General features: G+C 66.7%; 52 protein-coding genes and 1 pseudogene (1 of these 53 running past the window's edge). 35 read left to right on the top strand and 18 right to left on the bottom strand.

Annotated elements, in window-relative coordinates; all coding sequences use genetic code 11:
• The 5 genes and pseudogenes from EV662_RS18110 to EV662_RS18090 all read left to right on the top strand — a co-directional run.
• Positions 1–69, top strand: the 3' portion of a protein-coding gene (locus EV662_RS18110) for a CheB methylesterase domain-containing protein (RefSeq protein WP_132465879.1). It extends 924 nt beyond the left edge of the window; only the last 69 of its 993 coding nucleotides appear in the window; the start codon falls outside the window, past its left edge; the stop codon is at positions 67–69.
• Positions 66–632 carry a chemotaxis protein CheD gene (locus EV662_RS18105; protein WP_132465876.1) on the top strand — a complete coding sequence of 189 codons (567 nt, stop codon included), beginning with the start codon at positions 66–68 and terminating at the stop codon, positions 630–632. Before EV662_RS18110 ends, EV662_RS18105 begins: the two co-directional genes overlap by 4 nt.
• A 239-nt stretch (positions 633–871) precedes the next feature.
• Positions 872–1633: an HpcH/HpaI aldolase family protein gene (locus EV662_RS18100; RefSeq protein WP_132465873.1), complete on the top strand. Its 762-nt coding sequence runs from the start codon at positions 872–874 to the stop codon at positions 1631–1633.
• 381 nt (positions 1634–2014) lie between these two features.
• A pseudogene (locus EV662_RS18095) lies at positions 2015–2154 on the top strand (ATP-binding protein); the annotation flags it as partial.
• A gap of 147 nt (positions 2155–2301) precedes the next feature.
• Entirely contained in the window at positions 2302–3888 is a 1587-nt protein-coding gene (locus EV662_RS18090) for a hypothetical protein (protein WP_132465870.1), read from the top strand.
• 22 nt (positions 3889–3910) lie between these two features.
• Here the strand turns inward: EV662_RS18090 and EV662_RS18085 are convergent, their stop codons facing one another.
• The 6 genes from EV662_RS18085 to EV662_RS18060 all read right to left on the bottom strand — a co-directional run bounded on the left by EV662_RS18085 (position 3911) and on the right by EV662_RS18060 (position 11118).
• Complete coding sequence (locus EV662_RS18085; RefSeq protein ID WP_243695899.1) at positions 3911–4918, bottom strand: SUMF1/EgtB/PvdO family nonheme iron enzyme; 1008 nt, start codon at positions 4916–4918, stop codon at positions 3911–3913.
• Positions 4919–4923: 5 nt separating this feature from the next.
• A complete protein-coding gene (locus EV662_RS18080; protein WP_132465867.1) occupies positions 4924–6690 on the bottom strand; it encodes a hypothetical protein in 1767 nt (588 codons plus the stop codon).
• Positions 6691–6814: 124 nt separating this feature from the next.
• Entirely contained in the window at positions 6815–7822 is a 1008-nt protein-coding gene (locus EV662_RS18075; protein ID WP_132465864.1) for an NAD-dependent epimerase/dehydratase family protein, read from the bottom strand.
• Between the two features lie 180 nt (positions 7823–8002).
• Entirely contained in the window at positions 8003–8314 is a 312-nt protein-coding gene (locus EV662_RS18070) for an H-NS histone family protein (RefSeq protein WP_132465861.1), read from the bottom strand.
• Positions 8315–8563: 249 nt separating this feature from the next.
• Positions 8564–10060: a phosphomannomutase/phosphoglucomutase gene (locus EV662_RS18065; RefSeq protein WP_132465858.1), complete on the bottom strand. Its 1497-nt coding sequence runs from the start codon at positions 10058–10060 to the stop codon at positions 8564–8566.
• Positions 10061–10506: 446 nt separating this feature from the next.
• Positions 10507–11118 carry an autoinducer binding domain-containing protein gene (locus EV662_RS18060; RefSeq protein WP_132465855.1) on the bottom strand — a complete coding sequence of 204 codons (612 nt, stop codon included), beginning with the start codon at positions 11116–11118 and terminating at the stop codon, positions 10507–10509.
• Positions 11119–11231: 113 nt separating this feature from the next.
• Here EV662_RS18060 and EV662_RS18055 point away from each other — a divergent pair, with 113 nt between their 5' ends.
• The 4 genes from EV662_RS18055 to EV662_RS18040 all read left to right on the top strand — a co-directional run bounded on the left by EV662_RS18055 (position 11232) and on the right by EV662_RS18040 (position 16409).
• Complete coding sequence (locus EV662_RS18055) at positions 11232–11711, top strand: autoinducer binding domain-containing protein (protein WP_132465852.1); 480 nt, start codon at positions 11232–11234, stop codon at positions 11709–11711.
• Positions 11712–11883: 172 nt separating this feature from the next.
• A complete protein-coding gene (locus EV662_RS18050) occupies positions 11884–13791 on the top strand; it encodes a DUF3141 domain-containing protein (protein WP_165915650.1) in 1908 nt (635 codons plus the stop codon).
• A 7-nt stretch (positions 13792–13798) separates the two neighbouring features.
• Positions 13799–15214, top strand: a complete 1416-nt coding sequence (locus tag EV662_RS18045) for a bifunctional enoyl-CoA hydratase/phosphate acetyltransferase (RefSeq protein WP_132465847.1) — start codon at positions 13799–13801, stop codon at positions 15212–15214.
• Positions 15215–15218: 4 nt separating this feature from the next.
• Entirely contained in the window at positions 15219–16409 is a 1191-nt protein-coding gene (locus EV662_RS18040) for an acetate/propionate family kinase (protein ID WP_132465844.1), read from the top strand.
• On the opposite strand, the gene EV662_RS18035 is transcribed toward EV662_RS18040, so the two are convergent.
• Entirely contained in the window at positions 16406–18994 is a 2589-nt protein-coding gene (locus EV662_RS18035; protein WP_132465841.1) for a cation-translocating P-type ATPase, read from the bottom strand. The genes EV662_RS18040 and EV662_RS18035 overlap by 4 nt on opposite strands.
• Positions 18995–19112: 118 nt before the next feature.
• Here EV662_RS18035 and ppsA point away from each other — a divergent pair, with 118 nt between their 5' ends.
• The 9 genes from ppsA (at position 19113) to EV662_RS17990 (ending at position 30936) form a co-directional block, all read left to right on the top strand.
• Positions 19113–21479: a phosphoenolpyruvate synthase gene (ppsA, locus tag EV662_RS18030; protein WP_132465838.1), complete on the top strand. Its 2367-nt coding sequence runs from the start codon at positions 19113–19115 to the stop codon at positions 21477–21479.
• A 33-nt stretch (positions 21480–21512) separates the two neighbouring features.
• Positions 21513–23252, top strand: coding sequence for an acetate--CoA ligase (gene acsA, locus EV662_RS18025; RefSeq protein ID WP_132465835.1), 1740 nt, complete (start codon positions 21513–21515; stop codon positions 23250–23252).
• Positions 23249–25243: a pyruvate dehydrogenase (acetyl-transferring) E1 component subunit alpha gene (gene pdhA, locus EV662_RS18020; protein ID WP_132465832.1), complete on the top strand. Its 1995-nt coding sequence runs from the start codon at positions 23249–23251 to the stop codon at positions 25241–25243. The genes acsA and pdhA overlap by 4 nt, the downstream gene beginning before the upstream one ends.
• A gap of 19 nt (positions 25244–25262) precedes the next feature.
• Entirely contained in the window at positions 25263–26429 is a 1167-nt protein-coding gene (locus EV662_RS18015) for a dihydrolipoamide acetyltransferase family protein (RefSeq protein WP_243695898.1), read from the top strand.
• On the top strand, positions 26426–26674 hold the full coding sequence (locus tag EV662_RS18010) for an acyl carrier protein (protein WP_132465826.1): 249 nt from the start codon (positions 26426–26428) through the stop codon (positions 26672–26674). The genes EV662_RS18015 and EV662_RS18010 overlap by 4 nt, the downstream gene beginning before the upstream one ends.
• Before the next feature lie 96 nt (positions 26675–26770).
• The gene (locus tag EV662_RS18005; protein WP_132465823.1) at positions 26771–27214 is read left to right on the top strand and encodes an ion channel; all 444 of its coding nucleotides are present in this window, start codon (positions 26771–26773) and stop codon (positions 27212–27214) included.
• A 190-nt stretch (positions 27215–27404) separates the two neighbouring features.
• On the top strand, positions 27405–28613 hold the full coding sequence (locus EV662_RS18000; protein ID WP_132465820.1) for an ABC transporter substrate-binding protein: 1209 nt from the start codon (positions 27405–27407) through the stop codon (positions 28611–28613).
• A 4-nt stretch (positions 28614–28617) separates the two neighbouring features.
• Positions 28618–30303 (top strand): ABC transporter permease, encoded by a 1686-nt coding sequence (locus tag EV662_RS17995; RefSeq protein ID WP_132465817.1) that lies wholly within the window; start codon positions 28618–28620, stop codon positions 30301–30303.
• The gene (locus EV662_RS17990) at positions 30304–30936 is read left to right on the top strand and encodes an ATP-binding cassette domain-containing protein (RefSeq protein WP_132465814.1); all 633 of its coding nucleotides are present in this window, start codon (positions 30304–30306) and stop codon (positions 30934–30936) included. It begins immediately after the preceding gene.
• Positions 30937–31234: 298 nt separating this feature from the next.
• Here EV662_RS17990 and EV662_RS17985 read toward each other — a convergent pair whose 3' ends face one another.
• From EV662_RS17985 to ectA, 4 genes are read right to left on the bottom strand one after another with little or no spacing between them, the layout of a single operon-like run.
• A complete protein-coding gene (locus EV662_RS17985; protein ID WP_132465811.1) occupies positions 31235–32668 on the bottom strand; it encodes an aspartate kinase in 1434 nt (477 codons plus the stop codon).
• Positions 32669–32720: 52 nt separating this feature from the next.
• Positions 32721–33116 (bottom strand): ectoine synthase, encoded by a 396-nt coding sequence (locus tag EV662_RS17980; protein WP_132465808.1) that lies wholly within the window; start codon positions 33114–33116, stop codon positions 32721–32723.
• A 4-nt stretch (positions 33117–33120) separates the two neighbouring features.
• Entirely contained in the window at positions 33121–34407 is a 1287-nt protein-coding gene (gene ectB / locus EV662_RS17975; RefSeq protein WP_132465805.1) for a diaminobutyrate--2-oxoglutarate transaminase, read from the bottom strand.
• Positions 34408–34454: 47 nt separating this feature from the next.
• Positions 34455–34994, bottom strand: coding sequence for a diaminobutyrate acetyltransferase (gene ectA / locus EV662_RS17970; RefSeq protein ID WP_425057047.1), 540 nt, complete (start codon positions 34992–34994; stop codon positions 34455–34457).
• 250 nt (positions 34995–35244) lie between these two features.
• On the opposite strand from ectA, the gene EV662_RS17965 reads away from it, so the two are divergent.
• The 6 genes from EV662_RS17965 (at position 35245) to EV662_RS19965 (ending at position 39641) form a co-directional block, all read left to right on the top strand.
• Positions 35245–35730 carry a MarR family winged helix-turn-helix transcriptional regulator gene (locus tag EV662_RS17965; RefSeq protein WP_132465802.1) on the top strand — a complete coding sequence of 162 codons (486 nt, stop codon included), beginning with the start codon at positions 35245–35247 and terminating at the stop codon, positions 35728–35730.
• A 152-nt stretch (positions 35731–35882) separates the two neighbouring features.
• Complete coding sequence (locus tag EV662_RS17960) at positions 35883–36515, top strand: ATP-dependent Clp protease proteolytic subunit (RefSeq protein ID WP_132465799.1); 633 nt, start codon at positions 35883–35885, stop codon at positions 36513–36515.
• A gap of 147 nt (positions 36516–36662) precedes the next feature.
• Positions 36663–37928 carry an ATP-dependent Clp protease ATP-binding subunit ClpX gene (clpX, locus tag EV662_RS17955; protein ID WP_132465796.1) on the top strand — a complete coding sequence of 422 codons (1266 nt, stop codon included), beginning with the start codon at positions 36663–36665 and terminating at the stop codon, positions 37926–37928.
• 315 nt (positions 37929–38243) lie between these two features.
• Positions 38244–38627, top strand: coding sequence for an NADH:ubiquinone oxidoreductase subunit NDUFA12 (locus tag EV662_RS17950; RefSeq protein ID WP_132465793.1), 384 nt, complete (start codon positions 38244–38246; stop codon positions 38625–38627).
• A gap of 4 nt (positions 38628–38631) precedes the next feature.
• Positions 38632–39093 (top strand): outer membrane lipid asymmetry maintenance protein MlaD, encoded by a 462-nt coding sequence (gene mlaD, locus EV662_RS17945; protein ID WP_132465790.1) that lies wholly within the window; start codon positions 38632–38634, stop codon positions 39091–39093.
• Positions 39090–39641, top strand: coding sequence for a DUF2155 domain-containing protein (locus EV662_RS19965; protein ID WP_243695896.1), 552 nt, complete (start codon positions 39090–39092; stop codon positions 39639–39641). The genes mlaD and EV662_RS19965 overlap by 4 nt, the downstream gene beginning before the upstream one ends.
• Here EV662_RS19965 and aat read toward each other — a convergent pair.
• From aat to accB, 3 genes are read right to left on the bottom strand one after another with little or no spacing between them, the layout of a single operon-like run.
• Positions 39605–40249: a leucyl/phenylalanyl-tRNA--protein transferase gene (gene aat, locus EV662_RS17935; RefSeq protein WP_132465787.1), complete on the bottom strand. Its 645-nt coding sequence runs from the start codon at positions 40247–40249 to the stop codon at positions 39605–39607. The genes EV662_RS19965 and aat overlap by 37 nt on opposite strands.
• Before the next feature lie 37 nt (positions 40250–40286).
• On the bottom strand, positions 40287–41636 hold the full coding sequence (gene accC / locus EV662_RS17930) for an acetyl-CoA carboxylase biotin carboxylase subunit (RefSeq protein WP_132465784.1): 1350 nt from the start codon (positions 41634–41636) through the stop codon (positions 40287–40289).
• Positions 41637–41646: 10 nt separating this feature from the next.
• Entirely contained in the window at positions 41647–42132 is a 486-nt protein-coding gene (gene accB, locus EV662_RS17925; protein WP_132465781.1) for an acetyl-CoA carboxylase biotin carboxyl carrier protein, read from the bottom strand.
• A 270-nt stretch (positions 42133–42402) separates the two neighbouring features.
• Here accB and EV662_RS17920 point away from each other — a divergent pair, with 270 nt between their 5' ends.
• Both EV662_RS17920 and preA read left to right on the top strand, forming a co-directional pair.
• Positions 42403–43743, top strand: coding sequence for an NAD(P)-dependent oxidoreductase (locus tag EV662_RS17920; protein WP_132465778.1), 1341 nt, complete (start codon positions 42403–42405; stop codon positions 43741–43743).
• Between the two features lie 3 nt (positions 43744–43746).
• Positions 43747–45051 carry an NAD-dependent dihydropyrimidine dehydrogenase subunit PreA gene (preA, locus tag EV662_RS17915; protein ID WP_132465775.1) on the top strand — a complete coding sequence of 435 codons (1305 nt, stop codon included), beginning with the start codon at positions 43747–43749 and terminating at the stop codon, positions 45049–45051.
• A 10-nt stretch (positions 45052–45061) separates the two neighbouring features.
• On the opposite strand, the gene EV662_RS17910 is transcribed toward preA, so the two are convergent.
• Both EV662_RS17910 and EV662_RS17905 read right to left on the bottom strand, forming a co-directional pair.
• On the bottom strand, positions 45062–45397 hold the full coding sequence (locus EV662_RS17910) for a hypothetical protein (protein ID WP_132465772.1): 336 nt from the start codon (positions 45395–45397) through the stop codon (positions 45062–45064).
• A 118-nt stretch (positions 45398–45515) separates the two neighbouring features.
• Positions 45516–46130 (bottom strand): TetR family transcriptional regulator C-terminal domain-containing protein, encoded by a 615-nt coding sequence (locus tag EV662_RS17905; protein ID WP_132465769.1) that lies wholly within the window; start codon positions 46128–46130, stop codon positions 45516–45518.
• Positions 46131–46325: 195 nt separating this feature from the next.
• Here EV662_RS17905 and aptA point away from each other — a divergent pair, with 195 nt between their 5' ends.
• Positions 46326–47654 carry an omega-aminotransferase AptA gene (gene aptA / locus EV662_RS17900; protein WP_132465766.1) on the top strand — a complete coding sequence of 443 codons (1329 nt, stop codon included), beginning with the start codon at positions 46326–46328 and terminating at the stop codon, positions 47652–47654.
• 39 nt (positions 47655–47693) lie between these two features.
• Here aptA and EV662_RS17895 read toward each other — a convergent pair whose 3' ends face one another.
• Entirely contained in the window at positions 47694–48584 is an 891-nt protein-coding gene (locus EV662_RS17895; protein ID WP_132465763.1) for a hypothetical protein, read from the bottom strand.
• A 238-nt stretch (positions 48585–48822) separates the two neighbouring features.
• Between EV662_RS17895 and EV662_RS17890 the strand changes: the two genes are divergently transcribed.
• The 8 genes from EV662_RS17890 to EV662_RS19650 all read left to right on the top strand — a co-directional run bounded on the left by EV662_RS17890 (position 48823) and on the right by EV662_RS19650 (position 56219).
• Positions 48823–50073 (top strand): Zn-dependent hydrolase, encoded by a 1251-nt coding sequence (locus tag EV662_RS17890; protein ID WP_132465760.1) that lies wholly within the window; start codon positions 48823–48825, stop codon positions 50071–50073.
• A 99-nt stretch (positions 50074–50172) separates the two neighbouring features.
• Positions 50173–51627 (top strand): dihydropyrimidinase, encoded by a 1455-nt coding sequence (gene hydA, locus EV662_RS17885; protein WP_132465757.1) that lies wholly within the window; start codon positions 50173–50175, stop codon positions 51625–51627.
• 54 nt (positions 51628–51681) lie between these two features.
• Positions 51682–52464, top strand: a complete 783-nt coding sequence (locus EV662_RS17880) for an ABC transporter ATP-binding protein (RefSeq protein ID WP_243695895.1) — start codon at positions 51682–51684, stop codon at positions 52462–52464.
• A 129-nt stretch (positions 52465–52593) separates the two neighbouring features.
• Positions 52594–52809, top strand: coding sequence for a hypothetical protein (locus EV662_RS17875; RefSeq protein ID WP_165915649.1), 216 nt, complete (start codon positions 52594–52596; stop codon positions 52807–52809).
• Complete coding sequence (locus EV662_RS17870) at positions 52802–53677, top strand: ABC transporter permease (RefSeq protein WP_132465751.1); 876 nt, start codon at positions 52802–52804, stop codon at positions 53675–53677. The genes EV662_RS17875 and EV662_RS17870 overlap by 8 nt, the downstream gene beginning before the upstream one ends.
• On the top strand, positions 53674–54519 hold the full coding sequence (locus EV662_RS17865) for an ABC transporter permease (RefSeq protein ID WP_132465748.1): 846 nt from the start codon (positions 53674–53676) through the stop codon (positions 54517–54519). The genes EV662_RS17870 and EV662_RS17865 overlap by 4 nt, the downstream gene beginning before the upstream one ends.
• A 20-nt stretch (positions 54520–54539) precedes the next feature.
• Positions 54540–55526, top strand: a complete 987-nt coding sequence (locus tag EV662_RS17860; protein WP_132465745.1) for an ABC transporter substrate-binding protein — start codon at positions 54540–54542, stop codon at positions 55524–55526.
• Positions 55527–56066: 540 nt separating this feature from the next.
• A complete protein-coding gene (locus tag EV662_RS19650) occupies positions 56067–56219 on the top strand; it encodes a hypothetical protein (RefSeq protein WP_165915648.1) in 153 nt (50 codons plus the stop codon).
• A gap of 324 nt (positions 56220–56543) precedes the next feature.
• On the opposite strand, the gene EV662_RS17855 is transcribed toward EV662_RS19650, so the two are convergent.
• A partial coding sequence (locus EV662_RS17855) for an AMP-binding enzyme (protein WP_425057046.1) occupies positions 56544–56951 on the bottom strand: 408 nt, incomplete at its 5' end.

Genomic DNA, 56951 nt, shown 5'->3' with positions numbered 1-56951 from the left:
GAACAGTTGCCGATCGACAGGATCGGCCCGGCCCTGCTTCAGAGCTGTGTCCGGAGGAGTGCCGCATGACCGCCTTTTCGACGTCCCCGCCTTCGGTCCAGTCGGACTGGCCCAGCAACCGCATTGAACCGGTGATCCAGGGTGAGTATCGCGTCTCGCGTGACCCGGAAATCGTGCTTTCGACGGTTCTGGGGTCCTGCGTGTCTGCCTGTATTTTCGACCCGGTTGCACGGGTCGGCGGCATGAATCATTTCCTGTTGCCCGGTCAGGAGGGGTCCAACAAGACCGAGCTGAAATACGGCGCCATGGCGATGGAACTTTTGATCAACGACCTGCTGAAGCATGGCGCGATGCGTAGCCAGTTGCGTGCCAAGCTGTTCGGCGGCGCCCGCGTCAGTGCCGCTTTCAGCGATATCGGTGAAAAGAACGTCGTTTTTGCAAGGAGTTACCTGCAGCGGGAAGGATTTCAGGTTGTGGCCGAGAGCCTAGGTGGGCAACAGGCGCGGCGGCTGCATTTTCGACCCTCTACAGGGGCGGCGCGTCTGGTGATGTTGCCTCCGACCGAGGCCCCGCTCGAACGCCGCCCCTCCCGCCCGGCGGCCAAGAAAGACCTTGGTATCACTCTTTTCTAGATTTCTTGCCGTGCGTAACGTTGTGAAAAGCCACACCCCGAGGCAGCCGGTCGTGCGCCTTGCGGGCTGGACGCGGCGGGACAAAGAGAGCGACCCTGACACGGCGCGCCCATGCCGATCCGGACGGTTGTTCGGGCCGCCGGTGGCGCGCCGGCCTTTCGGCCGTCCTGCTGGCTCTTGACGCGGATCAGCCCTGCGGTCTCTGATCGCCGAACATAGAGCGAAGTAGCGGAGCGGGCATGGAAAACCTTAAATATCAGTTCAAGGCCCGCCTTCGAGCAGGACGCCAGCAAATCGGTATCTGGAACGCGATCCCGTCGCCGATCATTGCCGAAACCCTCGCCGCCAGTGGCTATGACTGGATATTGATTGATACCGAGCATGGGCCGATGGAGGTCACCGACGCGCTGTCGTCGCTTCAGGCCACTGCCGGGTATCCCGATTGTGCGCCGGTCGTCCGGGTGGCGATCAATGACTGGGTGTTGATCAAGCGTCATCTCGATCAAGGCGCGCAGACGCTGATGATTCCCTATGTGCAGTCGCGTGCCGATGCCGAGGCCGCGGTGCGTGCGATGCGCTATCCGCCTCGTGGTGTGCGGGGCGTCGCGGGCGTGACCCGGGCAAGCCGGTTTGGTCTGATCGCCGATTATATCGCCCGCGCAGAGGAGGAATTGTGCCTGATCGTCCAGGTCGAAACCCGGGACGCGCTTGAACGGCTGGAAGAGATCGCCACCGCCGACGGGGTCGACGCCGTGTTTATCGGGCCGGCTGATCTGGCCGCAAGCATGGGGTATCCGGGCAATGCGGACCACCCCAAGGTCGTGGCGGCCATAGAAGGTGCGATCGAGCGGTTGAAAACAGTGGGCTTGCCGTCTGGTATCCTGACGCTGGACCCTGACTTTGCCCAGCACAGCATGAAGTTGGGCACTCGGTTCACTGCTCTGACGATCGATGTCGCACTTCTGGCCCGGGGGGCCGCAGCGCTGCGGGCCCGGTTCTAGGCGGGGTATGGCCGCGTCCGGCGTCGGGATTCAGGCCGGTTGTGGCATCGCGAGACCGTGAGCTAACCCCCGGAAATTCGGACACTTACATAGGCTACGATTTGCAGTCTGCTGATCTTCGACGAGAAGGAGATCAGAGATTTCGAAACAGAAGCAGTCCGCGCCGGACTCAAGGCGAAGGTCGCGCTGGAAGCCCAGAAAGGTGAGGAGGCGGCAGCTGAGTTGGCAAGCCGGGTCTACACCACCAGCACCCTCATTCCGCCCTGGGTGGCAAGCCACCGACGCTGGCCTGTTGGCAGAGAAATGATATCAACCAACCCGGTCAGCACGTGCAACGAGCAGCTTAAATCACGCTTGGTCCTGTCCAACGATCGGGGAGTAGCTCAGGTCTTCGGCGATGCAAGGATGACCAAGCGCTCCTCGACCGCCTCACCCACCGCTGCCACATCCTCGAAACCGGCAATGACAGCTATCGCTTCAAGGCCAGCACCGAGGCCGCCGGAAAAAAGAAGGAGGAATGACCGGCATTGACCCACACATGACACAAAGACCATATCCTTCAGGCGGATCACTTCTCGATGCCCCCCCCGGGTCAGTTCTTAGCGAAAATCAACAGCGCAGCGGATTGTCGGTAACCGGCCCAGGGGCTGGGCGGCCCGGCCGGGTAATTGGCGGATTCCCGCCGCAGATGGCGTTTACCCTCTGACAGGGCGCATGGGTTATCTTGCTTGGGGATAACCTTGCCGATATGGGAATGGGCCATGACGCAAGAGCGCCAGAAGGCTGCGGTAACCGATGACCGGGATCGACAGGCCGACGAGATCGCCCAGTCGTTCGCCCGTTTTTCCCCTCAGGAAGACCGGAGGTCCTGGCTGGGCGCTGCCGCGCTGACAGCGGTCATTGGTGTTTCGGTAGCCGGGGCGGCCTTCGTGCTGACCGGGGAAACGCCGTTTTCCCGTCCCGGCGAACCCGAGATGCGTGTCGTTGCCGTTCCCCACCGCGACGGACCACCGTCCGACCTTGTGATCTGGGGCATGCCGGAGGCCGCGCTCGCCTCGCGTCCTCCGACGCGCAGCGCGCCGCCCGCCCCCAATCTGGCCTCGGTCGCGCCGGCCGCACCCGCGTCGCCGCCCGTGCGGCCGACATCTGATGCCGAACCGGTCGCCGAGACGCCGCCGGTGATCGTGCCGGTCGTGATCGGCGCGCCGGCCCTTGTTCCACCGCCGCGCCCCGAATTGCGCAAGATGGCCATTGCCGAACCCGCGCCGCGCCGGCCCCGACCGCGCCCGACGGATGCAGCGGCACTCGTGGCGGTCGCGGAACCCTCGACGCCGCCCCAGAACATTGTTTTCACCTCGCTGCGTCCGCGTCTGCGCCCCGCGGACATGGTCGCCCGGGCGACGTCGGCGATGGGTTCGCTTGTGCCGGCGCGGCTGGCCACGCCGCGGACTTCCTTTGATACCGGCCCCGTCTGCAGCGCCCGTCTTGCCGCCGGCATCCCGAACCGTCCGCGCGGCGCGGCACCGGGGGGCGCACTTGCGCGCAAGATGGACGGTTTGCAGGGGGCCGAGCGTGACCGTCTGATCGAACGGGAACTTCTGGCTGGCAACCTTCCCGGCTTCTTGCGCATGTTGACCCCGGTCACCATCAGGGGGCGACTGCCCAGTGGTCGCGTCGGAGAAGTGACGATCTGCGTGACGCCCGATTACCTGGCGCTTGGCAGCGACAGCGACTATCTGCGCGTGCCCATGGGCCTGCCCGCGGCGGCGCGGGTCGCGGACCGCTTCGGCTTTCTGCTACCGACGACGCGCATGGTCGACGCGATCTTCGCCCAGGCGCGGCTGCGCCTTGCACCGCAACCGATGACGCCCGGGGCAGCGATGACTTCGACGCGCTATTTCTGGCAGCACAACCGCACCGTCGACGGCCAGACACGCGGCCGCGCCGGTCAGTTGACGGCAGGGCAGAAAAAGGACCTCGTGCTGACCAATCGGCTGAGGCGGAACCCCGGCCGTGTAGCGATCTATGGCTGGCACAAGCCGGATGGCCAACCGATTCAGCCGCTTTCGACGGTCCACGGTGCGCGCTATGCCGATTACAGCCATGGCGTGCGTCTGGTCAGCCAGACAGCTTATGTCGGGGGACGTGCGGTGGCGCTGGCCGATCTGCTGGCCGATCCGACCTATGCCGGGATCCTCAGCGGCGAAGGGCCGATCGAGGCGCCGGCGCGGTTGATGGCTTCGCTTTATCGCTGAAGGGTTTTGGGCTCACCCATAGCTAGCGCAGCGTCTTGCAGCAGCGGAAGCCGAGGTGATAATTTTCGTGGCTGCGCGGGCTCATCACCCGGTCGCCATGCCAGTAGGGCGCGCGCCAGCGGCACCAATCCGGGTGCGCGCGGTAGCTGTCCCAGATGAACCAGGATCCCTTCATCTCGGTCACGCCCAGCGTCGTGCTGCCGCGGCTGGCCATCTGGTCCGGGGCCAGCGGCAGGTTCATGTGTTCGGCCGCATTTCCGTTCAGGTCATAGACGCCCAGCGGGCTTGTGCAGCCGGGAAAACTGCCGACCGGATAGGTGTTCGAACCGCAATTGCGCCAGCCGCCGCCCGGGCAGGTCGGGCTTTTCGCGCTGTTCTGGGCGCATACACCCGCGCGGAAGGCAGGCCCGTAACTCCAGCGGGCTGAGCCCTGGTATTTCGCGTTGTGGGCGGCGCGCATGCGGTTCACCGCGGCCGAGGCCGACAGCCCCTTTGCGAGGTCGAAGCGATAGTCGGGCGGGGTCAGCGCCCCGGCGCAGGCGCCCTCCCATTCATGGGCATCGCACAGCCGCTTGCCCTCGGCGGCGCAGATCTCGGCGGCCTCCCGTGCCTTGACCCAGACCACGGGGTAGGCGCAGGGAATATTGGGGTACTCGAACTGGTCGATGCAGGCCGTGGCGTCCTCAGGGCGCTGGGTGGCGGGGTCGTAGAGCGGTGCCATGAACTTGGCGCCGCAGATCCTTTCGAACCGGGAATTCGCATAGCGCGCCACTGCATTTCCACCCGCCCGCGCATTGCATTCGGCCCGGCTCATGGCGTGGCGCGTGATCGCGGGATTCCCCTGCCCAAGCACCCCCGAGCCGGCGAAGATCGTCTTGATCCGGTCCAGTGCGGGACCGCGCACGCCGCGCACCCGTTCGATTTCGTCGAACAGCGCGGCGTTGCGTTCGGTCAGGCTTTGGGCGTCAGCCGGCGCGCCAGTCAAGGCAAGCATCGCGGCAAGGGCCAGAGCCAGAGCCAGAGGTCGCATCCCGTTCACTCCTTGCGCAAGAGATAGAAGAAATCGCGATTGTCGGCCGAACCGAGAAAGCGCGGAACCCGCGTGCCGTCCCGGCGGCGCGCGTCGATCTGGGCCATGCCGGCGACCAGGTGGCGGGTGTCGATCCCGCCCTGGGCGCCGTTGGTGTAAAGCGCCATGTAGGTGTGTTCCAAGGCGTTCATGTCCAGAAGCATGGCGTAATCGCAGCCATAGGCCTGGAACACGCGCGCCATCGCCGAAGGGGTCGCGGTCGAGAACCAGGCATAGGCAAGGAAAGGCTTGCCCCCGACCTGTCTCATGCAGGCGCCGGCGCGCAGCGTTCGCAATTCGGCCTTGTCCGACCCCGACCAGTTCCCCGGTAGCCAGTGCCGTACCAGGGCGCCCGGAACCGGGCGCCCGCTATCGGGGTCGCGTTCCACAAGGGCCACACCGTTCTGCCGAGCAAACCGGATCCGGCGGATCAGCGCATCATCTGCCTCGGTCCAGGTCTTCATCCCGATGGTGCCATCATCCAGCACGTAAAGCGTGGCAAGCCCGGGCTGCAGCCGACTGAGCACCGTACCATGCACGACGAAACCGTAATGATGACCATGGTTCGTAGTCGCCATCTCGCCGAAACGGAACGCGCCGTGACTGCGTTTGAAGCCGCCGGTAAAGGTCGCGGCGACGCGCCCCGCCGCGTCGGGGCTGACCATGCCTGTGGGGACCAGCGGGTCGGGTCTGGCCACACCATCCGGCCCCGGGATCGACCAGTTGCGCCCGGCGCCCGAGGGCCGCGGCGACCAGTCCAGTCGGGGATGTTCGGTCCCGGTTTCATAGCCCAGTTCGAACCGCGACAGGTCGAACCCCACCAGGTAGACATCGGCGCGCCCCTCAACCGCGTCCAGCCGGTTCGCCCCGTCCTGCGCCGCAAGGATCGCGGGGTCGATCATCCGCGGCTGCAACGCCGAGGCGAAGATGCCCGGCGCCCCATTGACCGCATACCAGGCGCCCATTTCCATCCGCTCGGGGCTGGCGCCGACCAGGTCGAAGGTCATCGTGGTGTACATCACCGGGTGTTGTGCCAGCCGCGCCCGGCCCAGCGCCACGGCCGAACGCCCCGGGTCCGCGTCGGCAAGCACGGCCCCGCTTTCAAGATAGCGGTCCTTGTAGAGCGTACTCTTGACGAACCCCACGAGGCTTTCGCCGAAGGCGACCCTGTCGCGCAGGAATTCGGCGGTGCGTTCCAGCGTGGTGCGCGTTCCGGCGACCGGGTTCCTCAGATACAATTGGCCGGCGCATAGTACGGCAAAGGGCAGGCCGGTCGACCGCGCCCGGTCGAACTCGGGTGTTTCCGCGGCCCATGGGCGGCACAACTGCGTCACGTTTTCCTCGGTCAGCGCAAGCGCGGGATCTGGGCCCTCTGTCAGTGCAAGGGTGCGGCTGCCTGGTGCGGGGTTCTCCAGGTGATAGCTTTGCCGCGGCCGCCCAGGTGGGTCGATTTCCAGCAGGAACCAACCGTTCGCCCCGGGGTTCATCGCGGTCAGTACCAGACGCGTGCCGTCAGGTGCGCGGGCCTCTTGCCGGGTGCGGAACACCTGTAATTCGACAATGGATTTCGTGCGCGCGGCCTGCGCCGTGGCATTGCGCAGCGCCAGTTCCACAGCACCCGGATGCGGCGCGGACTGCGCCATACCCAACGATGGCAGAACTGCCAAAAGGCCCGCATACGCGAACCGGCCGGGCCGCAGGCGCGGCAAGAGATTGGACAAGACGGCGATCATATCGGACCGATCTTGCAGAACAGATGTTTACATGGCGTAACACCCGCCCCTTCCCTAGGCGGGGCCATCACCCCCGGTAAACCCTAGCCAAGCCCGACGCATCGGGGCAAGCCCGTTCCTGCGGCTAGATGGCGTAATAGTCGCGAAACCACGCGACGAAACGGGACACGCCCTCGCGGAAATCCGTTTCGGGCCGATAGCCTGTCAGACGCATCAGCAACGAGGCATCGGCCCAGGTCGCGGGCACGTCGCCGGGCTGCATCTCCATCAGGTTGCGGATCGCGGGCCGGCCCAGTTCCGACTCGAGCGCGTCGATGAAATCGGTCAGCTTCACGCTGTCGGAATTGCCGATATTGACGATGCGGAAAGGTGCGACCGGGCTGAGACTGTCGCCCTCGGGCACCATGCCATCGGCGGGGCGTTCGGGCACGGCGTCGATCAACAGCCGGATTCCACGCACCAGATCTGTCACATAGGTGAAATCGCGCCACATCTCGCCGTGGTTGTAGACGTCGATCGGTTCGCCCCTCGCGATTTTCAACGCGAACTTGATCGGCGCCATGTCGGGGCGCCCCCAGGGGCCGTAAACGGTGAAGAACCGGAACATCGTCGTGGGAAGATCGTGAAGGTGCGCATAGGCATGGCCCATCGCCTCGGTCGCCTTCTTGGTGGCGGCATAGATCGTCAGTGGCGTATCGGCCTTTTGCGTTTCGGCGAACGGCATGTCCGTGTTGGCACCGTAAACCGAAGAGGTCGAGGCCATCAGAAGATGCGCGACGCGGTGCCGGCGCGCGGCCTCCATAACGTTGAAGGTGCCCACCAGATTGGCGTCGATATAGGCGCGCGGGTTTTCCAGGCTGTAACGCACGCCTGCCTGGGCTGCGAGATGAACGATCACCTCGGGGGCGAAGCCGTCGACCGCGGCGGATAGTGCCGCGTCGTCCTCCAGCATCGCCTCGGTCGCGGCATAGTTCGGGCTTTGCAGCAAGCGCTGGTGGCGCCGGCGCTTGAGGTCAAGGTCGTAGTAATCGGTGAAGCCGTCGAAACCGTGGACATCGTGCCCCTCGGCCAGAAGCAGTTCGGCGAGGTGATAGCCTATGAACCCGGCGGTGCCGGTGATGAAGATGCGCATGGAACGCCTTTCGCGGGATCACTCGATGCCCCGCTGTTACACGTTCTGCGCCGCTCTTGGCCATAGCGCGCGTGCGTGTATCACGCCCCAACCGCGCAGATCAGAACCCTTGCCCAAAGGCCTGGGGCAAGGGTTTGGCTTTGCGCACGGTCGGCATCTGGGGCCGGGCCGTCGAAACGATCAGCCGATCAGGAAATCCTCGAGTTGGCTGCCCTTGTTCAAAGAATCCTCCAGCCATTTCGGCCGTCGCCCGCGTCCGCTCCAGGTTTCGGCGGGGTTTTCGGGGTTGCGGAATTTCGCCGGCGCCTTGCTGCGGCGGGATTTTTTTCCGACTATTTCATCCAGTGAAAAACCGAATTCCTTTGCCTTTTCCTCGAGTGCTGCCCGGGCTTTCGCTTTTTCGCGATCCTTAAACGAGGCGATCGCGTTGTCCACGTCCTTGCGAAGCTGCTTGAGCTCGGCGAGTGAGAGCTTGTCGATGTCTTTTGCCATTTGTATTCCTGCCGCTCTGATTTCCAGCGCATGCTTTGCGCCACGGTCTATGGTTGGCCGTAGATCACAAAGACTTACCACATGTCATTTTAGACAGGTTTTTCTACCGGCGCGAGGGGGAACACCGTTTAAATACCCACCTGCGGATGTCAAATTACAGGGAATCAGCGAGAGATTGCCGAGAAATTCGTTAACGCCGAACCGCAGGTGCGCCGGATTGGCGGCAGGAAATGGCGTTGCAACTCCCGCTCAAAGGCTTTGGTCATAGGCCCCGACGGCCGGTTCGGTACGGATCACCGCGTCGATATCGGCAAAGATGGCACGCAGTTCGGCCGCGCTTTCGGGGCTTTCGCAGACCACCACCAGGTTCGGCGTGTTCGAAGACGCCCGCACTAGGCCCCACGCACCGTTTTCAAGCATCACGCGTGCACCGTTTACCGTGACGATATCGGAAATCGCCCGCCCCCCCAATGTGCCGCCCGACGTTTTCAAAGCCTGCAGCTTCGAAACGAGCCGGTCGAGCACGGCGTACTTCTCGGTGTCAGCGCAATAGGGCGACATCGTGGGCGAGGACCAGGTCCGCGGAAGCGCCCTGCGCAGGTCTGACAGCGACTTCCCGGGATTGCGGTCCATCAGCTTGCAGATCTCGACCGCGACCCGCATCCCGCAATCGTAGCCGCGCCCCACCGGTCCGGCGAGGAAATAGTGGCCCGACTTCTCGAACCCGGCCAGCGCCCCGGTGGCATGCACCCGCCGTTTCATGTGGCTATGCCCGGTTTTCCAGTATTCCGTCGTCGCGCCGAGGCCCTGCAATTCCGGGTCGCTGTGGTAGAGGCCGGTCGATTTGACGTCGACCACGAACTTCGCCCCCGGATAAAGGCGGGCGTAATCGCGCGCCAGGATCACCCCCATCTTGTCGGCGAAGATTTCTTCGCCCTCGTTGTCCACCACCCCGCAGCGGTCGCCGTCGCCGTCGAATCCCAGCGCCAGATCGGCGCCGCTTTCCCGAACTGCGAGGGCCATGTCATGCAGCATTTCCATCGCTTCGGGGTTCGGGTTGTAATTCGGGAAAGTGTAATCCAGGTCGCAATGCAGTGGCACGACCTCGACGCCGATCCGCTCCAGGATTTCAGGGGCGAAATCCGACGCCGTTCCATTTCCCGTGGCGCAGACGACCTTGAGCGGGCGGCTCATGCGGAATTCGGCCACCAAGTCGTGGATATAGGCCGCACGCACGCCGTCTGCGCGCGCCCAACCGCCGCCCGGTCGCGGTTCGCCCTCGCCATTCAGCACGATATCGCGCAGCTCGGCCATTTCGTCGGGGCCATGGGTCAGCGGGCGCTCGAAGCCCATCTTGACCCCGGTCCAGCCGTTCGGATTATGGCTGGCCGTGACCATGGCGACGGCGGGCGCATCCAGGTGGAACTGGCTGAAATAGGCCATGGGCGACAGCGCCGGGCCGATGTCGCGCACCGTGATCCCGGCCTGGACGAGGCCCAGCATCAGCGCCTGCTTGATCGCCAGCGAATAGTCGCGGTAGTCGTTTCCGACCGCGATCTCGGGACGAATGCCACGGCGCTGCATCTGCGTACCCAGCCCCAGCCCAAGGGCCGTCATGCCGGGCAGGTTGATTTCTTCGGGAAAGCGCCACCGCGCGTCATATTCCCGAAAGCCCGTGGGTGCGATCATCGGTTCGCGCAGGAAATCCCAGGTGTTCGGGGTGACATCGGCAATCGGTTTGGTCATGGGCGCAGGTCCTCGGGGCGCAATCTGAAGCTGGGCCAGTCTTAGCGGATGCGGTTGCAGGTGCCCAGCGAAAGGCGTGTTCGAACCCGGACGCCGGAACCCGCGATGGCGTCAGCTACGCGGCTTGGCGTGATATGCATCCGTTTGCGTTGGCAGGCGTTGGGCATTCTTCGAAGTTCGGCCTCCTTGTCGAGGTGGTCGGTATCAATCGCACGCCGCCCATGAAACGGCCGGCACGCAACGTCACCGCGGGGTCTTCACGCGCCATGTCACGCCGGTCCGTTTCGACGCGCCCGTCATGAGGCATGTCCCAGCCAAGCTGGTCGACGAAGACACGGGGCCGGTGGGCGAGGAAAACCTGGAACGCGCTGCAGAGCGGATTCTGAAAGCTAACAAATGCGTTTCGGCCGCAGACGGGACGCGTTACGGGCGTGGAACGTTCGGCCCTAAATGACGCCGTGGCAGCGCGCGATCGAGGCTGCCTGCGACGGGGTTTGCGCGCCGAGTTTTCGCTTTGCATTGGCAAGTCGCGCCTTCACCGCGCTCATCGAGATATCCAGTTCGGCAGAGATTTCCTTGAGCCTGAGACCGTCCGCCTGCAGCTTAAGAGCCTCGGTCTCGGCGCGTGTCAATCGTCGCGGCGGGGAACCGGCCCTGTGCAAATGGGTCACGATTGCCAGCAGTTCACGCATCTCCAACGCCGTGAATGGCCGGTCGTCGCGCGCGAAATTTCCATAGCTGCGCCGGCCCTGTTCGTTCGGGCAAATCACGCTGGCCGCGGCACCATACCGAAGCCCGAAGCGTTGCGCATCGCGCAGCACCCCGCGCGGGTCCTCGATTTCCATCCGGTCCCATGCGGTGATCCCGGTATTGCCGTAAACCCATTTCATCACCGGGTCGTGCACCACCAGCCCGTTCGCCGTGTAGTGCTCGACCCAGCATTCGGGCAGGCGGTTCAATTCTTCGGCCGGATAAGAGAAGCCGACCCGCAGCGCCACATAGCAGCCGCCCGAGGCAAGCTGGGTGAGACGGTCGGCATATTTCTTGATCAGGCTCATAAGGCTGACTGCGGCTCACATGGTTCAAGTCTTCGACAAAACGATATAGCTGATGGTCCTAGCGGGTGGCGTCGGGGAATGCCACTCAACTTTTGCACGAGAAGACTGGGGCCATGAACAGGGTAAGGAAAGTTTCGGAACTTCTCTCCGCCCTAGGAGAACTATGCGACACGGGTTTTGCACTCGCGATCCACATTCGATACACGCGCCCTCTGCTGCTGTATCAAAACTATTCCCGGGAGTGGAGTGATTTCTATTCTGAAAACGGTTTGATGCTGGCCGACCCGGTGGTGCGCTGGGGGCTAGAGAATACCGGCGTGCTGCTCTGGGATGATCCCGACCTCGACGATCCGGCAGGTGTGGTGGAACTTGCACGCAATCATGGGTTGAGAAACGGCGTGACCATCGCCACCGGCCCGCGCACGTCACGGACGATCACGGGCCATACCAGGTCCGCCGGGGCGTTTGCCGCGGACGAGATCGAGAGGCTGCGATGCCTGGTCGAGACCGTGCATGCGGTGACCGGGGGTCTGGAGAATCCCGACTCTCCCGATTTGGCGGCCTTGCGGACACTGGATTTCTCGCGCCGGTAGCTACGCGGCACGGGCCTGTCACCGTGGTGTCATCGTGGGGCCTCACCGTCGATCCGACGCGGGTGCGACGCTGCGCGTGCAAAGCTGTTTCCCAGCGGATATGCTGCGAGGGCGAACCGAACAGAAGGGACGGCAAGATGGGCCAGCGGCGCGCAGACCGGAGAGCGGGACAATGACCGGCGCACAGGGTCGCAACAGTGCCTTTGACCCGTTCGGAGCGATTCACGCCGCCTGGCGGTTGAACGAGATCGCGCTGACCCATGCCGGCGCGCTGGCCCGGGACCACGGCAATCGCTGGCACGACCGGTTCAGCCAGGTTGCACGGGTGATGCAGGTTGCACGGCTGAGCGGGCGGCATGCCACGCCGGGCGACTGGGCCGGGCATTGGCAAGACTACCTCAGGGATTCGGCCGAACGGGCGGTTCTGGCCGCCGATATTCTGCGCCAGCAGGCGGATGCGACGCTCGCCGCCGAGGCGGCGGACGACGCCCCGGCGCCCGCGCAGGCCTGTGAACCGGTGATGGATGGCGACACGCTGTCGCCGCCCTGTAATGCCCGACTGCTGCGACTGGTGCCTGCCTCGCCCGCGACTGAAATCGCCCGACCGGTTCTGCTGCTGGCGGCCCGAACCGGGCAGGATACGGGGCTGGACCGGGCAGCGGCGGCGGCGCTGCGGGCGGGGCACCCGGTCTATGCCGTCGCCTTCGCCCGAATGCCTGTGCCGGGCCAGACCGTGGCCGACGTGCTCGATGCTTGTGCGGCTTTCGTCGACGCGGTCGCGCGACGGCATCCGGCGGCCCCGCCGCCGCTGGTTCTGGGGCAGGGGCCAGGTGGCTGGCTGCCGCTGGGGCTGGCCGCCACGCATGGCAGCTTTTCGGGGCCGCTGGTGTTGGACGGTGTGCCGATCGCGCCTGCGCCGGGTGTGCCGGGCCGGGCGCCACGCCTTGCGGGCGGGGCGGTGACGGCGCTTCTGGGTGATCTGGGGGGCGGGGTGTTCGATACGGCGACGGGCACGCTTCAGGTCGCGTTGGCCGACCCGAATGCCGGCTGGCTGCAACCGATGGCACGCCTTTATGCCGAGGCGGATCGTGCGGCACCGCAGGTCGTCGAGGCCGCGCACCGGGGCGGGGGCGTTGGACTGACGACCGCGACCGAAGCGCGCTGGGCCGATGCTGCGCTGCCGCCGGGCGACCGGCTGGCGTGCAACGCGGCCAGCCTGGGACATGGCCGCGCGCTGGACCTGCGCGCGATCCGCGGGCCGGTCGTTCTGTGCGCCCGTCCCGGCGATCTCGCTGCCACGCCGCAGCAGGCGCTGGGCTGGCTTGCCGCCACCTATGCCGATGCCGAGGATATCCGGGCTGCGGGTCAGTGCATCGTGGTGATGGTGGATCCGGAGGCGACCCCGGGTTTGCTGCTGGGCGCGGCGATCGGTGGACAGCCCGCGTTCGACGCGATTGCAGGGCTCGATGCGGGGCTTCACCTGCTGGCCGTCGAATCGATCGAGGGGCAGGGCCGCGCGCGCAAGGTCACCCTTTCGGTTACGCCTTGCGGTTTCGGCGACCTTCAGACGATCTGGACCGAGCCGGATCAAGCGTTGGCCTTCGCCGCCGCGGCGCGCGCGGCGCGGCTGCAGGCTGGGGCCTATGACGCGATCGCGGGGCCGGTGCTGCGTGCCACCGTCGCGCCGCCCCTGGCCGAGGCATGGCGCGCCGTCCATCCCTTGCGCCTGGGCCATGCCGCCTTGTCATCGCGCAATCCCTGGATGGCCGGGATCGCCCCGGCGGCGCAGCGGGTGCGCGAGGACCGCAAGGCGGCCGCACCCGACAACCCGTTTCTCTGGATGGAACGGATGACGGCGGATCTGGCCGGACAATGGATCGACCTGGCCTGCGGGATGCGCGATGCCGCCGCCGAGATCGGGTTTCACGCCATCTGGTCCGCGCCCTGGGCGCGTGCCTTCGCCACCCCGCCGAACGCCTCGCATGCCGCGGCCCGGGACGGCGCCGGCGCCGCCGCGCCACGGGCCCGCATCCCGGGCATGCGCAACCCCGCCCGCACGCGGGCCGAAACCGCCGAATGAGGGCCGCATGAAGATCGAGGAGAACCGAACCTTCGACGAGATCGCCCCGGGCGACAGCGCCGAAATCGTTCGCATCTGCACCGAGGATGATTTCTACGTCTTCGCCACCTCCTCGGGGAACCACAACCCCCTTCACCTGGCGCGCTATGACGGCGACGGGGATGGCGCACCAGAGACGGTCGCGCCCGCGATGTGGGTAGGCTCGCTCGTCTCGGCCGTGATCGGCAACGTCCTTCCCGGCGCCGGATCGCTTTATCGTGCCCAAAGCCTGTTGTTTCACGCCCGCGCCCATGCCGGGGACGAACTGGTCGCCCGCGTCACCGTCACCGACAAGCATCCGCCCGACGGGATCGTCATGCGCACCGAGGTGACGCGCAAGGCCGACGGCGCGGTGATCCTGACCGGCGAGGCCGAGGTGCAGGCCCCCGCCCGCAAGATGGTCTTCGAAGACCTTGAAATCCCCGGCCTGCTGGTCGAGCGTCACCGCCATTTCGACGCACTGATCGCGCGGGCGGAACCACTGCCGCCGCTGCCCACCGCGGTGATCGCGCCCGAAGAGCCCAAGTCGCTGGGGGGGGCGCTTCTGGGCGGGCGGCACACGATCATCGCACCGATCTTGATCGGCGACCGCGCAAGGATTTCAGCAGCCGCGACAGAATTGGGGGCCTCGCTCGACGGTATCGAAATCGTCGATGCGACCGACCATGTCCATGCCGCGAACATCGCCGTCGACCTGGTCGTGCAGGGCCGGGCCGCCGCGCTGATGAAGGGGCATCTGCATACGGATGTGATGCTCAAGGCCGCGCTCAGGAAAGAGAACGGCTTGCGCGCCGGTCGCCGGTTTACCCATGTCTTCGTGATGGACGTGCCCGGCGTGCCGCATCCGCTGCTGGTCACGGATGCCGCGATCAACATCGCCCCCGATCTGCGCTGCAAGATGGATATCGTGCAGAACGCCATCGACCTTGCCCGCTCGATCGGCATCGCCGAACCCAAGGTTGGCGTGCTTTCGGCGGTCGAGACCGTGAACCCCGACATTCCCTCCTCGCTGGACGCCGCCCTGTTGTCCAAGATGGCCGAGCGCGGACAGATCACCGGGGGTATCGTCGACGGTCCGCTGGCGATGGACAATGCCGTCGACATTTCCGCGGCGCGCACCAAGGGGTTGAAATCCCAGGTCGCGGGCCGGGCCGAGGTGCTGGTGGTCCCCAATATCGACGCGGGCAACATGCTGGCCAAGCAACTGGCCTATATCAGCCATGCCGAAGGGGCGGGCGTCGTGATGGGCGCGCGGGTGCCGATCATCCTGAATTCGCGGTCCGACGACGACAAGGCGCGGCTGGCTTCCTGCGCGGTGGCGGCGCTGCACAATGCGCGGGTGACCGGGCTGCTGCCGGTACCGGCCGACCGGGCGGCGGAGTAGGCCGATGGTGCACGCGCTGACGCTGAACGCGGGGTCGTCCTCGCTGAAATTCGGACTGTTCGAATTGGGCGACGGGCGCGGCGACCCCACCCCTCGCATCCTGGGCGAAATCGACCGGATCGGCAGTCAGCCCCACATGCGCGCAACCCGCGAGGATGGCTCGGTCCTGTCCGACGCACCGCTGCCCGCCGAGGATGCGGCCGATCATGCCGGGGCGCTGGCCCGCGCGTTGGACCTGATCGCCCGTGAACGGCCGCACGCGCAGCTTCGCGCGGTGGGCCACCGGGTGGTGCATGGCGGCCCCGAGCACGCCGCGCCGGCACGTCTGACCCCCGAGGTGCTGGCCGATCTCGCCACGCTGGAACCGCTTGCGCCGTTGCACCAGCCGCACAACCTTGCCGGCGTGCGCGCCGCGCTCGCCGCCTTTCCCGACGCGGTACAGGTCGCGTGTTTCGACACCGCCTTTCACCGCCACCACCCCTGGGTCAACGATACCTTCGCCTTGCCGCGCGCCTATTACGACAAGGGCGTTCGGCGCTATGGGTTCCACGGGCTGAGCTATGATTATATCTCCGGCCGGCTGGCCGAGATCGCACCGCACCTGCATTCCGGGCGGGTGATCGTCGCGCATCTGGGAAACGGGGCGTCGATGTGCGGCATGATCGGCGGGCGATCCATCGCGTCCACCATGGGGTTCTCGGCGCTCGACGGGCTGCCGATGGGCACGCGTTCGGGGCAATTGGACCCGGGCGTGGTGCTCTACCTGATGGAGCAGGAAGGCATGAGTGTCGCCGAGATTTCGGATTTGCTCTATCGCAAGTCCGGGCTCTTGGGGCTTTCGGGTCTGTCGAACGACATGCGCCGGCTCGAAGAGGCCGACACCGACGCCGCGCGCGAGGCCATCGCCTATTTCGTGTTCCGCATCCGGCGCGAACTGGGCGCCCTGGCCGCCGCGCTGGGGGGGCTGGACGCGCTGGTTTTCTGTGGTGGCATCGGAGAGAATTCCGTCCTGATCCGGCACAAGGTCTGCGAGGGCATGGGCTGGATCGGCCTGGAACTGGACGACGCGCGCAACGCGCGGGGCGAAACGCTGGTGAGCACCGATCTCAGCCGGGTGCGCGTGCTGGTGATCCCCACCGACGAGGAAATCGTGATCGCGCGCGCAGCCCGCGACATGCTGGGGCGGGTAGGCTAGCTCCGGGCGCTGCGCCACGAGATCAGCGCCTTGACCACCTCGGGCACCAGCACCAGCGGCAGCGCCAGCATCAGGATCATCCACCATTCGGTCCAGCCCAGCGCCTGGGTCTGCAACAGGGTCTGCAACGGCGGCCAGTAGATCGCGGCCACCTGCGCCCCCAAGGTGATCGCCAACGCACCCAGCAGCAGCGGGTTCGAGACCCAGCCGATCCGCGAACACGGCAGGTGCAACGACCGGAAGGCGAAGACCGAAACCTTTTCGAAGATCATCATCGCCGTGAAGGCCGCGCTGCGCGCCAGCCCTTCGCCCATCGGCAAGAGCGTGTAGAACACCCACAGGCTTGCCGCACCGGTATAGCTGCCGAAGACCAGGATCGTCAGCAAGCCGCCGCGGCCCAGGATCGGTTGCGACCTGGGCCGCGGCGGGCGCTCCATTTGGCCCGGCGTCGACTTCTCCAGTCCCAGGGCCACCGCCGTCAGCCCGTCGGTGACCAGGTTCATCCAAAGGATCTGCGTGGCCAGAAAGATCAGCGGCCCGCCGAGGATCAGGTTCACGACCAGCGCCACCACCTCGCCCGCGTTGGACGACAGCAGGTAGCGGACGAACTTGCGCACGTTTTCGTATTGCCGCCGGCCTTCGCGGATCGCCCGGACAATGGTCGCGAAATTGTCGTCGAGCAGCACAAGGTCGGCCGCGTCGCGCGCGACATCGGTGCCCCGTTCGCCCATCGCCACGCCGATATCGGCCTTCTTGAGCGCGGGCGCATCGTTGACCCCGTCGCCGGTCATCGCCACGATCTGGCTCTGGTCCTGCAATGCCGTGACGATGCGCAGCTTTTGCGCAGGCGCCGTGCGCGCGAAAAGCACGTCGCCGGTCAGCGCCACGCGCAGCCCATCGTCGTCCATCGCGTCCAGTGCTTCGCCCCGGATCACCTGTGCCACGTTCAACCCGACCTGCCGGGCGATGGCCTGCGCCGTCAGCGCCGCGTCGCCGGTGATCACGATCACCCTTATGCCTGCCGCCCGCGCCGCGCGGATCGCGGGCGCGACCTCGGGCCGGGGCGGGTCGATCAAACCGACGAAGCCGAGGAAACACAGACCCGCCTCGTCATGGGGCAGGGTGTCATTGGACTGGACCCGCCGGGCCAGGGCGATCACCCGAAGCCCGTCGGCGGCCATCTCTTCGTACTCGCGGTCCAGCTGTCTGCGCATGGCCGCGCCCAGCGGCACGGGTGCGCCCTCGATCCAAACATGGCTGCAACGGTCGAGCACAGGCTCGGGGGCGCCCTTGGTGTGAAGGATATGGCCATCCGGGCCGCGGGCCAGCACGCTCATCCGCTTGCGGTCCGACGAGAACGGCAATTCCGCCTCGGCCACGTCACGGTCGGGCAGCGGCGCCCATCCCTTGTAGGCCAGTGTTACCAGCGCGCCTTCGGTGGGTTCGCCCACCATCTGCCACTGTCCGCCGCGCCGCACCAGCCGCGCATGGTTGCAGATCAGCGCGGTTTCCAGCAGGGCGGCCAGCCCGGCATCGTCCGCAGCGCGCACCCGTCCGGCGTGGCCCGCGATATGCCCGGCCGGGTCATAGCCCGTACCGCTGACCTCGTAGGCGCGGTCGGCCATCACGATGCGGGTGGCGGTCATCCGGTCCTCGGTCAGCGTGCCGGTCTTGTCGGTGCAGATGACCGAGGCCGCGCCCAGCGTTTCCACCGCCTGCAGACGCCGCGCAAGCGCCCTCTGACGCACCATCGCATGCGCCCCCAGTGCCAGCGTGATCGTGACGACCGCGGGCAACCCCTCGGGAACAAGCGCCACGGCCAGCGACAGCGCGGTCATGAACATTTCGACCGGTGGTCGCCCGGTCGCGACCCCCAGCCCCCCGATCAGCGCGGCGACCGCCAAGGCCGCCAGGCCCATCTGCCGGGCGAGCCGGCCGAGCTGGCGTTGCAGATGTGTTGTCTTGGTTCCGACAGCCCCGGTCAGCGTGGCGATCTGGCCGAACTCGGTAGCCGCGCCGGTGGCCGCCACCACGCCCTCGGCGCGGCCGGCCACCACGGTCGTGCCCATGAACAACCGCTCGCCCGCGGCCTTGGCGACCGGCACGGATTCGCCCGTCAGCGCGCTTTCGTCGACCTTCAAATGCGCCGCCGCGTCCAGGTTCAGGTCGGCTGGCACACGGTCCCCGGGCTCGATGATCACAACGTCGCCGGGCACAAGGTCCTCGGTGTCGATCAGCCGTTCCTCCCCGTCGCGCAGCACGCGCGCGGCACTGGCCATCATTCGCCCCAGCGCGTCCAGCGCGGTCTCGGCGCGCCATTCCTGGACAAAGCCCAGGATCCCGTTCAGCACGACAACCAGCCCGATCGCCAAGGCGTCGATCCGCTCGCCCAGCGCCAGCGCGATGCCGGCCGCAACGATCAGGATCAGCACGAGGAACCCGGTGAACTGGCGCAGCAGGATGCGCAACGGCGAGATCTTCCGCCCCCGTTCCAGCCGGTTCGGCCCGTGGCGGGCCAGCCGCGCGCGGGCCTCGGCATCGGTCAGCCCGCTCGCGCGGTCGGGGGGCGGGGCGTCTGTCTGCATGGCGCGCGCACAATATGGGCCCGCGCCTCGGTTTCGCCTTGATGCCGATCAACGCGGATCAAAGGACCCACCCCGTAGGCTTGGTGCACCGGGACCCCAAGCGAACGGAGGAGGGCGCATGGCCGACCAGGTGAAATGGTTCGAGGATTTGCGCCGCGGCGATGTCGCCACCGTGGGCGGCAAGAACGCCTCGCTGGGCGAGATGGTCGCGACGCTTGGCGGGCAGGGGATCAAGGTGCCCGGCGGGTTTGCCACCACGGCCGACGCCTACCGCGCCTATATCACCCATAACGAACTGGATGCGCGCATCGCCGAGACGCTGGCGGCCCTGGATGCCCACCGCATCGAGCTGCACGAGGCCGGCGCCACGATCCGCAGGATGATCCGCGAAGGCCACTGGCCCGACGACATCCTGACCGAGATCACCGCCGCCTATGCCGAGCTTTCCCGCCGCGCCGGGGTCGAGAACGTGTCGGTCGCCGTGCGAAGTTCCGCCACCGCCGAGGACCTGCCCGATGCCAGTTTCGCCGGGCAGCAGGAAACCTTTCTGAACGTGCAGGGCACCGAGGCGCTGTTGGGGGCGTGCCGGCGCTGCTTTGCCTCGCTCTTCACCGACCGGGCGATCACCTATCGCCGGCTCAAGGGGTTCGATCACGCGCAGGTGGCGCTGTCGATCGGGGTGCAGCGGATGGTGCGGTCCGACACAGGCGGGTCGGGGGTGATGTTCTCGCTGGACACGGAAACCGGCTATCCCGACATGGTGCTGATCAATGCCGCCTGGGGGCTGGGCGAGAACGTGGTGCAGGGCGCGGTTACGCCTGACGAATACCAGGTTTACAAGCCCTTCCTCGACCGTCCCGGCCTGACCCCGATCCTGGAAAAGGCGCTGGGAGCCAAGGAAAAGAAGATGGTCTACGGCCGCGACGGGCAATCCACCCGCAACGTGCCGACATCCAAGGCCGAGCGCGGGCGGTTCGTGCTGTCCGATCCGGAAATCCTCGACCTCGCCCGCATGGCCGCCACGATCGAACGCCATTATGGCTGCCCGATGGACATGGAATGGGCGCGCGATGGCGACACGGGCGAACTGTTCATCGTGCAGGCCCGCCCCGAAACCGTGCAGTCGCGCGCCGATGCGGCGGGCTTCCGCAGCTACACGGTCCACGACAAGGGCAAGACCCTGCTGACGGGCCTGTCCGTCGGCGCGGCGGTCGCCACCGGCCCCGTCTGCGTGATCGAAAGCGCCAAGGATATCGACCGTTTCGTCGACGGGGCGATCCTGGTCACCTCGATCACCGACCCGGACTGGGTTCCCATCATGAAGCGTGCCGCCGCCATCGTCACCGACCATGGCGGTCGCACCAGCCATGCCGCCATCGTCAGCCGCGAACTGGGCCTGCCCGCCATCGTCGGCACCGGCGACGCCACCCACATCCTGCATGACGAGCAGGAGGTGACGGTATCCTGCGCCGAGGGCGAGACCGGCTATGTATACGAGGGGATGGCGGAATATTCGGTCGAGGACATCGCCCTGTCAGACGTGCCCGATACCAGGACCCGGGTCATGCTGAACATGGCGAACCCGTCGGCCGCGATCCGCTGGTGGCGGCTGCCCTCTGCGGGTGTGGGCCTGGCCCGGATGGAATTCGTCATCAACAATGCGATCAAGGCGCACCCGATGGCGCTGATCCACCCTGAGCGGCTGGATGCGCCGACGCGTGAGGAAATCGAACGTCTCACATCAGGTTTCGAAGATAAAATACAGTTTTTCATAGAGAAACTTTCGATGGGGTTGTCGCGGATCGCCGCGCCCGTCTACCCGGAACCCGTCATCGTGCGGATGAGCGATTTCAAGACCAACGAATACGCCGACCTTTTGGGCGGGCGAGGGTTCGAGCCCCACGAAGAAAACCCGATGATCGGCTTTCGTGGCGCGTCGCGCTATTACTCGGACGCCTACGCCCCGGGTTTCGCGCTTGAGTGCCAGGCGATCAGGCGGCTGCGCGAGGAAATGGGATTCGACAACGTGATCGTCATGATCCCGTTCTGCCGTACCCCCGAAGAGGCCGACCGCGTGCTTGAAGTCATGGACGCAATCGGTTTGAAACGCGGGGAAAACGGCCTTCAGGTCTATGTCATGTGCGAGGTGCCCTCGAACGTGATCCTGGCCGAGGAATTCGCCAAGCGCTTCGACGGGTTTTCCATCGGGTCGAACGACCTGACGCAGCTGACGCTTGGGGTGGACCGGGACTCGGGCGAACTGGCCGCGCTTTTCGACGAACGCAATGCCGCCGTGCAATGGATGATCCGATCCGTGATCGAGCGGGCGCATGCGGTGGGTTGCAAGGTCGGTTTTTGCGGGCAGGCGCCCTCGAACGATCCCGATTTCGCCCGGCTTCTGGTGGGCTATGGCATCGACACGATCTCGGTGACGCCCGACAGTTTTCTGGCCGTCAAGCGCAACGTGGCGGAGGCCGAGAAATGACCTGACGACCCCGAAGCCATGGGAGGAGGAGACATGGCGTTCGAGACGATTCCGAAACCTGAAGATGTCCGCGCAAGTGCTGCGCTGACCGACGAAATCCGCGCGCACTTTACCTGGGAGAATGCCCGCGCGATGCTGGCGGGCCTGCCCGGCGGCAAGCTCAACATCGCGCACGAAGCGCTGGACGCCCAGGTCGCGGCGGGCCATGGGGGCGCCCCCGCGATGACATGGCTCGGCAAGGACGGCACGCGGCGAGAGTTCACCTACGAAGACCTGCGCGCGCAGACCGCAAGATTTGCCAATGTGCTGTACGCCCACGGCCTGGGCGTAGGCGACCGGCTTTACGGGCTGATGGGTCGCGAGGCCGAACTTTACATCGCCGCGTTGGGGACGCTGAAGGCGGGGTTGGTCTTCTCGCCGCTGTTCTCGGCCTTCGGGCCGGAACCGATCCGCACCCGAATGGAGATCGGCGAGGCCAAAGCGCTTGTCACAACCGCGTCGATCTACAAGCGCAAGGTCGCGCCGTGGTGGCGGGATTTGCCCTCGCTCAAGGCGATTTTCATCGTCGGCGACGAGGCGCCCGAAGGTTGCGTCGCGCTTGGCCCGGCGATGGCTGCGGCATCCCCCGATTTCGCCCCCGTGCCGATGGACCCCGAGGATACCGCGCTGATCCATTTCACATCCGGTACCACCGGCAAGCCCAAGGGCGCGGTGCATGTCCACGGCGCGGTGGCCTATCACGCGATGACCGGGCGCTTTGCGCTCGAGATGGCGCCGGGGCGGCGCTACTGGTGCACCGCCGATCCAGGCTGGGTGACCGGCACCTCCTATGGGATCATCGCGCCGCTGGTGAACCGGGTGCATATGCTGGTGGACGAGGCGGACTTCGACCTCGACCGCTGGTATTCCACCCTTCAGACCGAGAAGATCGAGATCTGGTACACCGCCCCCACCGCGATCCGCATGATGATGCGCGCGGGTGACGCAGCGGCCGCGCCTTACGATTTCTCGGCGCTGCGGTTCCTGGCGAGCGTGGGCGAACCCCTGAACCCCGAGGCGGTGGTCTGGGGCAAGCGCGTCTTTGGCCGGCCGTTCCATGACAACTGGTGGCAAACCGAAACCGGCGGCATTGTCATCGCGAATACACAAGCCATGGACATCAAGCCCGGTTCGATGGGCAAGCCGCTGCCGGGGCAGGTGGCGGGGATCGTGGAACGCGACGGCGACGGCGTTCGAGAGTGCAAGGAAGGCGAGATCGGCGAACTGGCCCTGCGCCCCGGCTGGCCCTCGATGATGCGCGCCTATCTCCACGAACAGGCCCGCTATGACAAGTGTTTCGTCGGCGGCTGGTACCTGACCGGCGACCTGGCGATGCGCGATGCCGACGGCTATTTCTGGTTCGTGGGCCGTGCCGACGACCTGATCAAGACCTCGGGCCACCTGATCGGCCCCTTCGAGGTGGAAAGCGCGCTGATCGAGCACGAGGCGGTGGCCGAGGCCGGCGTGATCGGTCTGCCCGACGAGACCGCGGGCGAGATCGTGCGCGCCTATGTCTGCCTCAATCCCGGCTTCGAACCCTCTGAGGAATTGGAAAAATCCATCCGTGGTCTTGCGCGCAGGAAGCTGGGCCCAGCGGTCGCGCCGCGCGAGGTGGTATTCCGTAATACCCTGCCCAAGACGCGGTCCGGCAAGATCATGCGCCGCCTTCTCAAGGCGCGCGAGCTGGGCCTGCCCGAAGGGGACATTTCCACGCTGGAGAGCGACGAGTCATGACCGGCGACAAACCCCACCTGACGCGCACCCATGTGCTGGACCTGCTTCGCCAAATGATCCGCATCCGCCAATTCGAGGATCGCTGCGCGGAACTTTACACCCGCGAGAAGATCCGCGGCTTCCTGCACCTCTATGACGGCGAAGAGGCCATCGCGTCGGGCGTGATCCCGGTGCTGGCCCCGGGCGACCGCATCGTCGCCACCTACCGCGAACACGGTCACGCGCTGGTGCGTGGCGTGCCGATGAACGCGGTCATGGCCGAGATGTTCGGCAAGGCCACGGGCAGTTCCGGCGGCCGGGGCGGGTCGATGCACATCTTCGACGCCGCGCACAATTTCTATGGCGGGAACGCGATCGTCGGCGGCGGGTTGCCCCTGGCCGTGGGCCTCGCGCTGGCCGACCGGATGCAGGGCGCTCCCCATGTCACCGCCTGCTTTTTCGGCGAGGGGGCGGTGGCCGAGGGCGAGTTCCACGAATCGATGAACCTTGCCCAGCTCTGGGGGCTGTCGGTCCTGTTCGTGTGTGAAAACAACGGCTATGCCATGGGCTCGGCGCTGGCGCGCACCGAGGCGCAGACCGAACTGACCCGCAAGGCCGAAAGCTACGGAATCGAGGCGCATCAGGTCGACGGGATGGATGTCGTGGCGGTCGAGGCCGCCACCCGGCGCGCGCTGGCCCGCATCCGCGAGACGGGGACGCCGGTGTTCCTCGAGGCGAAAACCTATCGCTTTCGCGCGCATTCGATGTTCGATGCCCAGCTGTATCGCGACAAGGCCGAGGTCGAGGTGTGGCGGCAGAAGGGGCCGATCCTGCGGTTCCGCACCTGGCTTTTGCAGAACGGCCTGGTCCACGAGGACGACATTGCGAAGATCGAGACGGAGGTCGCGGCCGAGATCGACGCGGCCGTCGCCTTTGCCGAGGAAAGCGCGTGGGAGCCGGTCGAGACCCTGACCCGCCACGTGGTGGCCGAGGACCGGCCCGCACCCCCGCCCGTGACCGAACCCTCGGGCAAGACCGTCACCATGACCTATCGCGAGGCGGTCAGGCAGGGCATCCGCGACGCGTTGGCCCGCGACGACAGGGTGTTCCTGATGGGCGAGGACGTGGGCGCCTATGGCGGCTGCTATGCCGTGTCCAAGGGGCTGATGGACGAGTTCGGCGAGGACCGCATCCGCGACACGCCGCTCTCGGAATCGGGCTTCACGGGCGCGGGCATCGGCGCGGCGGCCGCCGGCATGCGCCCCATCGTCGAGGTGATGACGGTGAATTTCTCGCTGCTCGCGCTCGACCAGATCCTGAACACGGCTGCCACGCTCCGGCACATGTCGGGCGGGCAGTTCGGCTGCCCCGTGGTGATCCGCATGGCCACGGGGGCGGGCAAGCAGCTGGCGGCCCAGCATTCCCATTCACTGGAGGGCTGGTTCGCCCATATCCCCGGCCTGCGGGTGCTGGCCCCCGCGACGCTGGAGGACGCGCGCGGCATGCTATGGACGGCCATCGAGGATCCCGATCCGGTGCTGATCTTCGAGAACGTCATGCTCTACAACCGCGAGGGCGAGATCGACGCCGCCGCCGGACCGGTCGAGATCGACCGCGCGGCGATCCGGCGGCCGGGTAGGGACGTCAGCCTGATCACCTATGGCGGGTCGCTCTACAAGGTGCTCGAGGCGGCGGACGTGCTGGCGGGTGAGGGGATCGAGGCCGAGGTGATCGACCTGCGCAGCCTTCGCCCGCTGGACGAGGAAACCATCGCCGCAAGCGTCACCCGCACCCGTCGCGCGGTCGTTGTCGACGAGGGCTGGCGCAGCGGATCGCTCTCGGCCGAGATCATCGCCCGGATCAACGAGCGCTGTTTCTGGTCGCTGGATGCGCCGCTGGCGCGGGTTTGCGCCGAAGAGGTGCCGATCCCCTATCCGAAACATCTGGAGGATGCCGCGATTCCTCAGGTCCCCGAAATCGTCGCGGCCGCGAAGGCCACGCTGGGAAGGTAGCAGGATGGGAGTTTTCACCATGCCATCCCTCGGCGCCGACATGGAGGCGGGCACCCTTGCCGAATGGCTCGTCGCCCCCGGCGACCGGGTGAAACGGGGCGATATCGTCGCCGTGGTCGAGACCCAGAAGGGTGCCATCGAGATCGAGATTTTCGAGGGCGGAACGGTGGAGCGGTTGGAGGCCGAGATCGGCCAGAAGCTGCCGGTCGGCGCGCCGCTCGCGCTGATCCGGGGGGCAGGCGAGGCGGCTTCGGAAATGACGCCCGCACCGGCGGCCCCGAAGCCCGCCGCGGCCACGGTCCCCGAACCGGCCGCGCCGAGGCTTGTCGAGGCGACAGTTTCGGCGACCGGCGTTGCCGCTTCGCCGGCGGCGCGGGCGCTGGCCGCCGAGCGCGGCGTCGATCTGTTCAAGCTTGCCGGTACCGGCCCGAGCGGTGCCATCGTTCTGACCGATGTCGAGGCTGCGGGACCGGCGACGCGGGCCGCGGAGACGGCTGCGATACCGGAACGTCCCACCGACCCGCGGGCCGAGATGCGCAAGGCCATCGCCGCCGCCATGGCCAAGTCCAAGCGCGAGATCCCGCATTACTACCTGTTCCATCGCATCGACCTGCAGGCTGCAACGGATTGGCTGGCGGCCCGTAACGCCGCCCGCCCGCCCGAAGAGCGCCTTTTGATGGGGGCGCTGATCGCCAAGGCCACCGCACTGGCCGCGCTGGGTGCCAAGGCCGTCAACGGGCACTATACGGAGGAGGGTTTCCGGCAGGCCGACGCGGTCCACCTAGGGCTTGCGGTATCGCTCAGGGGCGGCGGGCTGATCGCGCCCGCGATCCGCAACGCCCACGCGCTGAGCCTTGACGGGATGATGGCGGCGATGCGCGACGTCGTGGCACGCGCCCGCGCCGGACGGCTGCGCAGTTCCGAGATGACCGATGGCACGCTGACCTTGTCGAGCCTCGGCGAGAAGGGCGTCGAGGCGATGGCGGGGATCATCTACCCGCCCCAGGTCGCGCTTGTGGCCTTTGGCACACCCATGCCCGACGCCGTGCCGCACGGGGACGAAGTGGCGGTGCGCGAGACCGTCACTGTGTCTCTGGCCGCCGATCACCGGGCATCGGACGGGCGGATCGGCGCCAAGTTCCTGGCCGAGATCGACCGGCAACTGCAACACCCGGAGGAGTTATGACCGAAGACGAGATCCGTGCGGCCCACCTGGCCGCGCTAACCGATGTCGCGCCTGACCTCTCGGCCGACGATATCGGCCCCGACGATCACCTGCAGGACGACCTCGAGCTTGATTCGATGGACGTGCTGAATCTTGTGGCCGCCCTGCACAAGGCGACCGGTGTCGACATTCCCGAGGCGGACTATCCACAGATCGCCACGCTGCGCCTTGCCGTGCCATACCTCGCGCGCCGGATGGCCGCCTAGCGCGCCGCACGTGTCGCGCGGACCATGTTGCCGGGGAATCCGCGCAAGAGTCGCAGCGTCTGGACGCGCGCCGCGCCACGGGCCATAGCTTGCACCATGCTGATCCAGATCGCGCTGGGAACCGCGCTTATCCTCGTGACCATCGTGATCGCCGCCTTCGGCTTCTGGTTGGCGGAGACGGCGATCACCCGTGCCAACCCCTGGCTGGTGCGCCGGCCGCACCCGCCCAAGCTGGTGGCCGTGCTGGTGGGGGCGGTGCTTATGGTTCTGGGGGTGCTGACCGCCTCGGTCTGGCTGTGGGCCTTGGCTTTCGTGGGGCTGGGCGTCTTCGATACCCTGGAGCCGGCGGCCTATTTCTCGCTGGTGGCGTTCACGACGCTGGGCTTCGGCGACATCCTGTTGCCGGTGGACTGGCGTATCCTGGGCGGTATGGCCGCGGCCAACGGCCTTTTGAACATCGGGCTCTATACCGCGCTGATGGTCGAGGCGTTGCGCCGGGTGCGCTCCGAGCAGGTGCGCGGCGTCGTCGACGAGCGCTGAGCGGCGAGGGGGGCTCCCGCCCCCGGCCTGCGCGTGGCGTTGCCCCGCTTGTCCGGCGTTGGGCATGGCGCGGCCTGACGGCCGCGGGGCTGCCGCCGGACGGTGTTCACGGGCTTTTTTGCAATCGGGTCTTTCGTTTCGCGGGCATGCCTTGGCATAAGTCGGAAAGGCCAATGAGGAGAGCTGCCGGATGCGCCTGACCTTCCCCCTTGCCATTGCCGCGGTTTCGCTGGCCGCGCCCGTTCTGGCCGATCCCGACCCGGCTGACTGGCCCGCCGTACTGCAAGAGGCGCGCGGGCAGACCGTCTATTGGAACGCATGGGGCGGCGCGACGGCCACGAACGACTTCATCCGCTGGGCGGGGCAGGAGGCGGCCAACCGATACGGCGTGCAGGTCGAGCACGTGAAGCTGTCCGATACCGCCGACGCGGTCAGCCGGGTGCTGGCCGAAAAGACCGCCGGCCGGGACGAGGGCGGCGCCATCGACCTGATCTGGATCAACGGCGCGAATTTCGCGGCGATGAAGGCGGCGGGGCTGTTGTTCGGCCCCTGGGCCGAGGACCTGCCGAACTGGGCTTTCGTCGATGTTGAGGGCAAGCCCGCCGTGACCGCCGATTTCACCGTGCCGACCGAGGGCCTCGAGGCACCCTGGGCGATGGCACAGGTGGTGTTCTACCACGACACCGCGCGTCTGCCCGACCCGCCCCGGACGATGCCGGCTCTGCTGGACTGGGCCGCGGCGAACCCGGGCCGGTTCACATATCCGCAGCCGCCGGATTTCCTGGGGACCACCTTCCTGAAACAGGCGCTCTACGGGATGGTCCAGGATCCGTCGGTTTTGCAGCAACCCGCCGAAACGGTCGACTACGCGGCTGTCACCGCCCCGCTCTGGGAGTTTCTCGATGACCTGACGCCGCATTTGTGGCGGCAGGGGCGGGCCTATCCGCAGACCGGCCCGCGGCAGTTGCAACTGATGGCCGATGGCGAGATCGACCTTGCGATTTCGTTCAGCCCGGGCGAGGCGTCCACCGCCATCGCGAACGGACAGCTGCCCGACACGGTCCGGACCTACGTGCTGGACGGCGGCACCATCGGCAATGCAAGTTTCGTGGCGATCCCGTACAACGCCAGCGCCAAGGCGGGGGCCATGGTTCTGGCGAACTTCCTGCTCTCGCCCGAGGCGCAGGCGCGTGCCCAGGACCCGGCCGTGCTGGGCTATGGCACGGTGCTCGCGATGGAGAAGCTGAGCCCCGAGGACCGCGCACGGTTCGAGGCGCTGGACCTCGGCATCGCCACGCTGTCACCCGAGGCCCTGGGGCCGGTCCTGCCCGAGCCGCACCCGTCCTGGATGACCCGGATCGAGGCGGACTGGCTGACCCGGTTCGGCGTGGCCGAATAGTGCCATGCGCCCGCTGCGCGCCGCGCCGCTTCTGACGCTGCTGGTCCTGCTGGGCCCGGTCGCGGCGGGCCTGATCGGTACGGTCGTGCCGGCGCTTGGGGTGCTGCCCGCCCTCGGAGGTACGCGCCCGAGCCTGGAACCGCTGGCGGCGCTGGTCGCCTGGCCGGGGCTTCCCGGGGCGGTCGGGCTGTCGGTGACGACGGGGCTGGCCGCGACGATGACCTCGCTGGCCGTGGTGATCCTGTTCGTCGCCGGGTGGCAGGGGACGCGGGCGATGGCGGCATTGGAGCGCGCGTTGTCACCGCTGTTGTCGGTGCCGCATGCGGCGGCAGCCTTCGGCCTCGCCTTTCTGATCGCGCCCTCGGGTTGGATCGCGAGGGCGTTGTCGCCCTGGGCGACGGGATGGGACCGGCCGCCCGATCTGTTGGTCGTGCAGGATCCCTGCGGTCTTGCCATGGTGGCCGGGCTGGTTGCCAAGGAAGTGCCGTTCCTGTTGTTGATGACGCTGGCCGCGCTGCCCCAGGCCCAACCGGCGCAGCGGCTGACCATCGCGCGCAGCCTTGGCTATGGGCGGGTGACAGGCTGGCTCAAGGCGGTGTTTCCGGCGGTTTATGCGCAGATCCGGCTGCCGGTTTATGCGGTCCTGGCCTATTCGATGTCGGTTGTGGATGTGGCGATCATCCTGGGCCCCAACACGCCGCCCCCGCTGGCCGTTCAGGTGGTGCGCTGGATGGCGGACCCCGACCTGACGCTGCGGTTCCTCGCGGCGGCGGCGGCTGTTGTGCAACTGTCCCTTGTGGTTGGCGCGCTGGGCCTGTGGCGACTGGGCGAGATCGCGGTCGGGCGGCTGGGGCAGGCCTGGGCCGAAGGGGGCGCGCGGTGGCATGGGGACGGTGCCCTGCGCGGCGTCGGGCTGGGGGTGGCGGCGTTGTCCACCTTGGCGGTGACCGGCGGGCTTGCGGGGTTGGCGATGTGGTCGGTGGCGGGGTTCTGGGGCTTTCCGGATGCGCTGCCGGATGGCGTCAGCCTGGCAAGCTGGGCGCGGCACGGTCCGGGGCTGGTCGCGCCAGCCCGCGACACTGTCCTTGTCGCGGCCGCGGCGACGGGGCTGGCGTTGGTGCTGGTGCTGGCCTGCCTGGAGGCGGAACACCGGTTCGGCCTGAGCCCGGGGGCGCGAAGCCTGTGGTTGTTGTACCTGCCGCTGATCGTGCCGCAGGTGGCGTTCCTGCCGGGACTGCAGACATTTGCGTTGATGGCAGGGGCCGATATGGGGAGAGGTGCCGTGATCCTGGGGCATCTCGTTTTCGTCCTGCCCTACGTGTTCCTGTCGCTGGCGGCCCCCTGGCGGGCCTGGGATGTGCGCCATGCAACGGTTGCCGCAGCGCTGGGGGCGGGGCCGGGCAGGGTGTTTTGGGCGGTGCGCCTGCCGATGTTGCTGGGGCCGGTGCTGACCGCGGCGGCGGTGGGAGGCGCGGTGTCGGTGGGCCAATACCTTCCGACGCTCTTGATCGGGGGCGGACGGGTGCAGACGCTGACGACCGAGGCGGTTGCGCTGGCCTCGGGCGGAGACCGGCGCGCCATCGGGGTGACGGCGCTGGCGCAGACCGGCGTGGTGGTGCTGGGTTTTGCGCTTGCTCTGGCCGTGCCGCGGATCGCCAGGGCGAACCGGCGCGGGCTGAGGGCGGGCTAGATGGAGGGGTTGCACCTGGAGGCGCTGACGATCGCGCGGGGGGGCGTGCCGCTGCTGGCGCTGGATGCGGCTGTCGCGCCGGGCGAGGTTCTGAGCGTGATGGGGCCGTCGGGGGTGGGTAAGTCGACCTTGCTGGCCGCGATCATGGGCACTCTGGCGTCGGGCTTCTCGATGACCGGGCGGGTCTGGCTGGACGGGCGCGACATCACCGATCTTGCGCCCGAGGCGCGGCGGGTGGGGATATTGTACCAGGAGGAGTTGTTGTTTCCGCATCTGAGTGTGGGGGGCAACCTGGCGTTCGGATTGCCGCGGCTTCCCGGCGGTCGGGCCGCGCGCCGGGCCCGTGTCGCCGCCGCCCTGGCAGAGATCGGGCTGGAAGGCTTTGCCGGGCGCGATCCGGCGACGCTTTCGGGGGGGCAGAAGGCACGGGTGGCGCTGATGCGGATGCTCTTGGCCGAGCCGCGCGCGCTGTTGCTGGATGAGCCGTTCTCGCGGCTCGATGCACAGCTGCGCGCGCAGGTGCGCGAGATGGTATTCGCCCGGGCCAAGGCGCGGGCCTTGCCGGTTCTCCTGGTCACCCATGACATGGCCGATGCCGAGGCCGCGGGCGGCCGGGTGGTGGACCTGGGGTGAGGGGGGGCTCCCGCCCCCGGCCGGCGCGGGGCTGGCGCCCCGCTTGTCCGGGGTTGGGCGCGGCGCGCCCGGCTGCGCCGGGCGCGCGCCGCCGGCGGGAGTATTTCGGCCAAGAAAAAGGGTCATCCGCCCCGCAAATGCGTGGGCGGGAACAAGGGGCGGGGCTTTGGGGCCACATCTTTCCCTGCCGCCCGCGGATCGCGGCCGGCGGGGCGGTTTCCGTGTCGCGCAGGTTCGGCGGCACGCTGCTCGGTGGCCTTTCACCAAGGCGCGGGCATGACTGCGCCCCGCGTGCGCCTCAGGCGGCGAGACGCGGGGCGGATTTGCGCTGTTCGACGAGCACCCGGTGCAGCGCGCGGATCGCGTCGTCCATCCGTTCGCGGGGCACCACGAACTGGGCATCCACGTCGCGGGTGGTCTGCTGGACGGCGACGAGTTCGATTTCGGCCGCCTCAAGCGCGGCGAGCCCGCGCGACAGTACCTTGAGGCCCGAAAGGTCGCGCCCGATGGCGGCGACCACGGCGAGGTTGCGCGCCTTGAGCGTCGCGGTGGGAAAGCGCTCCTCGAGGTCGCGTTCGACCCGGCGTACCGTTTTCAGCGGCGCGTCGAGGTAATGCGTGATCGTGTTGGCGTTCGAGGTCTTGGCGACGATCCACGCCTTGTGACGGGCCAGCACCTCGAGGATGGCGCTGTCATAGCCTTTCACCCCCACCATGTCCTGTTCGAACAGTTCCAGCGCGTAGACCCCCAGCCCCGTGACCATCTCGACCCGCGGATCGCGCGCCTCGGCCTCGTCGATAAGGGTGCCCGGATCGTGCGGCTCGAAGGCGTTGGTGACGCGCAGGGGGATGCCCGCCTGGCGCAGCATCTTGGCGGCCTTGGGATGAACCGCCTCCATGCCCATGTTCGACAGCTGGTCGGCCACGTCGTAATTCGTGCGGCCCATCTTTACCACGTTCGCTTCGCCGACGATCTTGGGATCGGCCGAGGACAGGTGGAACTCCTTGTGGATGATCGCCTCGGCGGCGCCGGTCAGGGCGGCGATCTTGGAGAAGGTCACCTCGGAATAGCCCCGGTCGAATTCGCGCATCAGCCCCTCGGTGCATTGCGCATAGCCGGTCACGATGGGCATTTCGCGGGTCAGGTCCACGTCGCGCAGCCCGTCGACGATACGTTCTTCCAGCGTATGCTCGCCCTCGTCGCGCCAACCGGACAGGTCGACGAAGCGCGCATCCACGCCGCGCCGGCGCAACAGCGTCGCCGTGACGAAGGCGGAATGCGCCTCGCCCAGGCCCGACAGCAGTTCGCGGATCACCGCCATGTGTTGGCTCAGGCGGAAATGCCCGTAGGAACAGAGCCGCTGCAGGTCGATCAGGCAGGAGCGCGCACCCTCTATACGCTCGCGCACGAAATCGTCCGCGGCGGCAAGGTCGGCGGGGTGGTCCAGAACCTGTGCGTGGGCGCCGCGCATGGCCTCGGCCACCCGGTTCAGCCCGTCTGACCAGCCCTGATCGTTGTCGGCGTTCGAGAACATCGCGTAGACGCCCGATTCGCCCGTCTTCTTGTGTTCCAGCAGCAGGTTGGTGATGCCGCCGAAGGCGGAGACGACGAAGACGCGGTTATAAAGCGCGGCGCCCTCGCGGTCGCCGATGAAAAGCGTGTCGCATAATTCGTGGACACGGCTCATGGAGGTTCCGCCGATCTTCTCGACGGTGTGGGTCTGGTGGGTCACTGTCCTGTCGCCGCCCGGGTTGGCCCCGGGGGCGTCCCTGGGTTTGGGGGTATCAGTCGGCAAGCGCGTCCGCGGGGGCGTAGGAGCCGTCCTCGCGGTGGACTTCCTTGCCGGTCACGGGCGGGTTGAAGCAGCAGGCCATCACCAGGTCCTCGTCGGCGCGCAGCGTGTGCTTGTCGTGCTGATCGAGCGCGTACATCACGCCGGGCCGGATCTCGAAGGTCTCGCCGCTGGTCAGGTCGGTGATCGAGCCGCGCCCCGAGATGCAGTAGACGCTTTCGAAATGGTGCTTGTAGTGGAACGTGTGTTCCGAACCCGCGTAAAGCGTGGTGATGTGGAACGAAAAGCCCATCCCGTCATCGGCCAGCAGCATGCGCACGCTTGTCCACTGCGCGTCCGAAACCGCGCGGTTGGTGTCCTTGAGCTTGTGAAAGTCGCGTACAATCATTGGCTTACTCCGCCGCCATGCCGAAAGGGACCAGGGTCTCCACGGCCTGTTCCAGAATATCCAGACCCTCGCGGAACTGCTCCATCGGGATGGTCAGCGGCGCCAGCACCTTGACCACTTCGTCATGCGCGCCCGAGGTTTCGATGATCAGCCCGCGGCGGAAGCACTCGGCGCAGATCTGCCCGGCCAGTTCGCCATTGCCGACATCGACACCCCGCATCATGCCGCGCCCCTTGATCCGTGCGCCTTCGATGCGGGCGGCGATGTTGTGCAGCCGTTCCTCAAGGACCTGGGATTTCAACGCGATCTGGTTGCGCAGCGTGTCGTCGGCCCAGAACTTTTCCAGCGCGACCTTGGCGGTCACAAAGGCGTGGGTGTTGCCGCGGAAGGTGCCGTTATGTTCGGCCGGCTTCCAGATGTCGTGTTCCGGGCGCACCAGCACGCAGGCGAAGGGCAGGCCGAAGCCCGAAAGCGATTTCGCCAGCGTGACCATGTCGGGCTCGACGCCCATGTGGTCGAAGCTGAAGAAGCTGCCGGTGCGGCCCATGCCTGCCTGGATGTCGTCGACGATCAGCAACGCGCCCTGTTCGCGGGCGATCCGGGCGATGCCCTGCACCCATTCGCACGAGGCGGCGTTCAGCCCGCCTTCACCCTGCACCAGTTCCACGACGAAGGCCGCGGGCGATTCGATCCCCGACGAGGGGTTCGACAGCATCGTCTCGATCAGGTCCAGCGTGTCGACCTCTTCGCCCAGGCTGTTTTCATAGGGCAGGTGGGTCACGTCGGGCAGCGACACGCCACCGCCCGCACGTTTCCCGGCATTCCCGGTAAGTGCCAGCGCGCCCAGCGTCATGCCGTGAAAGCCGTTGGTAAAGGCGATCACGTTGCGGCGCCCGGTGACCTTGCGCGCCAGCTTGATCGCGGCCTCGACCGCGTTGGTGCCGGTGGGGCCGGTCATCATCACCCGGTGATCCATGCCGCGCGGGCGCAGGATGTGATGTTCGAAAGCGTCGAGAAAGGCGGCCTTTTCCTCGGTATGCATGTCAAGCGCGTGCGCGATGCCGTCGCGCTGAAGATGATCCAAAAGCGCGGCCTTCATGTCCGGGTCGTTATGGCCGTAGTTCAGCGAGGAACACCCGGCGAGGAAATCGATATAGGCGTTGCCATCGGCATCGGTCAGCGTCGCGCCCTCGGCGCGCGCAAAGCTGACGGGAAAGCTGCGGCAGTACGAGCGCACCTGAGATTCGCGGCGCGTATAGATGTTGGTTTCGGCTGTGGGAACAGTCGACATTTGGGATCCTTTTGATCTCGGATTGGAAGCGGACGAGGGGTGGTGGATCAGGCGGCCAGCGGCAGCGCCTCGACCAGCCGGATCGTCACCATGTGCTCGGTTGCGTGGCGGCCCTCGAAATGATTTTCGCGGGTGAAGTGAGGTTCGTCATCCAGCCGCGCGCCCAGACGGCGGGCAAAGCCGCGGAACAGACCCCACGAGGCGCCGTTGTCCGGCGTGATGGTGGTCTGCAGCCGCGTCACCCCCGCGCAGGCATCGCGTTCCAGAAGTTCGAAAAGCATCTTGCGACCCAGCCCGCGACCACGGGCCTTGTCCGATACGGCGACTTGCCAGACGAACAACGTTTCGGGGTCGGCGGGCAGCCGGTAGGCGGAAATCCAGCCCACGACCTGACCCTCGATCTCGGCCAGGATGCAGGTATCGCGGAAATGGTCGCACTGGATCAGGTTGCAGTACAGCGAGTTCTCGTCGAGCGGTTTGCACGCGCGGATCAACGACCACACTACCGCGCCGTCCGCATCGGTCGGCATGCGAAAGGTGATCGGCGCATCCTTGGCAAGCGGTTTCTCGTCGATGGTCTCGGCCATGGTCTGCTGTCCTCCGTTCTGACGGCGAGAGATATATGCTTAGCCTATAGAAATTTCAATAGGCTAAGTTTTTACATCAGGGTGATGGAAAAGAGCCTATAAAGAAGGCATTAAACTGCTTCTTTGGCTGTTTGATACAAAAAGTTCATGAAGCGAATCGTGGCAAAATACCCTTCGACAAGCAAATTTTCGCCTCTTGCATGGCCCGGGGAATGGTGGGAACGCTTTGGCGACGGGTGACGGAGGGGTCGTGAAACGTTCGGATATCAGTCTGATCGCGCTGCGCCGCATCCTGCGCGCGACCGAGCTTTACGGCCGTGAACTGGCCAAGGCGGCGGGGCTGACCGCGGTCCAGATCCGTGTTCTGCAGATCGTCGCCGAAACGGGGACCAGCACGCCCAAGGCGATCTCGGCGCGGATGGGGGTGTCGCAGCCGACGATGACGACCCTGATCGACCGCCTGGTCGCCAAGGGCCTGGTCGAGCGCCGCCGCTCGGAAACCGACCGGCGGCAGATGAACATCTTCATCACGCCCGCCGGGCGCGACGCGATCGACCGGGCGCCCGACCCGCTGCACGACCGCTATGTCGAGGCGTTCGACGCGCTTCCCGACTGGGAGCAGGCGATGCTTGTCGCCGCGCTGGAACGGGTTGCGGCGCTGCTGGATGCAGGCCACCTGGACGTGGCCCCGGTGCTGGACCTGGGCGATATCCGCAAGAACCCGTCGGCCGGCTAGGCGCCTGCCCGAATTCGCGGCGCGCTCGCCTGCCGGTTAACCGACAGGAGCGCATTTTCGCGCTATCCCTTGCAGCGGTTAGGACGCGGAACTAAGACTCCCCTGAGACCGGGGCCGTCCGGCCCCGACCCCCATCCTTGAGGCAGGCGCACATGACCGACATGATCGAGCATTACATGAACAACCTCGTGCCCATGGTGGTCGAGCAGACCTCGCGCGGCGAGCGGGCCTACGACATCTTCTCGCGCCTCCTGAAGGAACGGATCATCTTCATCACCGGCCCGATCCATGACGGGATGTCCTCGTTGATCGTGGCGCAGTTGCTGCATCTCGAGGCCGAGAACCCGACCAAGGACATCTCGATGTACATCAACAGCCCCGGCGGCGTGGTGACCTCGGGTCTCTCGATCTACGACACGATGCAGTACATCAAGCCGAAGGTGTCCACGCTGGTGGTAGGGCAGGCGGCCTCGATGGGGTCGCTGCTGCTGGCCGCGGGGGCCGAGGGCATGCGCTTCTCGCTGCCGAACTCGCGCATCATGGTGCACCAGCCCTCGGGCGGCTACCAGGGCCAGGCCACCGATATCATGATCCACGCCCAGGAAACGCAAAAGCTGAAAGACCGGCTGAACCAGATCTACGTGAAACACACCGGCCAGGATCTGCAAACGGTTGTCGATGCGCTGGAGCGGGACAATTTCATGGATGCCGAGGCGGCCAAGGCCTGGGGCCTGATCGACGAGATCGTCGAAAGCCGGTCGGCGGCCGAAGGCGCCAAGGCCTGACGCAGGGGCCGGGCGCGACCCGCCCGGAATTTGGCGTTGTGCCTCACCATAGACTGCCCTACCCTGTCATGAGGCGCGGGGCAAAGACGGCCGCATTCCGGGCAAAGGGTCCGGACGGGCAGGACAGGACGACCGCAGGGGACCGAAATGGCGACGAACTCAGGCAGCGACTCGAAGAACACGCTCTATTGCTCGTTCTGCGGCAAAAGCCAGCACGAGGTCCGCAAGTTGATCGCGGGCCCCACGGTGTTCATCTGCGATGAGTGTGTCGAACTCTGCATGGACATCATCCGCGAGGAAACGAAATCCTCGGGGCTGAAATCCTCCGACGGCGTGCCCACGCCCAAGGATATCTGCGAGGTGCTGGACGATTACGTGATCGGACAACAGCATGCCAAGCGGGTGCTCTCGGTCGCGGTCCACAACCATTACAAGCGGCTCAATCACGGCTCGAAGGCCGGCGACATCGAACTGGCCAAGTCGAACATCCTGCTGATCGGCCCGACCGGCTGCGGCAAGACCCTGCTCGCGCAGACGCTGGCGCGCATCCTCGACGTGCCCTTCACCATGGCCGATGCGACCACCCTGACCGAGGCTGGCTATGTTGGTGAGGATGTCGAGAACATCATCCTCAAGCTGTTGCAGGCCAGTGAGTATAACGTCGAACGCGCGCAACGCGGCATCGTCTATATCGACGAGGTCGACAAGATCACGCGCAAGTCCGACAACCCCTCGATCACCCGCGACGTCTCGGGCGAGGGCGTGCAGCAGGCGCTTCTCAAGATCATGGAAGGCACCGTGGCCTCCGTGCCGCCGCAGGGCGGGCGCAAGCATCCCCAGCAGGAATTCCTGCAGGTGGATACCACGAACATCCTGTTCATCTGTGGCGGCGCCTTCGCGGGGCTGGAAAAGATCATCGCACAGCGCGGCAAGGGGTCGGCCATCGGCTTCGGCGCCGATGTGAAGGCAAACGACACCCGCGGCGTGGGCGAGATGTTCCGCGAACTGGAACCCGAGGATCTGCTGAAATTCGGCCTGATCCCGGAATTCGTCGGCCGCCTGCCGGTGATCGCGACGCTGCAGGACCTCGACGAGGATGCGCTGGTCACGATCCTGACCGAACCCAAGAACGCCCTGGTCAAGCAATATCAGCGCCTGTTCGAACTTGAGGACGTCAAGCTGACCTTCACCGACGACGCGCTCAAGGCCATTGCCAAGCGCGCCATCGCGCGCAAGACCGGTGCCCGTGGCCTGCGCTCGATCATGGAAGATATCCTTCTGGATACCATGTTCGACCTGCCCGGTATGGATGCGGTGCAAGAGGTCGTGGTCAACGAAGAAGCCGTGACCGCCGAATCCGCGCCCCTGATGATCTATGCCGACCAGAAGAAGGAAGGCGCGACCGCAGGCTAGGTCGGCTTTTGGCGCGGCGGCATTATCCGGTGTGCCTCCCCTGACGACCACGCTGTCGGGGCAATGTAGGGCTGGCCGCCGGGTCAGGGCGCGCTGACTGATACCGTCTCAAGCCCTAGGTTTGCGCCCGTTCCGTCTTTTTCTTGGGCCAAGTACTCCGGGGGTCTGGGGGCAGAGCCCCCAGCCGGTCGCCTTGGCGAAGCCAAGGCGAAACCATCCCGCGTGCCGCGTCTGGCCTGCGCGGGGGGGCGGCAGGGCACTGGACCTCGGCCCCCGGTTGCGGCATATGTCGAACACAGTCATGCGGAGGGGCCCATGGGCGTGATCGACACCCTGCTGAAATACGTCACCTGGTGGAACGGCGAAACCGTTGGCACCCGCCTGTTCACCGCCCGCCACGGCCAGAAGGTGGGCGAGGATGCGCAGGGCAACGTGTTCTATCAGTCGAAGGATGGCGTTCGCCGCTGGGTGATCTACAACGGCGAGGTCGAGGCCAGCCGGGTTTCCCCCGACTGGCATGGCTGGTTGCACCACACCTTCGCCGAACCGCCCACCGAAACCCCTTTGCCCCGGAAGGCCTGGGAAAAACCGCATCAGGAAAACCTGACCGGGACGCCGCTGGCCTATGCGCCGCCGGGCTCGATCCGTCGCCCCGATCCCGCGCCGCGCCGGGACTACGAGGCCTGGCAACCGGAATAGCCCGATGGCCGAGAACACGACGACCGAAGTAATCACCGGCGGCGCGGTTCTGGCGCTGGCGCTGGGGTTCCTGCTCTACGCGACGAATGCCACCGGCGTCGGCAGCACCGCGGGCAGCTACGAGCTGACCGCCAGTTTCCGCTCGGTCGAGGGGGTGACGGTCGGCACCGATGTGCGCCTTGCGGGCGTCAAGGTCGGTACGGTCACCTCGCTGGAACTCAACCCCCAGACTTTCCGCGCCGATGCCCGTTTCTCGATGCAAGAGGGGATCGAACTGCCTGATGACAGTGCGGTTCTGGTCTCCTCCGAGGGCCTCCTGGGCGGCACTTTCGTCGAGATCCTTCCCGGTGGGTCGCCCTTCAACCTGTCGCCCGGCGACGAGGTGCTGGACACCCAGGGGGCGGTCAGCCTGATTTCGCTCTTGATGAAATTCGTGACCGGCTCGGGCGACGAGGCGGCGGAATGAAAACGGGCCGTCTTGCCGTGGCGCTGGCGCTGCTGGCCGCGCCCCTTGCCGCCCAGCAACAACCCGACTGGGATCCGAACAGCTGGACCGCCGAGGGATGGTCGGTCGCCCCGCTCGAGGACATGCCTTCGGGCGAAAGCATGCTGAACGACCAGCTGCGCGGCGAGCCGCTGCCCGAGATCGAGCGCGAGGACCCGCTGGTCATGCGCCCGGTCGACCCCGAGCCCGTGGCCGACCCGGTGATCCGTACCGATACCGCGCAGGCCGGCGCGATGCTGCGGGGGCTGGACAAGGTGTCGGGGGCGACCGTCGATCTTCAGCTCGCGCCCGGCGAAACTGCACGGTTCGGGCGGCTGCAGGTGACGCTGCGCGAGTGCCGCTTCCCCCAGGACAACCCTGCGTCGGACGCCTTCGCGCTGATCGAGATCGCCGACGAGAGCGGTTCCGCGCAGCTGTTCCAGGGGTGGATGCTGGCCTCCAGCCCGGCGCTGAACCCGCTGGATCACGCCCGCTATGACGTCTGGGTTCTGCGCTGCAGAAGCGCCTGACCGCTTGCGGGCGTCTCTGGCGCGGTGAAATCCGCTTTCAGTTCCAGCGCCTTGCCCAGCCGGGCCATGTAGTCCTGCTTGCCGATCTCGATCGCGCCCAGTCGGCGCAGGTGCGGCGTGATGAATTGCGTGTCGAACAGCCGGAAGCCCCCCGCGCGCAGCCGGTCCACCAGGTACGCCAGCGCGACCTTTGACGCGTCGGTGCGGCGCGAGAACATGCTTTCCCCGAAGAACGCGCCACCCAGTGTTACGCCATAGACCCCGCCGACCAGTGCGCCGCCCTCCCAGACCTCCAGCGAATGGGCGTGGCCCATGGCGTGCAGGTCCTGGTACAGCGCAAAGATCGTCGCATTGATCCAGGTTTCGTCGCGGGCGGCGCATCCCGCCACCACGCCCGCGAAGTCGGTATCCACGCGGATCTGGAACGGGTCGCGCCGGATCGTCCGGGCCAGACTTTTCGAGATGTGGAAGCCGTTCAGCGGGAAGATGCCCCGACGCCGCGGCTGGACCCAGAAGATTTCCGGGTCATCCCGCGACTCCGCCATCGGGAACACGCCCGAGGCATAGGCGCCGAGCAGCATCTGGGGCGTCAGTCTGTCGGCCGCCATCCCCGTGCTCCCGGCGGGCCGGTGCGCGCGGCGCTGGTCACAGTTCCGGACCGGCCTCCAGCCAGCGCTCCAGCCAGTGGATGTTGTAGTCGCCGCGCTGGATGTCGGGTTCCAGCAGCAGCGCGCGGAACAGCGGCGCGGTGGTGTCGATGCCATCCACGATCAACTCGCCAAGCGCCCGGTCCAGCCGCGCCAGCGCCTCGCCCCGGTCGCGGCCATGGACGATCAGCTTGCCGATCAGGCTGTCGTAATAGGGCGGGATCGAATAGCCGTCATACAGCGCCGAATCCATCCGGACACCCAGTCCGCCGGGCGCGTGATAGGCAGTGATCTTGCCGGGGCAGGGCGAAAACGTGGGCAGCCTCTCGGCGTTGATCCGCACCTCGATCGCGTGGCCGTTCAGTTGCAGATCGTCCTGGTCGAAGGACAGCGGCCGCCCCTCGGCCACCCGGATCTGTTCGCGCACCAGGTCCACGCCGAAGATCGCCTCGGTCACCGGGTGTTCGACCTGAAGCCGGGTGTTCATCTCGATGAAGTAGAACTCGCCATCCTCGTAGAGGAACTCGATCGTGCCCGCGCCGGAATAGTTGATCCGTGCCACGGCATCGGCGCAGGTCTTGCCGATGCGCGCGCGGGTCTCGGCGTCGATCACCGGGCCGGGCGCCTCTTCCAGAACCTTCTGGTGGCGACGTTGCAGCGAACAGTCGCGTTCGCCCAGGTGCACCGCACGGCCCTGGCCGTCGCCGAAAACCTGGATCTCGATGTGCCGCGGCTTGGTGAGGTATTTCTCGATATAGACCTCGTCATTGCCGAAGGCGGCCTTGGCCTCGGACCGCGCGGTCTGGAAGGCGCGCTCCAGGTCCTCGGGCGTCTTGGCCAGCTTCATGCCGCGCCCGCCGCCGCCCGCGGTGGCCTTGATGATGACCGGGTAGCCGATGTCCTGGGCCAGCTTGCGCGCGGTTTCCAGGTCGGGCACGCCGCCCTCGGACCCGGGCACGCAAGGCACGCCCAGCGCCTTCATCGTTTCCTTGGCGGTGATCTTGTCGCCCATCATGCGGATATGTTCCGCCGACGGCCCGATGAAGGTCAGGCCGTGATCCTCGACGATCTGCACGAAGCGGGCGTTTTCCGACAGGAAGCCATAGCCCGGGTGGATCGCCTGCGCGCCCGTGATCTCGCAGGCCGAGATGATCGACGGGATCGACAGGTAACTGTCGGTGCCCGGCGGCGGGCCGATACAGACGCTTTCATCGGCCATCCGGACATGCATCGCGTCGGCATCCGCGGTGGAGTGGACGGCGACGGAATGAATGCCCATCTCGCGGCAGGCGCGGATCACGCGGAGCGCGATTTCGCCGCGGTTCGCGATCAGGATCTTGTCGAACATGGCCCGCGCCTTACTCGATGATCATCAGGGGGGCGCCGAACTCGACCGGTGCGCCGTCCTCGACGAGGATGCGTTTCACGGTGCCGGCGCGCGGGGCGGGGATGTGGTTCATCGTCTTCATCGCCTCGACGATCAACAGCGTCTGGCCCTCGGTCACGCTGTCGCCCACCTTGACGAAGGCGTCCGAACCCGGTTCGGGCTGCAGGTAGACGGTGCCCACCATCGGCGAGGTCACCGCGCCGGGATGCAGCGCCGGGTCGTCCGCGGGCGCCGTGTCGGCTACGGGCGCCGGTGCTGCGGCGGCCGGTGCGGGCATGGCATAGGCCGCCGGTGCCGCGGCAACCGGGGCGGGGCCCGAGCGCGAGACGCGGACGTCCAGCGAGTCGTCCTCGCCGTATTCGCGCTTGACCTGCAACTCGGTCAGGTCGTGTTCGCGCAGCAATTCCGCAAGCGCCTGGATAAAGGCGACGTCTGCCTCGTGGGAAGTCTTGGTCATGCCCTGTCCTCGATCGGTCCCGGATCGGCCCGCCAGGGCCGTCCGCTTCGTGAAGTGCGCCGCTTATACGCGAGGGAAAACCCCATGGAAAGCGGGTGCGGCGGTTTTTGCCGGTGCGGGCCGGCCGGCCGGTCTGCCCAATCCTTCGGCAGTCCGTGCACGGTCGGTGCCGAATATGCCGTCCCCGCGCCGCCCCGGAAATTTACCGTTTGATAAAATCCGGGCCTGTGGCAGGCTTCTCCGAAAGGGATGGCAACAGGGAGGGCCGCAATGGCCAATACGCCGCTTACCCCCGGGGTCGTGTCCGGGCGTCTCGGGTCCGAGGCCTATCGCGACAATTTCGCCGACAAGGCACCGCCCCTGACGGCACATGAGGCGGCCATCGCCGCGGATCGCTGCTATTTCTGCCACGAGGCGCCCTGCGTGACGGCGTGCCCCACGACGATCGACATCCCGCTGTTCATCCGCGAGATCGCGACCGGCGCGCCGCGGGCCGCCGCGCGCACGATCTTCGACCAGAACATCCTGGGCGGCATGTGCGCCCGGGTCTGCCCGACCGAACAGCTGTGCGAAGAGGCCTGCGTGCGCGAGGTGGCCGAGGGCAAGCCGGTCGAGATCGGGCGGCTGCAACGTTATGCCACGGACACGCTGATGGGCGAGGGCGGGCACCCCTACACGCGTGCCGCGCCGACCGGCAAGCGGATCGCCGTCGTGGGGGCGGGCCCCGCGGGGCTGGCCTGCGCGCACCGGCTGGCGATGAAGGGCCACGAGGTCGCCCTGTTCGACGCGCGCCCCAAGGCCGGCGGGCTGAACGAATACGGCATCGCCGCCTACAAGACGGTGGACGGTTACGCCCAGGCCGAGGTGGACTGGCTGATGGGGATCGGTGGGATCACCGCCCACAACGGCAAGGCGCTGGGCCGTGACATCTCGCTGGACGGTCTGAAGGGCGAATACGACGCGGTGTTCCTGGCCATCGGGCTGGGCGGTGTGAATGCCCTGCGCGCCGAGGGAGAAGAGAAATCCCACGTGCAGGACGCGGTCGATTTCATCGCCGAGCTGCGCCAGGCCGAGGACCTGTCCACCATTGCCGTGGGCCGGAACGTCGTGGTGATTGGCGGCGGCATGACGGCGGTCGATGCCGCGGTGCAGTCGAAACTGCTGGGCGCCGAGAACGTGACCATCGTCTACCGCCGCGGCCGCGATGCGATGAGCGCCTCCGAGGAGGAACAGCACCTGGCCAGTTCCAAGGGCGTGCGTATCGTGACCGGCGCGGCGCCCTTGCGCATTCTGGGCGAAGGGGCGGTCGAGGCGGTCGAGTTCGCCTATACCCGCGAAACCGAGGCCGGGCTGGAACTGACCGACGAGACGTTCAAGATCAGGGCCGACCAGGTATTCAAGGCCATCGGCCAGCAACTGGAAGGGGCGCCCGAGGGCCTGGAACTCTCTGGCCGCAAGATCGCCGTCACCGGGCCGGGCCGCACCAGCCTGCCCGGGATCTGGGCGGGCGGCGACTGCGCGGCGGGTGGCGACGACCTGACCGTGACGGCGGTGGCCGAGGGCCGCGACGCCGCCGAGGATATCCATGCAACGCTGATGGGGGAGGGCTGAACCATGGCCGATCTCAGGAATGATTTCGTGGGCATCAAGTCCCCCAACCCGTTCTGGTTGGCCTCGGCGCCGCCGACCGACAAGGAATACAACGTCCGCCGCGCCTTCGAGGCGGGCTGGGGTGGCGTCGTCTGGAAAACCCTGGGCGAGGACGGCGCGCCGGTGGTGAACGTCAACGGCCCGCGTTACGGCGTGGTCTACGGTGCAGACCGCCGCGTTCTGGGGTTGAACAACATCGAGTTGATCACCGACCGTCCGCTCGAGGTGAACCTGCGCGAGATCAAGGCGGTGAAACGCGACTATCCCGACCGCGCGCTGGTGGTCAGCCTTATGGTGCCCTGCACCGAAGAGGCGTGGAAGGCGATCCTGGCCCGGGTCGAGGAGACCGGCGCCGACGGGGTGGAACTCAACTTCGGTTGCCCCCACGGGATGAGCGAACGCGGCATGGGCTCGGCCGTGGGGCAGGTCCCCGAATACATCGAGATGGTCACCCGCTGGTGCAAGGCGAACACCCGCATGCCGGTGATCGTCAAGCTGACCCCCAACATCACCGATATCCGCCTGGCATCGCGCGCCGCGCACAAGGGCGGCGCGGACGCGGTTTCCCTCATCAACACGGTGAATTCGATCACCGCGGTCGACCTGGACCTGATGTGCCCGGAACCCACGATCGACGGCAAGGGCACCCATGGCGGCTATTGCGGCCCGGCGGTGAAACCCATCGCGCTGAACATGGTTGCGGAAATCGCCCGCGATCCGCAAACCCGCGGCCTGCCGATTTCCGGCATCGGCGGCGTGACGACGTGGAAGGACGCGGCCGAGTTCATGGCGCTGGGCGCGGGCAACGTGCAGGTCTGCACCGCGGTGATGACCTACGGATTCCGCATCGTGCAGGAAATGATCTCGGGCCTCGGTGACTGGATGGACCGCAAGGGTTTCTCAACCCTGTCCGACTTTACCGGGATGGCGGTGCCGAACGTAACGGACTGGCAATATCTGAACCTTAATTACGTGACCAAGGCGCAGATCGACCAGGCGGCCTGCATCAAGTGCGGCCGCTGTTACGCGGCCTGCGAGGATACCAGCCACCAGGCGATCGAGATGACGCCGGATCGGCAATTCGTGGTGAAGGACGAGGAATGCGTGGCCTGCAACCTGTGCGTCGATGTCTGCCCGGTCGAGGGCTGCATCACCATGCGCCGCCTCGCCCCGGGCGAGGTCGACCCGCGCACGGGCAAGCCAGTCCCCGCGGAATACGGGAACTGGACGACGCATCCCAACAACCCCGGCAGCTGCGCGGCCGAATAGGGGCGGGGGCTCAGACCTCGATATCGAGTTCCCGCGCGGGCTGTTCCGGCGCGGGGGCACTGCTGGTGCGCCACAAGATGCTGGCCTCGCTCTGGCGGCGTTCAGCCTCCAGCTGCAAGGGCGTCGTGTCGAAGGTCGGCGGCGGGCCCGCCGGTCTGTCCAGGTCGGGCGCGGGAAAGGATTGCCGGGGCGGCTGCTGTCCGCGTTCGCCGGTTTCGCTGCGGGTCTGGCCCGCGGAACCGCCTTTCACTGCAGGCGCCACCGGGGCGGACGGTGCCGCGGGGCTGACGGCCGTCACGCCGTTGTCCTGATACGCGGCCACGGGAAGGGGGCCGATGATCTGCATTGGTCCCAAACTCCTGCTCAGGCCCCCACCAATTCACAAGTATGCGCCTTTTCGGGCCTTTCGGGAAGTGGGGGGCGAGGGGAATCTTGCATCAAGGTTAACGGCGCCCCCCGGGGGATCAGGGGGTCAGAAGGCGCGTGAACATCGTCACCAGATAGCGTTCGGCACCTTCGAAGGGATCGCCCCGTTCCGTGCCCAGCACGGCGCGCACCTGCACGTCGAAATCGGCATAGTGCTGGGTCAGCGCCCAGATCGAGAAGATCAGGTGATAGGGGTCGATATCGGCGATCCGGCCGTTCGCCGCCCAGCCTGCGATCACCTGCGCCTTTTCGTCGACCAATGCCTTCAACTCGCCTTCAAGCGAAGGTTTGATCCGCGGCGCCCCTTGCAGGATCTCGTTGGCGAAAAGCCTGCTTTCGCGGGGAAAATCCCGGCTGAGAACCAGCTTGCGGCGGACATAGCCCAGGATTTCCTCGACCGGGTCGCCGGCCGGGTCCAGCATGCGCAGCGGCGCCAGCCAGGTTTCCATCAGCCCTGCCAGCAGGGTTTCGTGGATCGCCTCCTTGGAGGGGAAGTAATACAGCAGGTTCGGCTTGGACAGGCCCGCCTCGGCCGCGATCTGGTCCAGCGTCGCACCGCGGAACCCGTGCTGCGAGAACACCTCGAGCGCGGCTTCGAGGATGGCGCGGCGGTTCCGGCGCTGGATTCGGGTGCGCGAGTTTTCTGGGCTCATCGGAAAAGATGCTGTCGAAATCTGCTTTGCATTTTAGTCGAAATCGCTCGGGCTGCCCGTCCGACCCCGTCCCGCGACCTGGCGGCGGTGGTCCGCTTGACTGCCCCGGGCCCTCTGCTAGCGTGATCCTGACCGCCCGGTCAAACGTTTTGGCCGCCCGCCGAACCGGGCGGCCCCGCCTTACGGAGTTCTGCCATGGCGCTCGACCGCAACCCGACCCCGAACGACCTGTCCGCCTTCTGGATGCCCTTCACCGCGAACCGCCAGTTCAAGAAGGCGCCGCGGATGTTCGTGGGCGCGTCCGGCATGTATTACAAGACCGCCGATGGGCGCGAGGTGCTGGACGGCACCGCCGGCCTGTGGTGCTGCAACGCGGGCCATTGCCGGCCGAAGATCACGGAAGCCATCCAGAAACAGGCCGCCGAACTGGATTACGCGCCGGCCTTCCAGATGGGCCATCCCAAGGCGTTCGAACTGGCCAGTGCCGTGCGCGACATGGCACCCGAGGGGATGGAGCACGTGTTCTTCACCAATTCCGGGTCGGAATCGGTGGAAACCGCGCTGAAGATCGCCATCGCCTATCACCGGGCGCGGGGCGAGGGCGCGCGCACCCGGTTGATCGGGCGGGAACGCGGCTATCACGGGGTGAATTTCGGCGGCATTTCCGTGGGCGGCATCGTCAACAACCGCAAGGTCTTCGGCTCGCTTCTGACCGGGGTCGACCACCTGCCGCACACCCATCTGCCCGATCAGAACGCCTTTACCCGCGGCCAGCCGGAACATGGCGCGTATCTGGCCGACGATCTGGAACGGATCGTGGCGCTGCACGGGGCGGAAACCATCGCCGCCGTGATCGTGGAACCGATGGCCGGGTCCACCGGCGTGCTGATGCCGCCCAAGGGATACCTGGAACGCTTGCGCGAGATCTGCACGAAACACGGCATCCTGCTGATCTTCGACGAGGTGATTACCGGCTTCGGCCGCCTCGGCAGCGCCTTTGCCGCCGATCATTTCGGCGTGCTGCCCGACATGATGACCACCGCCAAGGGGCTGACCAATGGCGTGATCCCGATGGGCGCGGTGCTGACCACGGCGGCCATACACGATGCTTTCATGCAAGGCCCCGAGCACCTGATCGAACTGTTCCACGGCTATACCTATTCCGGCAACCCGATCGCATCCGCCGCCGGGATCGCGACGTTGCAGACATATCGCGAGGAGGGGCTGTTCGAGAATGCCGCCGCGCTGGCCCCCTATTGGGAGGATGCGCTGCATTCGCTCAAGGGCCTGCCCCACGTGATCGACATCCGCAACATGGGGCTGATCGGCGCGGTGGAACTTGCGCCTATCGCGGGCGAGCCGACGAAACGCGCCTTCACCGCCTTCCTCGATGCCTATGAAAAGGGCCTGTTGATCCGGACGACGGGCGATATCATCGCGCTGTCGCCACCGCTGATGATCGACAAGGCGCAGATCGACGAACTGTTCGGCAAACTGGGCGACGTGCTGAAGGCCCTGGACTGAAGGACCGGCGCCCGCCCGACCGGGGCGGGCGCCCGGCCCTCAGCTTGCGCAGGCGTAGCCGAGCGCGGCCGCGTTGCCCTCGACCCCCGCCAGCGCGACGTTGCAGGCGTCTCCGACCGGGATCGACCCGCCCACTGCCAGCGTGGTGGTGGCCAGCCCGTTCACCGCGATCACCGCGGCGTCGGCCGTGACGCGCGAGACGAAGACCCGAACCTCGCTGCCGCCGAACAGCGCCGTCTCGCCCACGCCGACCATGGTGCCCTCGGCCGCGGCGGCCGCGGCGCTTCCCGATCCCGGCTCTTCGGCGGCCGGCTCTGCCTCGGCGGCGGTGCAGGACGCGCTCAGGCTGACCGTGCCGCCGCCGATCGCGTCCACGCTCACGCTGCAGTCCTGACCATCTGCCGCCACCGCGATGGTATCGCCCGCGGCAACCTCGGAAAGCGCGCCGTTGATCGAGAGCCGCGCGGTCTGGCCTGCCTCGTCTACGCGCGAGACGAAGGCACGGATCGCCCCGTCGGCCAGGATCGCCGTCTCGCCGACGCCGGTGCCACCCTCGGCCGCGGCCGTCGCGGCGGGTTCGGCCGGTTCCTCGGCCTTCGGCGCGGCGGCGATGGTTTCCATGGCGGCCGCCGCCCCCGCCGGTTCGGTGGACTGCGCAGTCCCGGCCGTTTCGGATATCTCGCCGATGCCCTGCACCGTTTCGGCCAGCCGGCTGCCCAGCGCCGCGGTCTCGGCGATCACGGCGGCCTGCGCCTCGGCCTTTTCGGTGGCGGCCGCCAAGGATGCCTCAAGTTCGCCGATCCGCTGGGTCAAGGCGCCGACCTGGCCCTCCAATGCCGCTTCCTCCGAGCCAGAGCGTTGTTGCGACAGGTAATATCCAAACGCCGCCACGACCACGAGGCCGCCGATCACCGTCGTTCTGCTGTCCATGGTCCGTATCCTCCCTAGTTACGTTCCGACCGCTGCCCGCCCCCATTGGTTTTGGCCCCGGTTTGCCCGGGACGAAGGCACTTTAACCGCTGGTGATGCCGAATCGCGAAATTTTTTCGGCACGGCCGGCGCATCGCTTGAACTCGGCCCGAGGCGGCGCAACAGTGGACGCGGCACGCGCCACGCCAGAGGGCGCCGGCCCAGCGACACGGACCAGACAGGTGAGGAAGACGCGACCATGACAGCCCCCGGCGAGAACCTGAAGATCAACGGCGAACGGCTGTGGGACAGCCTGATGGAGATGGCCAGGATCGGCCCCGGCGTCGCGGGCGGCAACAACCGCCAGACCCTGACCGATGCCGATGCCGAGGGCCGCGCGCTGTTCCGGACATGGTGCGAGGATGCCGGCTGTTCGATGGGCCTCGACACGATGGGCAACATGTTCGCCATGCGGCCGGGCACCGACCCCGACGCGTTGCCCGTCTATGTGGGCAGCCACCTCGACACCCAGCCCACCGGCGGCAAGTATGACGGCATCCTGGGCGTTCTGGGCGGGCTGGAGGTGATCCGCTCGCTGAACGATCTCGGTATCAAGACGAAACACCCCATCGTCGTGACCAACTGGACCAACGAGGAGGGCACGCGCTTTGCCCCCGCGATGCTGGCCTCGGGCGTGTTCGCGGGCATCCACACGCAGGACTGGGCCTATGACCGCGTCGATGCCGAGGGCAAGCGTTTCGGCGACGAGCTGGAGCGGATCGGCTGGAAGGGCGACGAACCGGTGGGCGCGCGCAAGATGCACGCCTTTTTCGAGTTGCACATCGAACAGGGCCCGATCCTCGAGGCCGAGGGCAAGGAGATCGGCGTCGTCACCCACGGCCAGGGCCTCAGCTGGACGCAGGTGACGATCACCGGCAAGGAGAGCCATACCGGCTCCACCCCCATGCCGATGCGCCGGAACGCGGGCCTTGGCATGGCGCGGGTGCTGGACCTGGTCGATCAGATCGCCTGGAGCCACAAGCCCCACGCGGTGGGTGCGGCGGGCCATATCGACGTCTACCCCAATTCGCGCAACGTGATCCCCGGCAAGGTGGTCTTCACCGTCGATTTCCGCTCGCCCGACCTCGCCGTGATCGAGGACATGGAAAAACGCCTGCACGAGGGGGCGCAGAAGATCTGCGACGGGATGGGCCTGTCGGTCGAATTCGAAAAGGTCGGCGGGTTCGATCCGGTGGAATTCGACGCGGGCTGCGTGAAAGCCATCCGCGACGCGGCCGAGCGGCTGGGATACAGCCACATGAACCTGATTTCCGGCGCGGGGCACGACGCCTGCTGGATCAACCGCGTGGCCCCCACCGCCATGGTGATGTGCCCCTGCGTCGACGGGCTGAGCCACAACGAGGCCGAGGAGATTTCGCCGGAATGGGCCACCGCCGGGGCGAACGTCCTGTTCCACGCGGTGGTGGAAACGGCGGGGATCGTGGAGTGAAATGGTGAAGGCCGGGGGGCCAGCCCCCCGGACCCCCCGGGGTATTTGCACCAAGAAGAAGACCAGGGGCCGGGACAGGCTCCGACAGGGAGAAAGACAATGTCCACAGTCATCAAGAACGGCACCATCGTCACCGCCGACCTGACCTGCAAGGCCGATGTCCTGGTCGACGGCGGCAAGATCGTCGAGATCGGGCCGGACCTGAAGGGCGACGAAACGCTCGACGCGACCGGCTGCTACGTCATGCCCGGGGGGATCGACCCGCATACGCATCTGGAGATGCCCTTCATGGGCACTTATTCCAGTGACGATTTCGAATCCGGCACCCGCGCCGCGCTGTCGGGCGGCACCACGATGGTCGTCGATTTCGCGCTGCCCAGCCCGGAGCAGGGGCTGCTGGATGCGCTGCAGATGTGGGACAACAAGTCGACGCGGGCGCATTGCGATTACTCGTTCCACATGGCGATCACCTGGTGGTCGGAGCAGGTCTTCAACGAGATGCAGACGGTGGTGCAGGAGCGCGGCATCACCAGTTTCAAGCATTTCATGGCCTACAAGGGCGCGCTGATGGTGAACGATGACGAGATGTATGCCTCGTTCAAGCGTTGTTCCGAACTGGGCGCGATCCCGCTGGTGCATGCGGAAAACGGCGACGTGGTGGCCGAGCTTCAGCGCAAGCTGTTGGAAGAAGGGAACAATGGCCCCGAGGCGCATGCCTATTCGCGGCCTCCGGAGGTCGAGGGCGAGGCCACTAACCGCGCGATCATGATCGCCGACATGGCCGGCGTGCCGCTGTATGTCGTGCACGTGTCCTGCGAAGAGGCGCATGAGGCGATCCGGCGGGCGCGGATGCTGGGCAAGCGGGTCTGGGGCGAGCCGTTGATCCAGCACCTGACGCTGGACGAAAGCGAATATGCCCATCCCGACTGGGACCATGCCGCGCGGCGGGTGATGTCGCCGCCCTTCCGCAACCAGAAGCACCAGGATAGCCTGTGGAACGGGCTGGCGAGCGGGTCGCTCTCCTGCGTCGCGACGGACCATTGCGCCTTTACCACCGAGCAGAAACGCTATGGTGTTGGCGATTTCACCAAGATTCCCAATGGAACCGGGGGGTTGGAGGATCGGCTGCCGATGCTGTGGACCCATGGGGTGGGCACCGGGCGGCTGACGCCGAACGAGTTCGTGGCGGTGACGTCTACGAATATCGCCAAGATCCTGAACTGCTATCCCCGCAAGGGCGCGGTTCTGGTGGGGGCGGATGCCGACCTTGTGGTCTGGGACCCGGAAAAGGAAAAGACGATTTCGGCGGCCAGCCAGCAATCTGCCATTGATTACAACGTGTTCGAAGGCAAGACGGTCAAGGGCCTGCCGCGCTTCACCCTGACCCGGGGACGGGTTGCGGTTAATGACGGGGAATTCGTGGGCCAGGAGGGCCACGGCGAATTCGTGCGTCGCGAGCCCAACGGGGCGGTCAACAAGGCCTTGTCTTCGTGGAAGGAATTGACCGCGCCGCGCAAGGTGGAACGGACAGGGATTCCCGCAAGCGGGGTCTGAGGAAACGGTAACGGCGCGCGTCCCGGCGGGGCGCGCGCGGGTAAGGGACAAGACGTGCAGACTCCGATCGTGAAGGCGGATCACCTCGACCTGGTGTTCCAGACGAATGACGGCCCCGTGCATGCCCTCAGCGACGTGTCGCTGGAGGTGATGAAGGGAGATTTCGTAAGTTTCATAGGACCTTCGGGGTGCGGGAAGACGACCTTCCTGCGCTGCGTGGCGGCGTTGGAGCATCCGACGGGGGGCAGTCTGACGGTCAACGGGATGACGCCCGACAATGCCCGTCAGGAACGCAGCTATGGGTACGTGTTCCAGGCGGCGGGGCTGTACCCGTGGCGGACGATTGCCAGGAACATCAAGCTTCCGCTTGAAATCATGGGGTTTTCCAAGGCGGAACAGGACAAGCGGGTGGAGCGGGTGCTGGACCTTGTCGACCTGAAGGGGTTCGGCAAGAAATATCCTTGGCAGCTGTCGGGGGGCATGCAGCAGCGCGCCAGCATCGCCCGCGCGCTGGCCTTCGATGCCGATATTCTGCTTATGGATGAACCCTTTGGCGCATTGGACGAGATCGTGCGCGACCACCTGAACGAACAGCTTCTGGCGCTGTGGGCGCGCACCCACAAGACCTGTCTGTTCGTCACCCATTCGATCCCCGAGGCGGTCTACCTGTCCACCAAGATCGTGGTGATGAGCCCGCGCCCGGGCCGCATAACCGACGTGATCGAAAGCCCTTTGCCCAAGGAAAGGCCGCTGGATATCCGCGACACGCCCGAGTTCCTGGAGGTCGCGCACCGGGTCCGCGAAGGGTTGCGCGCAGGGCATGCCTATGACGATTGAGGCCGGGAACCGCGATATGAATCGCATATTACTTCCATATGAATTCCATATGACTCCGAGCCATGCGTCCGGTGCATGGCTTGCTGCGCGGCGGGTCCGTGCGGCCGGGGGCGAAAGCGGGGGATGGCGATGACGGGCGGCAAGCGATTCTGGGCGATCCCGGCGCTGGGTCTCGTGTGGCTGGCGGTGGTGCTGGCCTGGGCCTTCGACCTGGGGATCAGCGCGCATCCGGCGCTGGGCTGGATCGCGTTCCTGGTGACGATGGCGCTGCCGATGCTGGCGCTGCACCTGTTGGGCAAGCGGCTGGGGGCGACGCGCAGCCCGAGGCGGTGGGACGATGCGTAGCGTCCTGCCGATCCTGACGGTGGTGATGGCCATCGTGGCGCTGTGGTACGGGGCGGCGGTGATGCTGAACCGGCAATGGACGCTGGACCAGGCGGCGCGCGCGGGGCAGGAGCTGACCCTGACGCAGGTCGTCGCCGACACGATGGTGCAGGACCGGCCCAAGCTGCCCGCGCCGCACCAGGTGGGCGCGGAACTGTGGAAGACCACCGGCGACATGGTGTTGCAGGGCCGGGCGTTTTCGAAACGCAGCCTGATCTATCACGGCTGGATCACGCTGTCGGCGACGCTGTTGGGGTTCGCCATCGGGACGGGGGCGGGCATCCTTCTGGCCATCGGCATCGTGCATAACCGGGCGATGGACATGAGCGTGATGCCCTGGGCCATCGCCAGCCAGACCATCCCGATCCTGGCCATCGCGCCGATGATCATCGTGGTGCTGAATTCGGTCGGTATTTCGGGGCTGATCCCCAAGGCGATCATCTCGGCCTATTTGTCGTTCTTTCCTGTGGTGGTGGGCATGGTGGCGGGGCTGCGCAGCCCTGACCGGATGCAACTGGACCTGTTGAAAACCTATTCCGCCAGCCGGTCCCAGGTGTTCTGGAAACTGCGTTGGCCGTCGTCGATGCCGTACCTGTTCACCTCGCTCAAGGTCGGCATGGCCGCGAGCCTGGTGGGCGCCATCGTGGGCGAGTTGCCGACGGGCGCGGTGCGGGGCCTTGGCGCGCGGCTGCTGGCGGGGAGTTATTACGGCCAGACCGTGCAGATCTGGAGCGCGCTGTTCGCGGCGGCCATCCTGGCGGCAAGCCTGGTGGGGATCATCGGGCTGATCCAGCGGGTGACGCTGAAACGCATGGGGATGGCGCGATGACCTGGGTTCTGGGGGCGCTGGTCTTTTGGGGCGCGGCGGTCGCGCTGAACGTGTGGCTGTCGAATTCGCCTTGGCGGCGGACATGGGCGGTGCGGCTGGCGGTGCCGGCGATCTTTGGCCTGACGATCCTGGTGGTGTGGGAGGGGCTGGTGCGGGGCCTTGGGGTGCCGCAGGTGATCCTGCCGCCGCCCACGGCCATCGGCGCGCGGATCGCGGCCAGCCTGCCGATCCTGTGGGTCGATTTCGTGCAGACCTTCGTCAAGGGGGCGCTGTCGGGATACGTGATGGGCTGCGGTGCGGCGGTGCTGACGGCGATCCTGATCGACCGGTCGCCCTTTTTGCAGCGGGGGCTGTTGCCGGTGGGCAATTTCATCGCGGCCCTGCCGATCATCGGCACCGCGCCGATCCTGGTGATGTGGTTCGGCTTCGACTGGCAGTCGAAGGCGGCGGTCGTGGTGGCGATGGTGTTCTTCCCGGTGCTGGTGAACACGGTGCAGGGGCTGGCCGCCAGCGACGCCATGCAGCGCGACCTGATGCGGACCTATTCGGCCAGCTACGGGCAGACCCTGCTGAAGCTGCGGCTGCCCGCGGCGATGCCGTTCATCTTCAACGGGCTGAAGATCGCGACGACGCTGGCCCTGATCGGGGCGATCGTCGCGGAATTCTTCGGCAGCCCGATCAAGGGCATGGGATTCCGCATCTCGACCGAGGTCGGGCGCCTGGCGCTTGACATGGTCTGGGCGGAAATTGCCGTGGCGGCGCTGGCCGGCTCGGCCTTCTACGGTCTCGTGGCGATGGCCGAGCGGGCGGTGACCTTCTGGCACCCTTCGCAACGGGGCTGACAACAACAACGGAGGTGAAGATGAAACTGAAACTGACCCTTGCCGCGGGCGCGCTGGCGCTGGGCGCGGGCGCGGCGCAGGCCGCGGACGAACTGACCCTGCAACTGAAATGGGTGACGCAGGCGCAATTCGCCGGGTACTACGTGGCGCTCGACCAGGGGTTCTACGAGGAAGAGGGGCTGGACGTCACGATCAAGCCCGGCGGCCCCGACATCGCGCCGGTTCAGGTGCTGATGGGGGGCGGCGCCGATGTGATGGTCGACTGGATGCCCTCGGCCCTTGCCGCGCGCGAGGCGGGCGCGCCCATCGTCAACATCGCCCAGCCGTTCAAGTCGTCGGGGATGATGCTGACCTGCCTCAAGGAAACCGGCGTCGAAAGCCCCGAGGATTTCCCCGGCCGCACGCTGGGCGTGTGGTTCTTCGGCAATGAATACCCGTTCCTGTCCTGGATGAGCCAGCTGGGCATTCCGACCGATGGCTCGGAGGGTGGGGTGACGGTGCTGAAACAGGGGTTCAACGTCGATCCGCTGTTGCAGAAACAGGCCGACTGCATCTCGACCATGACCTATAACGAGTACTGGCAGGTGATCGACGCCGGGATCACGCCCGAGGAACTGGTCACCTTCAAGTACGAGGACCAGGGCGTCGCCACGCTGGAGGATGGCCTTTACGTCATGGAGGACAAGCTGGCCGACGAGGCCGAGGTGGACAAGCTGGTGCGCTTTGTCCGGGCGTCGATGAAGGGCTGGAAATGGGCCGAGGAAAACCCCGACGCGGCGGCGATGATCGTGCTGGACAACGATGAGACCGGCGCCCAGACCGAGACCCACCAGAAACGCATGATGGGCGAGGTGGCCAAGCTGACCGCCGGGTCGAACGGCGCGCTGGACCCGGCCGATTACGAACGCACGGTGAAATCGCTGATGTCGGGCGGGTCGGACCCGGTCATCACCAAGGAGCCCGAGGGCGCCTGGACCCACGCGATCACGGATGCCGCGCTGAACTGACGCGCGCCACAGCGGATCGGACCGCCCCGCCGGGAGACCGGCGGGGCGGTTCGCGTTTCGGGCCGGGGGCCGCCGCCGGGCAGAAAATGCGGGATTCACGGGGCCGCGACACTATCTGGGGTTGTCAGGGTTGCCTGAAAACAACTATGAAATGGTGCCAAAGACGGCGCTTGGGGGCGGTTGTCGGGGAATCAGAAGGCGTTATCGCCCTCTGCCCTGTGGACAGCTCCCTGTGGATAACCTTGTGAACAGTCGCCTTGGCCTGGGCCCGATGGCGGATTTCCGCGCGGTTTCCCCGGAAGGCCGGAACGGCGCGGTGCGGCGTCCGCGCCTTGTAAAATTGGCCTTTGATGGGCCTTTTCAGGGGCTTTGACCGGGCGCCTCGCCTCCTTTACACCCTTTGCCGGTCGAAGGCCGTGCTGTGCACAAATCCCCGCGACTGTCGTTGCGTCACCCTTGATGGCGGTCATGGACGGACCTAACTGAACCGGATAGTTTAGAAATGGTCGGTCTTGTCCGCCGCAAGAGAGGGAGTTGCATATGACCTTCATCACGTCGCCGTGGGCGCGGCTCTTGGGCCTGTCGTTGGCCGGGTTGCTGGCGGCCTGCGTGTCGTCCGAACCGGTGCAGGAATGCGAGCCGGGTGTGGGCGAGATCAGCGAAATGGGAACGGTGACCTATCCGGGCTGCTGAGGCCGCCCAGAAGGTCGACCTGTCGGGGTCCGCGGTATTTTGCGCGGGTCCCGCAGTCCGGGCGAAAGCCCGGTTAGCGCCCGGTCCGGATTCCCCCCCGGGCCGGGCGCGCTCTAGCCACCACTCGGAACGGCATCGGGCCGGCGCGATGGCGCCGGCCCGATCCTTTCGCCGCCCCGGGTGAGGGTTAGCGGTTCATCCTGTTCTCGATGAGGTCGTCGACGACGGAGGGATCGGCGAGGGGTGAACGGCGTCCCGGAAAGCGTCCGGTGGACGCTTTCAGCCGTGAACGGGCGGAGCCCCGGGGAGGTGTCGTCCTGCCGGTCACCCCTTGTTCATCCTGTTCTCGATGAGGTCGTCGACGACGGAGGGGTCGGCGAGGGTGGAGGTGTCGCCGAGGGCGCCGTAGTCGTTTTCGGCGATCTTGCGCAGGATGCGGCGCATGATCTTGCCGGAGCGGGTTTTCGGCAGGCCGGGCGCCCACTGGATGAGGTCGGGCTTGGCGATCGGGCCGATCTCGGTGCGGACCCATTTCTCCAGCTCTTTCCGCAGCTCGTCGGTGGGTTCCACGTCGTTCATCAGCGTGACATAGGCGTAGATGCCCTGGCCCTTGATCTCGTGCGGGTAGCCCACGACCGCGGCCTCGGCCACGGCGGCATGCGCGACGAGGGCCGATTCGACCTCGGCCGTGCCCATCCGGTGACCGCTGACGTTGATCACGTCATCGACCCG

It is taken from the genome of Rhodovulum marinum, assembly GCF_004343075.1.
GTDB lineage: Bacteria > Pseudomonadota > Alphaproteobacteria > Rhodobacterales > Rhodobacteraceae > Rhodovulum > Rhodovulum marinum.
Note: the sequence above shows the minus strand (reverse complement) of the source record. Positions and strands in the feature narration are given on the sequence as shown.

Excerpts from the sequence above, each read along its gene's own strand:
- EV662_RS18105 (WP_132465876.1), top strand. The coding sequence starts at position 66 with ATGACCGCCTTTTCGACGTCCCCGCCTTCGGTCCAGTCGGACTGGCCC.
- EV662_RS18100 (WP_132465873.1), top strand. The coding sequence starts at position 872 with ATGGAAAACCTTAAATATCAGTTCAAGGCCCGCCTTCGAGCAGGACGC.
- EV662_RS18085 (WP_243695899.1), bottom strand. The coding sequence starts at position 4,918 with ATGCGACCTCTGGCTCTGGCTCTGGCCCTTGCCGCGATGCTTGCCTTG.
- EV662_RS18080 (WP_132465867.1), bottom strand. The coding sequence starts at position 6,690 with ATGATCGCCGTCTTGTCCAATCTCTTGCCGCGCCTGCGGCCCGGCCGG.
- EV662_RS18075 (WP_132465864.1), bottom strand. The coding sequence starts at position 7,822 with ATGCGCATCTTCATCACCGGCACCGCCGGGTTCATAGGCTATCACCTC.
- EV662_RS18070 (WP_132465861.1), bottom strand. The coding sequence starts at position 8,314 with ATGGCAAAAGACATCGACAAGCTCTCACTCGCCGAGCTCAAGCAGCTT.
- EV662_RS18065 (WP_132465858.1), bottom strand. The coding sequence starts at position 10,060 with ATGACCAAACCGATTGCCGATGTCACCCCGAACACCTGGGATTTCCTG.
- EV662_RS18060 (WP_132465855.1), bottom strand. The coding sequence starts at position 11,118 with ATGAGCCTGATCAAGAAATATGCCGACCGTCTCACCCAGCTTGCCTCG.
- EV662_RS18055 (WP_132465852.1), top strand. The coding sequence starts at position 11,232 with ATGAACAGGGTAAGGAAAGTTTCGGAACTTCTCTCCGCCCTAGGAGAA.
- EV662_RS18050 (WP_165915650.1), top strand. The coding sequence starts at position 11,884 with ATGACCGGCGCACAGGGTCGCAACAGTGCCTTTGACCCGTTCGGAGCG.
- EV662_RS18045 (WP_132465847.1), top strand. The coding sequence starts at position 13,799 with ATGAAGATCGAGGAGAACCGAACCTTCGACGAGATCGCCCCGGGCGAC.
- EV662_RS18040 (WP_132465844.1), top strand. The coding sequence starts at position 15,219 with ATGGTGCACGCGCTGACGCTGAACGCGGGGTCGTCCTCGCTGAAATTC.
- EV662_RS18035 (WP_132465841.1), bottom strand. The coding sequence starts at position 18,994 with ATGCAGACAGACGCCCCGCCCCCCGACCGCGCGAGCGGGCTGACCGAT.
- ppsA (WP_132465838.1), top strand. The coding sequence starts at position 19,113 with ATGGCCGACCAGGTGAAATGGTTCGAGGATTTGCGCCGCGGCGATGTC.
- acsA (WP_132465835.1), top strand. The coding sequence starts at position 21,513 with ATGGCGTTCGAGACGATTCCGAAACCTGAAGATGTCCGCGCAAGTGCT.
- pdhA (WP_132465832.1), top strand. The coding sequence starts at position 23,249 with ATGACCGGCGACAAACCCCACCTGACGCGCACCCATGTGCTGGACCTG.
- EV662_RS18015 (WP_243695898.1), top strand. The coding sequence starts at position 25,263 with ATGCCATCCCTCGGCGCCGACATGGAGGCGGGCACCCTTGCCGAATGG.
- EV662_RS18010 (WP_132465826.1), top strand. The coding sequence starts at position 26,426 with ATGACCGAAGACGAGATCCGTGCGGCCCACCTGGCCGCGCTAACCGAT.
- EV662_RS18005 (WP_132465823.1), top strand. The coding sequence starts at position 26,771 with ATGCTGATCCAGATCGCGCTGGGAACCGCGCTTATCCTCGTGACCATC.
- EV662_RS18000 (WP_132465820.1), top strand. The coding sequence starts at position 27,405 with ATGCGCCTGACCTTCCCCCTTGCCATTGCCGCGGTTTCGCTGGCCGCG.
- EV662_RS17995 (WP_132465817.1), top strand. The coding sequence starts at position 28,618 with ATGCGCCCGCTGCGCGCCGCGCCGCTTCTGACGCTGCTGGTCCTGCTG.
- EV662_RS17990 (WP_132465814.1), top strand. The coding sequence starts at position 30,304 with ATGGAGGGGTTGCACCTGGAGGCGCTGACGATCGCGCGGGGGGGCGTG.
- EV662_RS17980 (WP_132465808.1), bottom strand. The coding sequence starts at position 33,116 with ATGATTGTACGCGACTTTCACAAGCTCAAGGACACCAACCGCGCGGTT.
- ectB (WP_132465805.1), bottom strand. The coding sequence starts at position 34,407 with ATGTCGACTGTTCCCACAGCCGAAACCAACATCTATACGCGCCGCGAA.
- ectA (WP_425057047.1), bottom strand. The coding sequence starts at position 34,994 with ATGGCCGAGACCATCGACGAGAAACCGCTTGCCAAGGATGCGCCGATC.
- EV662_RS17960 (WP_132465799.1), top strand. The coding sequence starts at position 35,883 with ATGACCGACATGATCGAGCATTACATGAACAACCTCGTGCCCATGGTG.
- clpX (WP_132465796.1), top strand. The coding sequence starts at position 36,663 with ATGGCGACGAACTCAGGCAGCGACTCGAAGAACACGCTCTATTGCTCG.
- EV662_RS17950 (WP_132465793.1), top strand. The coding sequence starts at position 38,244 with ATGGGCGTGATCGACACCCTGCTGAAATACGTCACCTGGTGGAACGGC.
- mlaD (WP_132465790.1), top strand. The coding sequence starts at position 38,632 with ATGGCCGAGAACACGACGACCGAAGTAATCACCGGCGGCGCGGTTCTG.
- EV662_RS19965 (WP_243695896.1), top strand. The coding sequence starts at position 39,090 with ATGAAAACGGGCCGTCTTGCCGTGGCGCTGGCGCTGCTGGCCGCGCCC.
- aat (WP_132465787.1), bottom strand. The coding sequence starts at position 40,249 with ATGGCGGCCGACAGACTGACGCCCCAGATGCTGCTCGGCGCCTATGCC.
- accC (WP_132465784.1), bottom strand. The coding sequence starts at position 41,636 with ATGTTCGACAAGATCCTGATCGCGAACCGCGGCGAAATCGCGCTCCGC.
- accB (WP_132465781.1), bottom strand. The coding sequence starts at position 42,132 with ATGACCAAGACTTCCCACGAGGCAGACGTCGCCTTTATCCAGGCGCTT.
- EV662_RS17920 (WP_132465778.1), top strand. The coding sequence starts at position 42,403 with ATGGCCAATACGCCGCTTACCCCCGGGGTCGTGTCCGGGCGTCTCGGG.
- preA (WP_132465775.1), top strand. The coding sequence starts at position 43,747 with ATGGCCGATCTCAGGAATGATTTCGTGGGCATCAAGTCCCCCAACCCG.
- EV662_RS17910 (WP_132465772.1), bottom strand. The coding sequence starts at position 45,397 with ATGCAGATCATCGGCCCCCTTCCCGTGGCCGCGTATCAGGACAACGGC.
- EV662_RS17905 (WP_132465769.1), bottom strand. The coding sequence starts at position 46,130 with ATGAGCCCAGAAAACTCGCGCACCCGAATCCAGCGCCGGAACCGCCGC.
- aptA (WP_132465766.1), top strand. The coding sequence starts at position 46,326 with ATGGCGCTCGACCGCAACCCGACCCCGAACGACCTGTCCGCCTTCTGG.
- EV662_RS17895 (WP_132465763.1), bottom strand. The coding sequence starts at position 48,584 with ATGGACAGCAGAACGACGGTGATCGGCGGCCTCGTGGTCGTGGCGGCG.
- EV662_RS17890 (WP_132465760.1), top strand. The coding sequence starts at position 48,823 with ATGACAGCCCCCGGCGAGAACCTGAAGATCAACGGCGAACGGCTGTGG.
- hydA (WP_132465757.1), top strand. The coding sequence starts at position 50,173 with ATGTCCACAGTCATCAAGAACGGCACCATCGTCACCGCCGACCTGACC.
- EV662_RS17875 (WP_165915649.1), top strand. The coding sequence starts at position 52,594 with ATGACGGGCGGCAAGCGATTCTGGGCGATCCCGGCGCTGGGTCTCGTG.
- EV662_RS17870 (WP_132465751.1), top strand. The coding sequence starts at position 52,802 with ATGCGTAGCGTCCTGCCGATCCTGACGGTGGTGATGGCCATCGTGGCG.
- EV662_RS17865 (WP_132465748.1), top strand. The coding sequence starts at position 53,674 with ATGACCTGGGTTCTGGGGGCGCTGGTCTTTTGGGGCGCGGCGGTCGCG.
- EV662_RS17860 (WP_132465745.1), top strand. The coding sequence starts at position 54,540 with ATGAAACTGAAACTGACCCTTGCCGCGGGCGCGCTGGCGCTGGGCGCG.
- EV662_RS19650 (WP_165915648.1), top strand. The coding sequence starts at position 56,067 with ATGACCTTCATCACGTCGCCGTGGGCGCGGCTCTTGGGCCTGTCGTTG.